Annotated in this window: 56 protein-coding genes (2 of these 56 only partly in view); 28 read left to right on the plus strand and 28 right to left on the minus strand. The window is 62.7% G+C overall.

Features of this window, described 5'->3' with window-relative positions; translation table 11 throughout:
- The 3 genes in view from fabB to GL286_RS01475 are tightly spaced (at most 6 nt apart) and all read left to right on the plus strand, a layout consistent with a single transcriptional unit that may run on beyond the window.
- On the plus strand, positions 1–441 hold the 3' end of the coding sequence (fabB, locus tag GL286_RS01465) for a beta-ketoacyl-ACP synthase I (protein WP_155093771.1). Its footprint begins 789 nt before the window's first position; only the last 441 of its 1,230 coding nucleotides appear in the window; its start codon lies beyond the left edge, outside the window; the stop codon is at positions 439–441.
- Between the two features lie 6 nt (positions 442–447).
- The gene (locus tag GL286_RS01470) at positions 448–1,236 is read left to right on the plus strand and encodes an enoyl-ACP reductase FabI (protein ID WP_155093772.1); all 789 of its coding nucleotides are present in this window, start codon (positions 448–450) and stop codon (positions 1,234–1,236) included.
- Positions 1,236–2,063 (plus strand): alpha/beta fold hydrolase, encoded by an 828-nt coding sequence (locus GL286_RS01475; RefSeq protein WP_155093773.1) that lies wholly within the window; start codon positions 1,236–1,238, stop codon positions 2,061–2,063. Before GL286_RS01470 ends, GL286_RS01475 begins: the two co-directional genes overlap by 1 nt.
- Positions 2,064–2,076: 13 nt before the next feature.
- Here GL286_RS01475 and GL286_RS01480 read toward each other — a convergent pair whose 3' ends face one another.
- The 5 genes from GL286_RS01480 to GL286_RS01500 form a co-directional block, all read right to left on the minus strand.
- Positions 2,077–2,244, minus strand: coding sequence for a hypothetical protein (locus GL286_RS01480; protein ID WP_155093774.1), 168 nt, complete (start codon positions 2,242–2,244; stop codon positions 2,077–2,079).
- 93 nt (positions 2,245–2,337) lie between these two features.
- Entirely contained in the window at positions 2,338–3,339 is a 1,002-nt protein-coding gene (locus tag GL286_RS01485; protein ID WP_155093775.1) for a hypothetical protein, read from the minus strand.
- 113 nt (positions 3,340–3,452) lie between these two features.
- A complete protein-coding gene (locus tag GL286_RS01490; protein ID WP_155093776.1) occupies positions 3,453–4,550 on the minus strand; it encodes a DUF475 domain-containing protein in 1,098 nt (365 codons plus the stop codon).
- Between the two features lie 189 nt (positions 4,551–4,739).
- Positions 4,740–6,137 carry a sensor histidine kinase gene (locus GL286_RS01495; RefSeq protein WP_155093777.1) on the minus strand — a complete coding sequence of 466 codons (1,398 nt, stop codon included), beginning with the start codon at positions 6,135–6,137 and terminating at the stop codon, positions 4,740–4,742.
- Positions 6,134–6,805 carry a response regulator transcription factor gene (locus GL286_RS01500; protein ID WP_155093778.1) on the minus strand — a complete coding sequence of 224 codons (672 nt, stop codon included), beginning with the start codon at positions 6,803–6,805 and terminating at the stop codon, positions 6,134–6,136. The genes GL286_RS01495 and GL286_RS01500 overlap by 4 nt, the downstream gene beginning before the upstream one ends.
- Before the next feature lie 57 nt (positions 6,806–6,862).
- Here GL286_RS01500 and GL286_RS01505 point away from each other — a divergent pair, with 57 nt between their 5' ends.
- The 7 genes from GL286_RS01505 (at position 6,863) to aqpZ (ending at position 14,422) form a co-directional block, all read left to right on the plus strand.
- Positions 6,863–7,963 carry an ABC transporter substrate-binding protein gene (locus GL286_RS01505; protein ID WP_246184797.1) on the plus strand — a complete coding sequence of 367 codons (1,101 nt, stop codon included), beginning with the start codon at positions 6,863–6,865 and terminating at the stop codon, positions 7,961–7,963.
- Between the two features lie 193 nt (positions 7,964–8,156).
- The gene (locus tag GL286_RS01510; protein WP_155093779.1) at positions 8,157–9,098 is read left to right on the plus strand and encodes a Bug family tripartite tricarboxylate transporter substrate binding protein; all 942 of its coding nucleotides are present in this window, start codon (positions 8,157–8,159) and stop codon (positions 9,096–9,098) included.
- A 17-nt stretch (positions 9,099–9,115) separates the two neighbouring features.
- The gene (locus tag GL286_RS01515) at positions 9,116–9,589 is read left to right on the plus strand and encodes a tripartite tricarboxylate transporter TctB family protein (RefSeq protein ID WP_246184798.1); all 474 of its coding nucleotides are present in this window, start codon (positions 9,116–9,118) and stop codon (positions 9,587–9,589) included.
- A 3-nt stretch (positions 9,590–9,592) separates the two neighbouring features.
- Positions 9,593–11,110 (plus strand): tripartite tricarboxylate transporter permease, encoded by a 1,518-nt coding sequence (locus tag GL286_RS01520; RefSeq protein WP_155093781.1) that lies wholly within the window; start codon positions 9,593–9,595, stop codon positions 11,108–11,110.
- A 162-nt stretch (positions 11,111–11,272) separates the two neighbouring features.
- Positions 11,273–11,425, plus strand: coding sequence for a hypothetical protein (locus tag GL286_RS22140; protein ID WP_170295006.1), 153 nt, complete (start codon positions 11,273–11,275; stop codon positions 11,423–11,425).
- 211 nt (positions 11,426–11,636) lie between these two features.
- Positions 11,637–13,493: a PhoX family protein gene (locus GL286_RS01525; protein ID WP_155093782.1), complete on the plus strand. Its 1,857-nt coding sequence runs from the start codon at positions 11,637–11,639 to the stop codon at positions 13,491–13,493.
- Positions 13,494–13,735: 242 nt separating this feature from the next.
- Positions 13,736–14,422, plus strand: coding sequence for an aquaporin Z (gene aqpZ, locus GL286_RS01530; RefSeq protein WP_155093783.1), 687 nt, complete (start codon positions 13,736–13,738; stop codon positions 14,420–14,422).
- 19 nt (positions 14,423–14,441) lie between these two features.
- Here the strand turns inward: aqpZ and glmS are convergent, their stop codons facing one another.
- Together glmS and glmU are read right to left on the minus strand one after the other, a co-directional pair.
- Positions 14,442–16,259 (minus strand): glutamine--fructose-6-phosphate transaminase (isomerizing), encoded by a 1,818-nt coding sequence (gene glmS, locus GL286_RS01535; RefSeq protein ID WP_155093784.1) that lies wholly within the window; start codon positions 16,257–16,259, stop codon positions 14,442–14,444.
- A 2-nt stretch (positions 16,260–16,261) separates the two neighbouring features.
- Positions 16,262–17,602: a bifunctional UDP-N-acetylglucosamine diphosphorylase/glucosamine-1-phosphate N-acetyltransferase GlmU gene (gene glmU, locus GL286_RS01540; RefSeq protein WP_155093785.1), complete on the minus strand. Its 1,341-nt coding sequence runs from the start codon at positions 17,600–17,602 to the stop codon at positions 16,262–16,264.
- 103 nt (positions 17,603–17,705) lie between these two features.
- Here glmU and GL286_RS01545 point away from each other — a divergent pair, with 103 nt between their 5' ends.
- The gene (locus tag GL286_RS01545) at positions 17,706–18,383 is read left to right on the plus strand and encodes an HAD-IA family hydrolase (RefSeq protein ID WP_155093786.1); all 678 of its coding nucleotides are present in this window, start codon (positions 17,706–17,708) and stop codon (positions 18,381–18,383) included.
- A 42-nt stretch (positions 18,384–18,425) separates the two neighbouring features.
- Here the strand turns inward: GL286_RS01545 and bfr are convergent, their stop codons facing one another.
- Positions 18,426–18,911 carry a bacterioferritin gene (gene bfr / locus GL286_RS01550; RefSeq protein WP_155093787.1) on the minus strand — a complete coding sequence of 162 codons (486 nt, stop codon included), beginning with the start codon at positions 18,909–18,911 and terminating at the stop codon, positions 18,426–18,428.
- Positions 18,859–19,149 carry a (2Fe-2S)-binding protein gene (locus tag GL286_RS01555; RefSeq protein WP_155093788.1) on the minus strand — a complete coding sequence of 97 codons (291 nt, stop codon included), beginning with the start codon at positions 19,147–19,149 and terminating at the stop codon, positions 18,859–18,861. The genes bfr and GL286_RS01555 overlap by 53 nt, the downstream gene beginning before the upstream one ends.
- Before the next feature lie 123 nt (positions 19,150–19,272).
- Here GL286_RS01555 and queA point away from each other — a divergent pair, with 123 nt between their 5' ends.
- From queA to lpdA, 4 genes are all read left to right on the plus strand, one after another.
- Positions 19,273–20,322 carry a tRNA preQ1(34) S-adenosylmethionine ribosyltransferase-isomerase QueA gene (gene queA, locus GL286_RS01560; RefSeq protein ID WP_155093789.1) on the plus strand — a complete coding sequence of 350 codons (1,050 nt, stop codon included), beginning with the start codon at positions 19,273–19,275 and terminating at the stop codon, positions 20,320–20,322.
- An 11-nt stretch (positions 20,323–20,333) separates the two neighbouring features.
- Entirely contained in the window at positions 20,334–21,581 is a 1,248-nt protein-coding gene (locus GL286_RS01565) for an MFS transporter (RefSeq protein WP_155093790.1), read from the plus strand.
- 66 nt (positions 21,582–21,647) lie between these two features.
- A complete protein-coding gene (locus tag GL286_RS01570; protein ID WP_155093791.1) occupies positions 21,648–22,235 on the plus strand; it encodes a DUF924 family protein in 588 nt (195 codons plus the stop codon).
- Between the two features lie 42 nt (positions 22,236–22,277).
- On the plus strand, positions 22,278–23,669 hold the full coding sequence (lpdA, locus tag GL286_RS01575) for a dihydrolipoyl dehydrogenase (RefSeq protein WP_155093792.1): 1,392 nt from the start codon (positions 22,278–22,280) through the stop codon (positions 23,667–23,669).
- A gap of 37 nt (positions 23,670–23,706) precedes the next feature.
- Here the strand turns inward: lpdA and GL286_RS01580 are convergent, their stop codons facing one another.
- The 5 genes from GL286_RS01580 to GL286_RS01600 form a co-directional block, all read right to left on the minus strand.
- A complete protein-coding gene (locus tag GL286_RS01580; RefSeq protein WP_155093793.1) occupies positions 23,707–24,876 on the minus strand; it encodes a M20 aminoacylase family protein in 1,170 nt (389 codons plus the stop codon).
- A gap of 64 nt (positions 24,877–24,940) precedes the next feature.
- Positions 24,941–26,284, minus strand: a complete 1,344-nt coding sequence (locus GL286_RS01585; RefSeq protein WP_246184837.1) for an NAD(P)/FAD-dependent oxidoreductase — start codon at positions 26,282–26,284, stop codon at positions 24,941–24,943.
- Positions 26,285–26,333: 49 nt separating this feature from the next.
- Complete coding sequence (locus tag GL286_RS01590; protein WP_155093794.1) at positions 26,334–26,978, minus strand: thiamine diphosphokinase; 645 nt, start codon at positions 26,976–26,978, stop codon at positions 26,334–26,336.
- On the minus strand, positions 26,975–27,187 hold the full coding sequence (locus GL286_RS01595; RefSeq protein ID WP_155093795.1) for a DUF2842 domain-containing protein: 213 nt from the start codon (positions 27,185–27,187) through the stop codon (positions 26,975–26,977). Before GL286_RS01595 ends, GL286_RS01590 begins: the two co-directional genes overlap by 4 nt.
- A 1-nt stretch (position 27,188) precedes the next feature.
- Positions 27,189–28,481, minus strand: coding sequence for an adenylosuccinate synthase (locus tag GL286_RS01600; RefSeq protein ID WP_155093796.1), 1,293 nt, complete (start codon positions 28,479–28,481; stop codon positions 27,189–27,191).
- A 198-nt stretch (positions 28,482–28,679) separates the two neighbouring features.
- On the opposite strand from GL286_RS01600, the gene GL286_RS01605 reads away from it, so the two are divergent.
- The 11 genes from GL286_RS01605 (at position 28,680) to ureG (ending at position 35,711) form a co-directional block, all read left to right on the plus strand.
- On the plus strand, positions 28,680–29,489 hold the full coding sequence (locus tag GL286_RS01605) for an urease accessory protein UreD (protein ID WP_155093797.1): 810 nt from the start codon (positions 28,680–28,682) through the stop codon (positions 29,487–29,489).
- A 16-nt stretch (positions 29,490–29,505) separates the two neighbouring features.
- Positions 29,506–29,808 carry an urease subunit gamma gene (locus GL286_RS01610; protein ID WP_155093798.1) on the plus strand — a complete coding sequence of 101 codons (303 nt, stop codon included), beginning with the start codon at positions 29,506–29,508 and terminating at the stop codon, positions 29,806–29,808.
- A 9-nt stretch (positions 29,809–29,817) separates the two neighbouring features.
- Positions 29,818–30,366 (plus strand): HupE/UreJ family protein, encoded by a 549-nt coding sequence (locus GL286_RS01615; RefSeq protein ID WP_155093799.1) that lies wholly within the window; start codon positions 29,818–29,820, stop codon positions 30,364–30,366.
- Entirely contained in the window at positions 30,363–30,671 is a 309-nt protein-coding gene (locus GL286_RS01620) for an urease subunit beta (RefSeq protein ID WP_155093800.1), read from the plus strand. Before GL286_RS01615 ends, GL286_RS01620 begins: the two co-directional genes overlap by 4 nt.
- Positions 30,672–30,693: 22 nt before the next feature.
- Complete coding sequence (locus GL286_RS01625; RefSeq protein WP_155093801.1) at positions 30,694–31,509, plus strand: cyclase family protein; 816 nt, start codon at positions 30,694–30,696, stop codon at positions 31,507–31,509.
- Entirely contained in the window at positions 31,509–31,913 is a 405-nt protein-coding gene (locus GL286_RS01630; RefSeq protein WP_155093802.1) for a carboxymuconolactone decarboxylase family protein, read from the plus strand. Before GL286_RS01625 ends, GL286_RS01630 begins: the two co-directional genes overlap by 1 nt.
- A gap of 10 nt (positions 31,914–31,923) precedes the next feature.
- On the plus strand, positions 31,924–33,624 hold the full coding sequence (ureC, locus tag GL286_RS01635) for an urease subunit alpha (protein WP_155093803.1): 1,701 nt from the start codon (positions 31,924–31,926) through the stop codon (positions 33,622–33,624).
- Positions 33,625–33,735: 111 nt separating this feature from the next.
- The gene (locus GL286_RS01640) at positions 33,736–33,954 is read left to right on the plus strand and encodes a YjiS-like domain-containing protein (RefSeq protein WP_155093804.1); all 219 of its coding nucleotides are present in this window, start codon (positions 33,736–33,738) and stop codon (positions 33,952–33,954) included.
- A gap of 25 nt (positions 33,955–33,979) precedes the next feature.
- A complete protein-coding gene (locus tag GL286_RS01645) occupies positions 33,980–34,450 on the plus strand; it encodes an urease accessory protein UreE (protein WP_155093805.1) in 471 nt (156 codons plus the stop codon).
- On the plus strand, positions 34,450–35,082 hold the full coding sequence (locus GL286_RS01650) for an urease accessory protein UreF (RefSeq protein WP_155093806.1): 633 nt from the start codon (positions 34,450–34,452) through the stop codon (positions 35,080–35,082). Before GL286_RS01645 ends, GL286_RS01650 begins: the two co-directional genes overlap by 1 nt.
- Positions 35,079–35,711, plus strand: a complete 633-nt coding sequence (ureG, locus tag GL286_RS01655) for an urease accessory protein UreG (RefSeq protein WP_155093807.1) — start codon at positions 35,079–35,081, stop codon at positions 35,709–35,711. Before GL286_RS01650 ends, ureG begins: the two co-directional genes overlap by 4 nt.
- 67 nt (positions 35,712–35,778) lie before the next feature.
- Here the strand turns inward: ureG and GL286_RS01660 are convergent, their stop codons facing one another.
- The 4 genes from GL286_RS01660 to recA form a co-directional block, all read right to left on the minus strand.
- Positions 35,779–36,573, minus strand: coding sequence for a class II glutamine amidotransferase (locus tag GL286_RS01660; protein WP_155093808.1), 795 nt, complete (start codon positions 36,571–36,573; stop codon positions 35,779–35,781).
- A 65-nt stretch (positions 36,574–36,638) separates the two neighbouring features.
- Positions 36,639–36,929 (minus strand): DUF1330 domain-containing protein, encoded by a 291-nt coding sequence (locus GL286_RS01665; RefSeq protein ID WP_155093809.1) that lies wholly within the window; start codon positions 36,927–36,929, stop codon positions 36,639–36,641.
- A complete protein-coding gene (alaS, locus tag GL286_RS01670) occupies positions 36,926–39,583 on the minus strand; it encodes an alanine--tRNA ligase (RefSeq protein WP_155093810.1) in 2,658 nt (885 codons plus the stop codon). Before alaS ends, GL286_RS01665 begins: the two co-directional genes overlap by 4 nt.
- Before the next feature lie 147 nt (positions 39,584–39,730).
- A complete protein-coding gene (gene recA, locus GL286_RS01675) occupies positions 39,731–40,801 on the minus strand; it encodes a recombinase RecA (protein ID WP_155093811.1) in 1,071 nt (356 codons plus the stop codon).
- Between the two features lie 242 nt (positions 40,802–41,043).
- Here recA and GL286_RS01680 point away from each other — a divergent pair, with 242 nt between their 5' ends.
- A complete protein-coding gene (locus GL286_RS01680) occupies positions 41,044–41,628 on the plus strand; it encodes a sulfotransferase family 2 domain-containing protein (RefSeq protein WP_155093812.1) in 585 nt (194 codons plus the stop codon).
- Here GL286_RS01680 and GL286_RS01685 read toward each other — a convergent pair.
- The 4 genes from GL286_RS01685 to guaB all read right to left on the minus strand — a co-directional run bounded on the left by GL286_RS01685 (position 41,620) and on the right by guaB (position 47,262).
- Positions 41,620–43,659, minus strand: coding sequence for an ATP-binding protein (locus tag GL286_RS01685; protein WP_155093813.1), 2,040 nt, complete (start codon positions 43,657–43,659; stop codon positions 41,620–41,622). The two genes, GL286_RS01680 and GL286_RS01685, sit on opposite strands and share 9 nt — an antisense overlap.
- A gap of 53 nt (positions 43,660–43,712) precedes the next feature.
- Positions 43,713–44,861: an RsmB/NOP family class I SAM-dependent RNA methyltransferase gene (locus GL286_RS01690; protein WP_155093814.1), complete on the minus strand. Its 1,149-nt coding sequence runs from the start codon at positions 44,859–44,861 to the stop codon at positions 43,713–43,715.
- A 53-nt stretch (positions 44,862–44,914) separates the two neighbouring features.
- Entirely contained in the window at positions 44,915–45,685 is a 771-nt protein-coding gene (locus GL286_RS01695; RefSeq protein ID WP_211596159.1) for a lysozyme family protein, read from the minus strand.
- Between the two features lie 128 nt (positions 45,686–45,813).
- On the minus strand, positions 45,814–47,262 hold the full coding sequence (gene guaB, locus GL286_RS01700; protein WP_155093815.1) for an IMP dehydrogenase: 1,449 nt from the start codon (positions 47,260–47,262) through the stop codon (positions 45,814–45,816).
- Positions 47,263–47,519: 257 nt separating this feature from the next.
- Here guaB and GL286_RS01705 point away from each other — a divergent pair, with 257 nt between their 5' ends.
- On the plus strand, positions 47,520–48,650 hold the full coding sequence (locus GL286_RS01705; protein ID WP_155093816.1) for an OmpP1/FadL family transporter: 1,131 nt from the start codon (positions 47,520–47,522) through the stop codon (positions 48,648–48,650).
- 48 nt (positions 48,651–48,698) lie between these two features.
- Here the strand turns inward: GL286_RS01705 and murD are convergent, their stop codons facing one another.
- From murD to ftsL, 6 genes are all read right to left on the minus strand, one after another.
- The gene (gene murD / locus GL286_RS01710; protein ID WP_155093817.1) at positions 48,699–50,099 is read right to left on the minus strand and encodes a UDP-N-acetylmuramoyl-L-alanine--D-glutamate ligase; all 1,401 of its coding nucleotides are present in this window, start codon (positions 50,097–50,099) and stop codon (positions 48,699–48,701) included.
- 84 nt (positions 50,100–50,183) lie between these two features.
- A complete protein-coding gene (mraY, locus tag GL286_RS01715) occupies positions 50,184–51,266 on the minus strand; it encodes a phospho-N-acetylmuramoyl-pentapeptide-transferase (RefSeq protein ID WP_155093818.1) in 1,083 nt (360 codons plus the stop codon).
- Positions 51,266–52,651 carry a UDP-N-acetylmuramoyl-tripeptide--D-alanyl-D-alanine ligase gene (locus GL286_RS01720; protein WP_155093819.1) on the minus strand — a complete coding sequence of 462 codons (1,386 nt, stop codon included), beginning with the start codon at positions 52,649–52,651 and terminating at the stop codon, positions 51,266–51,268. The genes mraY and GL286_RS01720 overlap by 1 nt, the downstream gene beginning before the upstream one ends.
- Positions 52,648–54,117: a UDP-N-acetylmuramoyl-L-alanyl-D-glutamate--2,6-diaminopimelate ligase gene (locus GL286_RS01725; protein WP_155093820.1), complete on the minus strand. Its 1,470-nt coding sequence runs from the start codon at positions 54,115–54,117 to the stop codon at positions 52,648–52,650. The genes GL286_RS01720 and GL286_RS01725 overlap by 4 nt, the downstream gene beginning before the upstream one ends.
- Before the next feature lie 29 nt (positions 54,118–54,146).
- Positions 54,147–55,952 (minus strand): peptidoglycan D,D-transpeptidase FtsI family protein, encoded by a 1,806-nt coding sequence (locus tag GL286_RS01730; protein WP_155093821.1) that lies wholly within the window; start codon positions 55,950–55,952, stop codon positions 54,147–54,149.
- Positions 55,949–56,220, minus strand: partial view of a cell division protein FtsL gene (gene ftsL / locus GL286_RS01735; RefSeq protein ID WP_155093822.1) — the 3' portion only. The gene runs 136 nt beyond the window's last position; only the last 272 of its 408 coding nucleotides appear in the window; the start codon falls outside the window, past its right edge; the stop codon is at positions 55,949–55,951. The genes GL286_RS01730 and ftsL overlap by 4 nt, the downstream gene beginning before the upstream one ends.

Raw genomic sequence — 56,220 nt, forward strand, 5'->3', positions numbered from 1 at the left:
GACGGGCATGACATGGTCGCCCCCTCGGGCGAAGGCGGCGAGCGCGCGATGCGGCTGGCGCTGGAGACCCTGCAGGCAGGCCGCAAGGTTGGCTATATCAACGCGCATGGCACCTCGACCCCGGTCGGTGACGTGGGCGAGGTTCAGGCCGTCCGCCGCGTCTTTGGCGAAGGCTCGACGCCGCTGATCTCGTCGACCAAGTCGATGACCGGCCACAGCCAAGGCGCGACCGGTGCGCAGGAGGCGGTCTATTGCCTGCTGATGCTGGACAATGACTTCATCGCACCGTCGATCAATGTCGAGACGCTGGACCCCGCAATTCACGACAACGAAATTGCAACCAAGCTGATCGAGAACGCCGGACTTGACACAGTGATGACGAACTCGTTCGGTTTCGGTGGCACGAACGGCTCGATGCTGCTGTCCAAATATCTTGGGTAATCGACCATGACGGATTTGATGAAGGGTAAACGCGGCCTTGTGATGGGGGTCGCGAATGATCGTTCGATCGCCTGGGGCATCGCCAAGGCGCTGGCCGATCAAGGCGCGGAACTGGCCTTTTCCTATCAGGGCGAGGCTTTCGGCAAGCGGGTCGAACCGCTGGCCGCCAGCGTCGGCTCGGATTTTCTCGTGGACGTGGACGTAACAGATGACGCATCGCTCGACGCAGCTTTCGGCCAGATCGAAGCGCGCTGGGGTAAGCTGGATTTCATCGTCCATGCCATCGCGTTTTCCGACAAGAACGAACTGACCGGTCGTTTCGTCGACACCTCGCGCGAGAATTTCAAGAATTCGCTGACGATTTCCTGCTACTCGCTGGTCGATGTGGCACGCCGCGCGCGTCCGCTGATGACCGAGGGCGGCACGATCCTGACGCTGACCTATGGCGGTTCGAACCGGGTGACGCCCTTCTATAACGTGATGGGCGTGGCCAAGGCGGCGCTGGAATCGGCGGTGCGTTACCTCGCCAACGACCTCGGCCCCGAGGGCATCCGCGTCAACGCGATCAGCCCCGGCCCGATGAAGACCCTTGCCGGTGCAGCCATCGGCGGCGCGCGCAGGACCTATCGCCATACCGAAGCAAACGCCCCCCTGCGCTCCAACGCGACGCTGGAATCCATCGGCGGCACGGCGGTCTGGCTGTGCTCGGATTGGGGTGCCTGCACCACGGGCGAGATTATTCTGGTCGATGGCGGCTACCACGTTCTGGGGATGCCACAGTCGGAAAACCTCTGATGCAGATCAGCCACTTCACCGCCAGTGACGGAGCCCGCCTCGCCTATCGCGATCAAGGTCAGGGACTTCCGGTTCTGGCGCTGTCAGGGCTGACCCGCACGGGGCTGGACTTTGACTATCTGGCCCCGCACCTGCCCGATATCCGGCTGATCCGCCCGGATTATCGGGGCCGGGGCCAGTCCGAATGGACCGGCGTCGATAGCTACACCGTCCCGCAAGAGGCGCGGGATGCGCTGGAACTGCTCGACCATCTGGGGATCGAACGCGCAGCCATTCTGGGCACCTCGCGTGGCGGCATCATCGGCATGTATCTGGCTGCAACCGCGCCGCAGCGAATGCTGGGCGTGTGCCTGAACGATGTCGGCCCTATCCTGCACCGCGCTGGCCTTGAAAAGATCAAGGACTATGTCGGGCGCAATCCGGTCGCGAAGTCCCACGAGGAACTGGCGCTCAAGTTGCCGCGCCTGATGACCGAATTTCAGGGCGTTCCCGAATCCCGCTGGCTTGAGGAATCCCGCCGTCATTACATTGCGACTCCTGACGGGCTGCGGATCAACTACGACCCCGCCCTGCGCGAATCCTTCCTTGATGCGTTCAAAGGTCCCGAGGTCGATCTTTGGCCGCTATTCGACGCCGCCAAAGGCATGCCTCTGGCCCTGATCCGTGGGCAGAATTCGGACCTGCTTTCGCCCGAAATCACCACCGAGATGCGCGCCCGCCGCCCTGACATGATCTTTGCCGAGGTGCCGGGCCGCGGCCATATCCCCTATCTGGACGAACCCGAGGCCATTGCCGCGATCCACGATTGGCTGGCACTGATCCGCTAGGCGCGGCGATCGGTCAATTCGCCGTAGCGGCTCCGACCGTGGCACCGGCCACCGCGCCCACGGGTCCACCGACGACCGCGCCGCCGATTCCTCCGGTCGCAGCGCGTTCGGTCGGATTATCCCCGCAGGCCGAGATCGCCAGAACCATTCCACCCAAAAGGGCCGCTGCCAGAATATTCATCGCATTGTCCTTTCCATGAAGCATGCGGCGCAAGGCCGCCTCATAGAAAATGACGCTGGAGACGCGGTTTCGGTTCCGGTCCGAACCCCGACCTCACACCCCTGTCAAGGGCTGCGAGGTCACGACCTGCCACACCACTTCCTGCATCCGACGCGCCAATTCGGGCGATGGCGCCTGCGCGGGCTCGCCATTCCCCAACTTCAATTCATGCGGCAGGCCGACCGGAGTCTTGCCGTAGATCACCGCATAATGGGTCAAAGCGATCAGGTAATTTCCCAGATCGTTCATATGGATGTCGTCGCGGAACAAATCCTCGCGCCGACGCAGCTCGGCAATGCCGCTGCCCGTCTCGGCCTCGGTGACCAGCGCGAACAGGACCTGACCGGCGGGGATCAGCCAGACCGGACGTCCGGCCGCCCTTGCCGCTGGCCATAGAAGCTGTGTCCATAACCCATCAAGATCGTCCGGCAAACGATTCAGCCAGTCGTGATCCGGTGCCTTCAGGTCATGCCATGTCTCGTACAGAAAAATGTCGATATCCGGATTACCTTGGACAGCTTCGGCGGCCCATTTCCCCACATAGGTCTTGCTGTCCTTGTACAGGATGGCATCGCGGACGCTGACCATCTCGGTCATGACAAACGCGCCGTATTCGCCGCTTTTCAGCGCCTCATGTGCATCGCGGTATTTCGGCGTGGCGTTTTCCTGAGCGAAGCCATTGATCGCCTCGCGCCCCTGAAAATGCTCGCGCAGCGCCGTGCCCCACCCCAGTTGCAACGCATAATCATGCCCCGCAAGCTGAACCAGCATGGCGGGCATGTCGCGCTCGACCAGACTGTGACCCAGATGATAGACTTGTTCGGGTCCTTGCGGCAGGACGCGGCCCTTGGCGTAAAGCGGGCGGACATCCTCGCCGTTATCGTGATCGGGCATGACGATTTCCTGCGGCGTCAGGCGCCAGACTCCGCCAAGCACAATCGCGACCGCCAAGACGATCAAACCGATCCGTGGCATCCATCCTCCGCGCCAGCGCAGCGCAAAATACAGCAAAGCTGCGACAGCAAGGGCGATGGCAAGGATGGCAAGATGGCGCAAGTCATTCTCCCGATCAGTGGTTGCCGGAAAACGCTAACGCAACTTCATCTAAATCAGGCAACAAAAAAGCCGCCCCTATTCAGGGACGGCCCGATGTTTCTATGGCAGGGAGATCAGCTTTCGGCTGCCACCCGCTTGCGATTCCAGCGGATCGACGACCACAGCGAGATACCGATCAGCGTGGCGCCGCCCAGACCGGTGATGACCTCGGGGATATGCATCAGCGGCTGGATGAACATGATGATCGACAGCGCGATGATCGCGTAGAAGGCACCGTGTTCAAGGAAGCGGTATTCGGCCAGAGTGCCGCGCTCGACCAGCATGATGGTCATCGAGCGGACATACATCGCGCCGATGCCAAGGCCGATGGCGATGACGAACAGGTTGTGGGTCAACGCGAAAGCACCGATCACGCCGTCGAAGCTGAACGAGGCATCCAGAACTTCCAGATACAGGAAAGCACCCAGACCGCCCTTGGCACCGGCTTGCAGCGTCTGCTGCTGCGTGCTGTCCAGCAGCCCGCCCAGAACCTCGACCAACAGGAAGGTCAGCAGACCCCAGATCGCCGAGCGGAAGAAGACCTCGGATTCGACATCGCCAAGGAAGCGCGAGAAGATCAGGACGGTGACCAGAACGATCGCCACCTCGATGCCACGGATGGTGGCGTAGCGCTGCATCTTGTCTTCCAGCCAGCGGACCCAGTGAACGTCTTTCTCGTGGTCGAAGAAGAAGCTCAGGCCAACCATCATCAGGAAGGTACCGCCAAAGGCCGCGATGGGCAGGTGCGCGTCATGCATGATGCGCGAATATTCATCGGGTTGGCTTGCCGCCAGAACCATCGCCTCCCACGGGCCGATATTGGCCGCGATCACGACGATGAGCAGCGGGAAGACGATCCGCATGCCGAAAACGGCGATCACGATCCCCCAGGTCAGGAAGCGGTGCTGCCATTCGGGGGTCATGTCCTTGAGCTTGTTCGCGTTGACGATCGCGTTGTCGAAGCTCAGCGAGATTTCCAGCACCGCAAGTACGGCGCAGATGAAGAAGACCGACAGCGTTCCGCCGACCGTCCCCGTCGAGATCCAGCCCAGATACGCGCCAAGCGCGAGACCGACGGCCGTAACGATGAACGACCAACGGAAATAGCTGAGGGTGGATGCTTGGGCTCCATTCGCGGTTCCCCCCGCGAGAGGGTTGTGTCCTTGTTGCATGTGAGAACATAGGTCCAGGCGGCTGGTCAAAGATCGATGCCGACATCACGAACGTGCCGCCACGTTTCGCCAGAGGGGCCCGGACACCAAACTGTATTCACGCTTTCGCGAATGGCCGGAAGATGGAGGTTCGTTGCCGAAAACGCAAGTCTGATGTTACGTTTTTGCGCTATCAGCCGTGCCGAACCGTCACTCATCCGCCGCAGAAAAGCTGATCCGCGCACAAAGCCCCTGCCCTTCTGCGCCATCATCCAGACTAAGCCTGCCGCCGAACAATGCCGCGATTTCATCGACGACGGGCAGGCCCAACCCCATTCCCGGTCCTTGCGTGGGGCCGCGCGCGAAGCGGCTTATTGCGCTCGCGCGGGCATCGGGCGGGATGCCCGGACCGTCATCCTCGACTTCAAGAATGGCGTTCTGACCGTCGCGGCCCACCCGCACCGTCACCACGGCCCCTGCCCCGCCATGCAGGATCGCGTTCGAGATCAGGTTCCGAAGCGCCTCGCCAAGCAGCAAGGGCTCGGCGCGAATCATCAGCGGGGCATCGCTGCCCTCGTAGCCCAGATCGATCCCCGCCTCGGCGGCAGCGGGGATCTGGTCGGCGGTCAGATTGCGCGCAAACCCCGCCAGATCCATCGGTCCCGCATCGCTGCCAGCCGCCGCATCCACCTTGGCCAGCAACAGGAGCTGCGCCAGAATGCGCTCGGCATGGGCGACGGCGGCATCGCCCTTGCTGGCTGCGGCCTGCGCCTCGGTCAGGGTCGAGGCCCGCGCCGCCAGCGCAAGCTGCGTCCGGACGACAGCCAAGGGCGTCCGAAGCTGATGTCCCGCATTGCCGGTAAAGTTCCGCATCCCGTCCAGAGCCGATTTCAGCCGTAGCATGAACGAATTGATCGTCCCGACCAATCCGCGCACCTCGGACGGAACCCGCGTCTCGACCGGACTAAGATCGTCGGGACTACGTTCGGCAATCGCCTCTCCCAGCCGGTACAGCGGCCGCAGCGAAACAGTCACCGCTATCCCCACAATCGCCGCCGCGCCAAGGATCATCAGCGTCAGCCGCAACGCCGAGCGCATCAGGATCGTCCGCGTCAAAACGACCCGCGCCCGCGTCGTTTCGGCCACCGTGACGACAAAGGGCACTTCGTCGATTCCTGTCGAGGCCGCGCGGGCAAGGCTGGCCACCCGCACCGGCTCGCCACGGAATTCTCCATCGGAAAATGCCGGATCGCCACCCTGCACCGCGTCCGACATCGGCAGATCGGCATAGCCGGTCACCACATGCCCCGGCGGCCCATCGACGCGGTAGAAAACACGGTCCTCGGCGGCGGAGCTCAGCATTTCCAGCGCGCCATAGGGAATGTCGATGGCGATGCGGCCGTCCGCGTCCAACGAGGCGCGTTCGGCGATGACCAGCGCCGATCCGGCCAGAACGCGGTCGGCCAAGGCATTCGCCATCCGCTCGGCCTCGCGCCATGTATCGAACAGCGCGAGCGTACCCAATGCGGCGGTAGCGACCAGAAGCCAAAGCAGCAACCGCCGCCGGATCGAGAAAGGTCGCCGTGGTGATCCGGCGGCCCGCGTCAAGACGCCGCCCGGTCAAGGAAATAGCCGATCCCCCGCGCCGTCTTGACCGTCAGCCCGACTGGTGCCAGCCGCTTACGCAGGCGACTGACATATTGCTCGATCGCATTGGCGGAAAGATCGTCTTCGAGAGAGGTCAGCGACTGCACGATGGATTCCCGTGGCACGACCTTTCCCGCTCGGGTGATCAGCAATTCCAGCAAACCGCGTTCGCGCGCGGGCAGGTCCAAAGGCTGATCTCCCATCGAGAAGCTGCGGCTGTTCTGGTCAAAGGTCAGCCCCCCGAAGCTGACTGTCGCCGTCCGCAAACCCGCCTGACGCCGTAGAAGCGAACGGATGCGAGCCTCGAATTCGCCGATATCGAAGGGCTTTATCAGGTAGTCATCCGCCCCCAGATCCAGCCCCCGCACGCGATCTTCCGGCGCGCCCCGCGCGGTCAGGATCATCACCGCCGCAGGATTCCGGCGCGCCCGCATGGCGCGCAGCACCTCAAGCCCGTCCATCTGCGGCAGGTTCAGGTCCAGAATGACCAGATCAAAGCTTTCGGCCGCCGCCAGCGCCTCGGCAGAGGCCCCGTCATGGACCACATCCACAGCGTAACCGGACTGCCGCAGCAGGGCCGAAAGCCCCTCGGCCAGCGATTGGTTGTCCTCGACCAGTAGTATCCGCATATCTCCCCCGTAAGGGTGAACCTAACGCCCCGCGCGGCGCTTGTGAACGGGGGCCGCTTGAGGCAATCTCGCGCGATCATGCGCCTGCCCGCCCTATTGCCAGCATTCGCCACCGTTCTGATGCTGCTGACCGGCATGGCTGCGGCCCAGACCACGTTGTTTCCCGCAATGTCGGGCAAGGCGGAAAGCCAGATTTCGGTCTATTCGTCGCTCGACAACGATCTGGCTGCGCCGCTGTTGCAGGCATTCCAGACCAGACACCCCGACATCGCAGTGCGCTACGAGAACCTGCTGACCGGAGACCTGCATGACCGCATCGTCACCGAGACCCGCGCAGGGCATGGCACGGCCGATTTCGCCTTTTCCTCGGCAATGGATCTGCAGATCAAGCTGGCGAATGACGGCTTCGCCCGCGCGGTCGTGACGCCCGATACCGGCCATTGGCCCGATTGGGCGAACTGGCGCGACACGGCCTATGCGCTGACATTCGAACCCGCAGTCTTTGCCTATCACAAGCCCAGCTTTGCCGGACAGGAACCGCCCGCCACCCGCTCGGACCTTGTGCGCTGGATGGCCGAACATCCCGATCAGGCGCGCGGGCGGATCGGCACTTATGATATTTCCCGCTCGGGGGTCGGCTATCTGTTCATGGCGCGCGACCAAGAGCTTTACCCCGGCATCTGGTCGGTGGTTTCGGCAATGGGCCGGATGGGCGTTCAGCAATACCCGACGACAGGGGAATTGCTGCAACGGATCTCGGATGGCAGGCTGGCGGTCGGCTATAACCTGCTAGGCTCCTATGCGGCAGAATGGGCGCGCAAGCACCCCGATGTCGGCCTGATCCTGCCCAAGGACTTCACCGTCGTCGTCTCACGCGTGGGGTTGGTTCCCGCAGCGGCGCAACGCCCCGATCTTGGCGGGAAACTGCTGGCCTTCCTGATGTCACCCGAAGGCCAGACCCTGCTGTCGCAAACCCTGCGCCTCTCTGCCGTCAGCCTTGAGGTCGGGGGGCAAGCCTCGCCCGCCGGAGGGATGCAGGATCTGGCGGGACTGCGGCTGAAACCTGTTCCGGTCAGCCCCGGCCTGCTGGCCTATCTGGATCAGGCCACGCGGGCCAAGCTTCTGGCACGGTGGAATCAGGCGATTTCGGGGCATTAGGCAGCCGCGCCAAAGATTTTTCCGGACGCGTCAGGTCCATGACAGGTTCTTGTGATGAAACGGTCTCCGGATCGGCCCGCGTGCCGTTTCAAGGAGGCAACCCCGCGCTTTGGGAGAGGCAGGGGCTTTGAACACAACAGAATTGACGCGACCGGGTGGCCAAGGCCGCCACGGCGCCCTGCGGAGGAATGTCATGAAGCACTTCGTTCTCGCCAGCATGTTTGCAGGCGCAATCGCCATGCCCGCCATGGCCGATTACACCATCATTGCGCCCGCGAACCCCGGTGGCGGCTGGGACCAGACCGCCCGCACGATGCAAACCGTGCTGCAAGAGGAAGGGATTTCGCCCTCGACCCAGGTGCAGAACGTTCCCGGCGCGGGCGGCACCATCGGCCTTGCCCAATTCGCCAGCCAGAACAAAGGCAATGCCGACGCGCTGATCGTCGGCGGATACGTCATGGTCGGCGCGATCCTGACCAACAACTCGCCCGTCTCGCTGAAGGACGTGACCCCGATCGCGCGCCTGACCGGCGAATATGAAGCCATCGTGGTTCCCGCCGCCTCGCCGCTCAAGGATATTGCGGGCCTGATCGAGGCGCTGAAGGCCGATCCCGGTGCGGTCAGCTGGGCTGGCGGCTCGGCCGGCGGTACCGACCATATCGCCGTCGGCCTGATCGCCAAGGCGGCGGGCGTCGATCCCACCAAGATCAACTACATCGCCTATTCCGGCGGTGGCGAGGCGCTGGCCGCGATCCTCGGCAATCAGGTGACGGCGGGCATTTCCTCGCTGGGCGAGTTCGATGCCCAGATCAAGGCGGGCACGCTGCGCCTGCTGGCAGTTTCCGCGCCCGAGCGCATCGAAGGTGCCGACGCGCCCACGCTGAAAGAAGCGGGTCTCGACGTGGAACTGCAAAACTGGCGCATGGTCGCCGCTGCTCCGGGTCTGTCGGACGAGCAAAAGGCCAAGGTGACCGCCGACGTCGAAAAGATGGTCAAATCGGAAAACTGGCAGAAGCAGCTGGCCGACAAGGGCTGGTCGGACACCTATCTGTCGGGTGCGGATTTCGATGCCCAGCTTGAAAAGGATGTCACCTCGACTGAGGCCATCCTCAAGGACATCGGTCTGGTGAAATGAGCAGCCCAGAGCCGCAAATGCCGCGCCGCCGTGATACGGCGGCGCTTGTGATCGCTGCGGGACTGGCACTTGTCGCGGGCGTGATGCTGTGGGACAGCGCACGCCTTGCCGATCTGGGCGGCTACTCCGGCGTTGGTCCCGCCAGCGTGCCCCGCGTCGTCGCCTATTGCCTGCTGGGTCTGGCAGTCTGGACCGTCGTCGCGGCGCTCAAGGGCGATTTTCCGGCGCGTCCACAGCAGAATGTCCCTCCGGTCCTATGGATCATCGCCGGACTGGCGGCGCAGCTTGTGCTGCTGCATGTCGCGGGCTTCTCGATTGCGACCGGCATCCTGTTTGCCTTTACCGCACGGGCCTTTGGCAAGACCAATCTGGCCAAGACCCTACCTATCGGGATCGTCTTTGCCTTCGTGGTCTGGATGGTCTTCTCGCAACTCCTGATGCTGCATCTGCCTCCGGGTCCGCTCGAGCATCTGATTTTCCGGCAGGGGTAAGCCATGGGTGCATTCGATTTCCTGCTGCAGGGCCTGGCCACCGCAGCCGAGCCGATGATGCTGCTTTACGCGCTGATCGGCGTGACCTTGGGTACGGCCGTCGGCGTTCTGCCCGGCATCGGTCCGGCGCTGACGGTGGCGCTGCTGCTGCCCGTCACCTACCGTCTGGACGCGGCTGGCTCGCTGATCATGTTCGCGGGCATCTATTACGGCGGGATGTATGGCGGCTCGACCACCTCGATCCTGCTGAACACGCCGGGCGAAAGCGCCTCGATCATCACCGCGCTCGAGGGCAACAAGATGGCCCGCAAGGGTCGCGGCGGTCCCGCGCTGGCCACGGCTGCCATCGGGTCGTTCATCGCGGGTCTGATCGCCACGCTGTTGCTGGCCTTTCTTGCGCCCAGCATCGTCAAGGTGGCGCTGGTCTTTGGTCCGCGTGAATATTTCGCGCTGATGGTTTTGGCCTTTGTCACCGTATCCGCCGCTTTCGGGGATTCCGCGCTGCGCGGGCTGACGTCTCTATTCCTTGGCCTTGCGCTGGCTTGCGTCGGCATCGACCAACTGACGGGTCAGGCGCGGCTGTCATTCGGCGTGCCGGAACTGCTGGACGGGATCGAGGTCACCACCATGGCCGTCGCCATGTTCGCCGTGGGCGAGGCCCTGTTCATCGCCGGACAGCGCAACCATCAGGAGGACGAGGTCACCGCCGTCAAGGGCTCGGTCTGGATGAGCCGCAGGGACTGGGCACGGTCGTGGAAACCATGGCTGCGTGGCACTTTCATCGGCTTTCCTATCGGTGCCATGCCCGCTGGCGGGGCCGAGATCGGCACTTTCCTGAGCTACGCGACCGAGAAGAAGCTGACCAAGCACCCCGAGGAATTTGGCAATGGTGCCATCGAGGGCGTCGCCGGACCCGAGGCCGCGAACAACGCCTCGGCTGCGGGAACGCTGGTGCCGCTCTTGACGCTGGGCCTGCCGACCTCGGCCACGGCAGCGATCATGCTGGCGGGCTTCCAGCAGTTCGGGCTGCAACCGGGGCCGCTGCTGTTCGCCACCAACCCGACGCTGGTCTGGGGGCTGATCGCCTCGCTGCTGATCGCGAACGCCATGCTGCTGGTCCTGAACCTGCCGATGATCGGGCTATGGGTCAAATTGCTAACCGTGCCGAAGCCGTGGCTTTACGCGGGCATCCTGCTGTTCGCGACCTTGGGTACCATCGGCGCAAACCCGTCAAGCTTCGAACTGGGGATGCTGCTGGGCTTTGGCGTGCTGGGCTATGTCATGCGATTGTTCGGCTATCCCATCGCGCCGATCGTCGTCGGGCTGATCCTTGGTCCCATGGCCGAACAGCAATTGCGCCGCGCGCTGGCGATCAGCCAAGGCGACTGGACGACGTTGGTCCATTCACCCATCGCCGCCGTCCTTCTGGGCATCGCCGCGCTCGCGCTGATCGTGCCGCTGATCCTGCGCGCCCGTGGTAAGGGTCAGGTCTTGTCGCAACTGGCTGGCGACGAGGACTGATCCACCGAAAGACACATCTCTGATGCCCGGCCCGCCATTGCGGGCCGGGTCTTGCCATGTTCCTGCGTCATGGCGGCTTTGACCCCGTGCCGCGTTGCAGAAAACGGGGCAAGGGACCATTTGTCTGTTATCCGCAACACAGAGAACAGACAGGTAGTAAAGATGACCGTCCTCCGCTCCATCCGCTCGGCTTTCAGCACCTTCCGTGCCGCGATCCATGCCGCTTCCGCGGTGGAAATGCACCGTGTGCCGGCGGATAAAGACCTGAAGATGCTGGGCATCAACAAGGTCGCTTTCCAGACCATCCACCTGTAAGGCGCAGGTCCGCTGCCGGTCCGGCAGCACCCGCCATCCGCGACATTCCATGCCGCCCGCGATCCTTCCGGACCGGGCGGCATTTTCATGTCAGGCTGTCAGGAAACTGTCGCAAGCATGTGCGCCCAGTGTCACATCGCGCTGCCATAGGGGCGCGACGGAACGCCATTCAGGCGTTCCCCGACACAATCTAGCCAGCACGAGGCCTGCTATGACGAAGAAACCGACGCTTGATCTGTCTTGGGACGAGTTCGACGAGCTGCGCGACCCGCGCCCCTCGCGCCAGGAATTCGATGAAGTGGTCGATCGCGCCATCTCGCGCCGTGGTTTCCTTGGCGTGCTGGCGATTGGATCGGGTGCAGCCGTCTTTGGCTCGGCCATGCTGGGCGGAGCGACCTCTGCCCGCGCGCAAGCTGCTGCCTTTGCCTTCGAACCCGTTCCGGCTGGCACCGGCTTCGCAATCCAGGTTCCCAAGGGTTACGCGTGGAAACCGCTGGTCCGTTGGGGTGATGCGCTGGTCTCGGAGGCCAAGGACAGCTTCTCGGCGGAAACCGGCGTGTCTCTGGCCATGTCCGACAAGGTGTTTGGCGAGAATACCGACGGGATGGAGTTGTTCGAGATCGACGGCAAGCAGGTCATCGCCGTGAACTCGGAATATGTGAACCCCGAAATCAACCTGCCCGCCGATGCCGAAGGCATGCCCCGCACTGCCGATGAAGTAACGCTGCTGAAAAACATGCAGGGCGTCACCGTCATCGAGGTCGCCGACAATGGCGAAGGATACGCCGTCGTTGTGGACAGCCCGTTCAACCGCCGCATCACCAATGACACGCAAATGACCATGGACGGTCCGGCTGCCGGAACCGATCTGACCAAGACCTCGGCCGATCCCGAGGGGAAATCCCCGCTGGGTACGCTGAACAACTGCGGTTCGGGACGGACGCTTTGGGGCACCTATCTGACCTGCGAGGAAAACTTCAACGGCTATTTCGGCATGCTGACCGAGCGCGACCAGACCGAGGCCGAAAAGCGCTACGGGCTAAAAGGCGAAAGCCAGTACAACTACGAAAAGCACGATCCCCGCTTCGACCTGATCGCAAACCCGAACGAGCCCCACCGCTTCGGCTGGGTTGTCGAAATCGACCCCGCCGATCCGAAATCCGTGCCGGTCAAGCATACCGCACTTGGTCGCTTCAAGCACGAGAATGCCGAAATGGTGCAGGCGCGCGACGGTCGCATCGTCGTCTATCTGGGCGATGACGAGCGCGGCGAATTCATCTATCGCTACGTCTCGAACGGCACTTGGACAGAAGGACAGCCGACCGATGGTCTGTTGTCGGACGGCACGCTTTATGTCGCGAAGTTCAACGACGACATGAGCGGCGAGTGGCTGGCCTTGACCCCGGAAACCACCGGAATGACCCTGCCCGAACTGCTCGTCTATTCGCGCATCGCGGGCACCAAGGTTGGCGCAACCACGATGGATCGCCCCGAATGGATCGCGGCGCATCCGGGCAAATGCGAAGCCTATTGCGCGCTGACCAACAATTCGAAACGTGGCGGCTCGATGCCGGTCAACGCTGCCAACCCGCGTGAGGCCAACGAATACGGCCAGATCGTGCGCTGGCGGCCGGATGGCGAGGATCACGGCGCGGACAAGTTCGCATGGGATCTGTATGTGATGGCGGGCAATCCGGACGTCCACAAGGACGCCTTTGCCGGATCGGCCAACGTGACCTCGGGCAACATGTTCAACTCGCCCGACGGGATGGCCTTTGACAGCCACGGGATGCTGTGGATCCAGACCGATGGTGACGACAGCAACGAGGGCGATTTCGCAGGCATGGGGAACAACCAGATGCTGGTCGGCAATCCCGAAACCGGTGCGATCGCCCGCTTCCTGACCGCGCCGAACGGCGGCGAGGTCACCGGCCTGTGCTGGTCGGCGGATCGCAAGGTCGCCTTTGTCGGCATCCAGCATCCCGGTGGCAGCTGGCCCGACGGCAACGGCAAACCGCGCTCGGCGGTGATCGCGGTCTGGCGCGAGGACGGCGCGACCGTCGGCTGACGTCAGGCCGTTCTGCAACTCGGCCCGCGCGCATGAAGCTTGGGCCGGAACTTTCAAGGATGCGGCGGGGATGACCCCGCCGTTTTCCATTTCCGAAGCTGCGGTCGTGGCGATCACACCTAAACGTGTTTGACCGGACGCGACGGCATTTTTGCTTCGCGGCCAAAGGACTTGGTGCAATCATTGCACCGGCCTAGCACCCGTGTTTGGTGCCGGCGCATTTCGTCATCTGGAGTCGTAACATGCAGAAGCAATTGGGCGCGGAAGCTCTCGGCACTTTCTGGTTGGTGTTCGGTGGCTGTGGAAGCGCTGTCCTTGCAGCCGGTTTCCCGGAGCTTGGAATCGGATTTGTCGGAGTTTCGCTGGCATTCGGACTAACGGTCCTGACCATGGCCTATGCCGTAGGCGGGATCTCGGGCGGGCATTTCAATCCCGCTGTCACGGTCGGTCTGACGGTCGCGGGGCGCTTCCCCGGTGGTCGGGTCGTCCCTTACATCGTCGCGCAGCTTGTCGGCGCAATTCTGGCCGCCGCTGTGCTTTACGTCATTGCATCGGGCAAGGCGGGCGTCGATCTGGGCTCGTTTGCCTCGAACGGCTATGGCGCGGCCTCGCCGGGCGGATACTCGATGGTTTCGGCCCTGCTGATCGAGATCGTGCTGACCGCCTTCTTCCTGATCGTCATTCTGGGCACGACTCATGGCCGCGCACCGGTCGGTTTCGCACCGCTCGCGATCGGTCTGGCGCTGACGCTGATCCACCTGATCTCGATTCCGGTGACGAATACCTCGGTCAATCCGGCCCGCTCGACCAGTCAGGCCCTGTTCGCAGGCAGCACTGCGATTTCGCAACTGTGGCTGTTCTGGCTGGCCCCGATCGTAGGTGCCGTGATTGGCGCACTGATCTGGAAAGCCGTGGGCGAGACTGACTAGGTCCCGCCCGAAAGGTCGATCACTCGACAGTGACCGACTTCGCAAGGTTGCGGGGTTGGTCCACATCGGTGCCTTTGGCAACCGCCGTGTGATAGGCCAGATATTGCATCGGGACGGCGTAAAGCATCGCCTGAAAGATGCCTCCGCCCGAGGGCAAGGTCAGGCTGGCGCGGATACCGTGGCCAGCCTTTTCCACACCCGCCGCATCCGAGATCAGCAGCACCTGCCCGTGTCGCGCCATGACCTCTTGCATGTTCGAGACGGTTTTCTCGAACAGGGCATCGCGGGGGGCAAGTACCACCACCGGCACATTGCGGTCGATCAGGGCAATCGGTCCATGCTTCAACTCGCCCGAGGCATAGCCTTCTGCGTGGATATAGCTCAGTTCCTTCAGCTTCAGCGCGCCTTCCAGCGCGACCGGATAAAGCGGGCCGCGGCCAAGATACAGCACGTCCTGCGCCTCGGACAGCCAACCCGCCAGACGGCGGCATTCGTCGCTGACCGTCAGGACCTGATTAAGCAGCCCCGGCATCGCCCGCAGATCGGCCAGATGGGTTCGCAACTGGTCCTTGGTCAAGCGGCCACGGTCCTGCGCCGCTTTCAGCGCCAGCACAGCCAGAACGGCAAGCTGGCAGATGAAAGCCTTGGACGAGGCGACGCCCACTTCGATCCCCGCCAGCGTCGGCAAGGCGATATCGGCATCCCGCGCGATGGCCGAAGTGCCGACATTCACCACGCCCACGGTCTTTGCCACCTTGTCGCGGGCGTAATGCAGCGCGGCCAGCGTGTCGGCAGTCTCGCCGGACTGGCTGATGAACATGGACCAGCTATTGGGCGACAGCGGGGGCTCGCGATAACGGAACTCGGATGCGACATCCAGATCACAGGGCAGACCGGCAAGGCTTTCGAACCAGTAGCGTGCGACGCAACCCGCGTAATAAGCCGTGCCGCACCCGACCAGCGTCAGGCGGTCGACCTGGCTGAAGTCAATGGCATCGGGCAGAACGATACGGTCGCCCTTGATGTAATGGCTCAGCGCATCGCCCAGAACGGCAGGCTGCTCGGCGATTTCCTTGGCCATGAAGTGGCGGTAGCCGCCCTTATCGATCTGGGTCGCACCAACGTCGATCTGCTGAACCTCGCGATTGGCAAGTTCGCCCGCCGCGTTGAATACCTGAGCACCTGCGCGCGTGATGACCGCGTGATCGCCGTCCTCCAGATAGGTGATGCGATCAGTGAAAGGCGCCAGAGCCACCGCATCCGAGCCGATGAACATCTGCCCGCTGCCGTGACCGATGGCCAAGGGGCTGCCCTTGCGGGCGGCGACCATCAGGTCGCGCTCGCCTTCGAAAAGGAAGGCCAAGGCGAACGCGCCGTGCAGACGTGACAGGGTCGCGCGGGCGGCATCGACCGCAGGAAGGCCCTGCGACATATGCCATGCGGTCAGCAGCGCGACGGTTTCGGTGTCGGTATCGGATTCCGGCTGTAGGCCCAGCGCCACGACCTCGTCGCGAAGCTCGCGGAAGTTCTCGATGATCCCGTTGTGCACCACGGCCACGGGCCCGCGACGGTGAGGATGCGCGTTAACCTCGGTCGCGGCGCCATGGGTCGCCCAGCGCGTATGGCCGATGCCAGCGTGCCCTTGCAAAGGCTCATGCACCAACCGATCCGACAGGTTCACCAACTTGCCAACCGCGCGGCGGCGATCCAACTGGCCCGAGGCATCGACGGTCGCCACGCCCGCGCTGTCATAGCCGCGATATTCCAGACGCTTGAGCGCCTCGACCAGTTGCGGCGAAACTTCGTGATCGCCCAGAATGCCGATAATGCCGCACATGGTTATTGACCTTTCTTCTGGCGCAACGCCTGCATCAGCCGTGTCGCAAGGCCCGGCTTGGTGACCTGCCGCGCGCGCCCGATTGCCAAGGCATCATCCGGCACATCTTCGGTAATGACCGAGCCCGAGCCGGTCATAGCCCGTGCGCCGACACGCACCGGCGCGACCAGCATCGTGTCGGAACCGATAAAGGCATTGGCCCCGATCTCGGTCCGGTGCTTGCCGACGCCGTCGTAATTACAGGTAACGGTGCCTGCGCCGATATTCGTGGCTTCGCCGATATGGGCATCACCCAGATAGGTCAGGTGGCCGACCTTGACGCCCTCGTCCAAGACCGAGTTCTTGATCTCAACGAAGTTGCCGACATGGACGTCGCCGCCAAGCTCAGCACCGGGACGCAAGCGGGCAAAGGGACCGACGGTCGCGCCGGAACTGACATGGCAGCCCTCGAGGTGACAGAAGGGCAGGATCTCGGCCCCGCTTTCCACGGTGACATCGGGGCCGAAGACCACGTTCTGCCCGATGATCGCATCGCGGCCGATATAGGTATCCAGCGCGAACCAGACGGTCGAGGGATCGGTCAGGGTCACGCCGTCTTCCAGCGCACGGGCGCGGGCGCGGGACTGGAACGCGGCTTCGGCAGCGGCCAGTTCCTCGCGGGTGTTGATGCCGAGCGTTTCAGCCTCGTGGCAGGTCACGACCTGAACGCTACGACCTTCGGCGCGTGCCAGAGCGGGAATATCGGTCAAGTAATATTCGCCCGCCGCATTGGCATTGCCGACCTTGGGCAGCAGCGCGCGCAGCAAGGCGGCATCGGCGGCCAACACGCCGGAATTGACCAGACGGATGGCACGGGTGGCCTCATCGGCATCCTTGAACTCGACGATCCGCTCAAGCCCCTCGGGGCCAGTGACCAGACGTCCGTAGCGGCCCGGATCAGCGGCCTCGAAGCCCAGCACGACGACATCAGCCGAGTGCGCGGCGAGTTCCAGCAAGGTATCCTCGCCGATGAACGGAGTGTCGCCGTAAAGCACGATGACGCGGCCCTCGAAACCATCAAGCAGCGGCAGGGCCTGCTGCACGGCATGACCCGTGCCAAGCTGTTCCTCTTGCAAGGCAATCGCTGCTTCGGGGTCCAGCTTGCCGACGGCCTTCTTGACGGCATCGGCGCCATGGCCCGCGACGACCACGATGCGCTCGGGCTCGACCGCACGACCGGCGGCAAGGGCATGGCCAACCAAAGGCACCCCGCCCAGACGGTGCAGCACCTTGGGCAGGTCCGACTGCATCCGGCTGCCCTGACCTGCTGCCAGAACGATGAGAGCGACGGGATTGTCTGACATGACGGCCTCTTGCCTGTTTCTTATCTGATCTTGGCGTTCTACCTATGGGGCGGCATCGGGGAAAGACCCCGACGCATCACACATCTTGACGGAAGGTTACAGCATGGCAGGAACGGTGGTCTTCGATCTGGACGGGACGCTGGCCGATACGTCAGGCGACCTGATCGCAGCGGCCAATGCCTGTTTCGAGGGCAGAGGCCTTGGCGCTTTGCTGGACCCCGTAGCCGACGCACTGATCGCCTTTCACGGGGGCCGCGCCATGTTGCGGGCCGGCTACGCGCGGATGGGCTCGGATATGCTGCTGCCGCCCGGTGCCGAGGATCAGGATTTCGCCCTGCTTCTGGGCCATTACGGTGAACGCATCGCTGTCCACACCAGACTTTACCCCGGCACCGAGGCCGCGCTGGACCAACTGGCCGACGCGGGCCACCGCCTTGCCGTCTGCACCAACAAGCCCGAGGGGCTGGCCGAAACCCTGCTGCGCGAGCTTGGCATCCGCGACCGTTTCGCCTCGCTGATCGGTGCCGATACCCTGCCCGTCCGCAAGCCCGATCCCCGCCCCTACACCGCCGCCGTCGAGGCTGCGGGTGGCAATGTCGCGCATTCCTTCCTTGTGGGCGACACCGAAACCGACAGAAAAACCGCGGCAGCCGCAGGGGTCAAGGTCGCGCTGGTGGCCTTTGGCCCCGAGGGCGAAAGCCTGTCCCGCCTTGCCCCCGAGGCGATGCTGGCGCATTTCGACGACCTGCCTGCCTTGGCGCAGGACTGGCTGCGGGCATGAAAAAGGGGGCCGAAAGGCCCCCGTTTCCACATTTCGCGCGGATCACTCGGCTTCGCTGGCCGGTTTCGCGTTCAGATGGCCGTAATTCTGCGCGCCGATGGATTCATACAGATCAAGCTGCGTTTCGAGGAAGTCGATATGACCTTCCTCATCTTCGATCAGCGCCTCGAACAGATCCTTGCTGACGTAATCCTTGACGGATTCGCAATAGTCGCGCGCCTCGACATAAAGCGTGCGCGCGTCGTATTCCGCCGCAAGATCGGCCTCGAGCGTTTCCTTGAGGTTTTGACCAATGCGCAGCGAATCAAGCTTTTGCAGATTCGGGTGGCCTTCCAGGAAGATGATGCGCTGGATCAGCCGGTCGGCGTGATGCATTTCCTCGATGGATTCGGCGCGGGATTTGTCGGCAATCTTGCCGAAGCCCCAATCCTCTTGCAGGCGATAATGCAGCCAATACTGGCTGACGGCGGTCAGTTCAGACCGAAGCGCTGCGTTGAGATACTCGATGACCTTCGCGTCGCCCTTCATAGCTGGCTCCTTTGCGGCTGGCTCTCAGGCCCCGTAGAACGGGGGGTACGGCCAGATTATCGCATTGCCGCATCGTGTCCAGAAACAAGGGCATACAGCCGCCGCAATCGGCGCGTTTACCGAGGGCGTGGTAGATCTTTCCTGGGGTAATAATGGTCTCGGGATCGGACGCACGCATCCAGTCCACCGCCGCGCGGATGTCATGGTCGGAGATCTGGGTGCAGTGGCAGATGATCATGGGACTCACCTAGAGGAATTGGGCAAAACTTACTGATTCTGTCATCCATGTAAAGTCCGACGTTTTCACTTTGTGATTATCCGCCGCCTTGACGCTCGGCAGCAGCGGCGCGAGAAGCGCCAAATGAAGCTAGACGATTTCGACTTTCACCTGCCCGAAGGGCTGATCGCCACCCGTCCCGCGCGCCCGCGCAGCTCGGCCCGTTTGCTGCTGGCCCAAGGTCCGGCGACGCGCGATCTGCATGTCCGCGACCTGACTGACCTTCTGGGGCCGGGCGACCTATTGGTCTTGAACGACACCAAGGTCATTCCCGCCCGCCTGACCGGCACGCGCGCGCGCCAGACCCCGCAGGGCGAGGTCGTGGCCAAGGTGGAAATCACGCTGCTGGAACCCGATGCCCATGGCGGCTGGAAGGCGCTGGCGAAACCCCTGCGCAAACTGAAGCAGGGCGAGGTCATCCGTTTCGGCGAGGCGCTTTCCGCCGAGGTGTCCGAAATCGCCGAGACCGGTCTGACCCTGCGCTTTGACGCCGAAGGCGATGCCTTTGACGCCGCGCTCAGCCAAGTCGGCGCGATGCCCCTGCCCCCCTATATTGCGGCCTTGCGCGCCCCCGACGAAGCCGACCGCGAGGATTATCAGACCGTCTGGGCCCGTAATACCGGCGCCGTCGCGGCCCCGACCGCCAGCCTGCATTTCGATGCGGAACTGCTGGAGGCGCTCCGCGCCAAGGGCGTTCGCTTCACCCATGTCACGCTGCATGTCGGCGCAGGGACGTTCCTTCCGGTCAAGGTCGAGGATGTCACCACCCATAAGATGCATGGGGAATGGGGCGAGGTAACTGCTGAAGCTGCCGAGGCGATCAACGCCACCCGCAAAGCCGGTGGCCGCGTCATCCCCGTCGGTACGACCGCCCTGCGCCTGATCGAATCCGCCGCCAAAGATGATGGCACCATCGCGCCCTATCAGGGTGTCACGGAAATATTCATCTATCCGGGCTATCGGTTCAAAGTGACCGATGCGCTGATGACCAATTTCCACCTGCCGAAATCGACGTTGCTGATGCTGGTCAGCGCGTTGATGGGGCAGGACCGTATCCGCGAGATCTATCGCCACGCCGTCGACTCGAACTACCGTTTCTTCAGTTACGGCGATGCCTCGCTGCTGATCCCGTAAAGGATTCAAAGATGCTGATCGTGCTGAGAACGACATGGCCACTGCTTTTGGGCATTCTGCTGCTCATGGTCGGCAATGGCATGCAAGGCACGCTTCTGGGCATCCGCGGCTCGATCGAGGGCATCTCGACCACGCATATGTCGATCGTCATGGCATCCTATTTCGGCGGCTTCCTGTTGGGGTCGCGCATGGTGCCGGACATGATCCAACGGGTCGGCCATGTCAGGGTCTTTGCGGCGCTGGCCTCGATGATCTCATCGGTGCTGATCCTGTACGCGGTCTATCCGCACTGGATCTTCTGGGCCGTCATGCGGCTGGGGATCGGGTTCTGTTTCTCGGGTGTGTATATCACGGCCGAAAGCTGGCTGAATGCCAGCGCGAGCAACGAAACCCGCGGTCAGGCGCTGTCCGCCTATATGATCGTTCAGATGCTGGGGATCATCGCCGCGCAAATGCTGCTCAACCTCAGCGATCCGGCGGGATATGTGCTGTTTGTCATTCCGTCGGTTCTGGTCAGCCTATCATTCCTGCCGATCCTGCTGTCGCGCCAACCTGCGCCGCAATTCGCGACGCTGCAACGCATGTCCTTCGCGACACTGTTCCGGGTCTCGCCCTTGGGCTGCATCGGCATGTTCCTGATGGGAGGCGTTTTCTCGGCGATTTTCGGGATGGCCTCGGTCTGGGGCTCGCTGCGCGGACTGACGGTGAGCGAGATATCGGCCTTCGTCGCCGCGATTTATATTGGCGGACTGGTGCTGCAATATCCGGTCGGATGGTTCTCGGATCATAGTGACCGGCGGATGATCGTCATGGTGCTGTCACTGATCGGGCTGATCGTCAGCTTTGCCACATTATACCTGCAACCGGGGATCTGGGGCCTTCTGGTCACCGCAGCGATCATCGGAGGCGTCGCGAATCCGGTCTATTCCCTGCTTCTGGCCTATACGAACGATTTTCTGGACTCGAGCGACATGGCTGCCGCCTCGGCGGGGCTATTGTTCATCAACGGCATCGGCGCAATGACCGGCCCGCTGATCACCGGCTGGCTGATGTCGGCTTTGGGTCCGGAAGGGTTCTGGGTCTATATCGGTGTCCTTCTGATCATCCTGACGGTCTATGCAGGCTGGCGCACCACCCGCCGTCCCGCTCCGGCACAGGACCAGAGCTTCGCCGTCATCGCGCCATCGGCCACCCCCTTGGCAGTCGAGGCCGCGCTGGGAAATGCAGGCTCGGACGATCCGCAGAAACCTGCCGCCTGATCTGACGGGCTTGCGAGCGACAGCACGCTCTGCAACCATCCCTCCAACACGGGAAGGACACATATCATGGCCGCGCAAATCGCAACCCCTGACGAAATCAACAGCTTCTGGATTGACGAGACAGGCGAAAAAGGCTGGTACGCCCGCTCGGATTCGCTGGACCAGAATATCCGCGAACTATTCATGGAAAGCTGGCAGCAGGCCGGGCAAATCACCCCCGACTGGATCCAATCGCCCGAAGGTGCATTGGCCGCGCTGATCCTGACCGACCAGTTTCCGCGCAATATGTTCCGCGACGATCCCCGCGCCTTCGCAACCGACGCGCTGGCCCTGAAGCTGGCCGATCAGGCCATCGCGGCGGGTTTTGACCTGCAGATCGCCCCGCCCGCTCGACAGTTTTTCTACCTGCCCTTCGAGCATAGCGAGAAGCTTTCCGATCAGGACCGCGCCGTCGCGCTGTTCGCCGAATTCATGCCCGGCGAAAACCTGCTTCACGCCCAGCTGCACCGCGACACCATCGCCCGTTTCGGTCGCTTTCCTTGGCGCAATGCGGCACTGGGGCGCGATCCGACGCCTGAAGAACTGCAAGTGATGCAGGCAGGCGGATATGGCGCGCTCGTCTCGGGCAAGCTGTCGCTTGCTGATCTAGCGTAAATGGTTTAACGCTCAACTATCTTTTTCCAGAGGGGGAATTCCATGGCGCAATCCTTCGACATGGTGGTGATCGGCTCGGGTCCGGGCGGTTACGTCTGCGCCATCCGCGGAGCCCAGCTTGGCCTGAAAGTCGCAGTGATCGAACGCGAGCATCTGGGCGGCATCTGCCTGAACTGGGGCTGCATCCCGACCAAGGCGCTGCTGCGCTCGGCCGAGGTCTTCCACCTGATGCACCGCGCCAAGGAATTCGGCCTGTCCGCAGGCAATATCGGCTATGATCTGCCCGCCGTCGTCCAGCGCTCGCGCGGCGTCGCTAAGCAGCTTGCCAGCGGCGTGGGCCACCTGCTGAAAAAGAACAAAGTCACGGTCATTATGGGCGAGGCGACCCTGACCGCCCCCGGCAAGATCAGCGTCAAGACCGACAAGGGCGCCGAGGAAGTCACCGGCAAATCCATCATCGTCGCCACCGGCGCCCGCGCCCGTGAGCTTCCGGGACTTGAGCCCGATGGCGATCTGGTCTGGAATTACAAGCACGCGCTGAACCCGCCGCGTATGCCCGGCAAGCTGCTGGTCATCGGATCGGGCGCAATCGGCATCGAATTCGCGAGCTTCTTCAACACGCTCGGCGCCGACACCACGGTCGTCGAGGTCATGGACCGCGTGCTGCCGGTCGAGGACGCTGAAATCTCGGCCTTGGCGAAGAAGCAATTCGTCAAGCAGGGCATGAAGATCATGGAGAAGGCGACGGTCAAGAAACTTGACCGCGCCAAGGGCAAAGTCACCGCCCATATCGAGATCGGCGGCAAGACCGAGACCCATGACTTCGACACCGTCATCTCGGCCGTCGGCATCGTCGGCAACGTGGAAAACCTTGGCCTTGAGAAGCTGGGCGTCAAGATCGACCGCACCCATGTCGTGACCGATGAATATTGCCGCACCGGCGTCGAGGGCCTGTTTGCCATCGGCGACGTCGCGGGCGCGCCTTGGCTTGCCCACAAGGCCAGCCATGAAGGTGTCATGGTCGCCGAGTTGATCGCGGGCCAGCATCCGCACCCGATCAAGCCGAACTCGATCCCCGGCTGCACCTATTGCAACCCGCAGGTCGCCTCGGTTGGCCTGACCGAGGAAAAGGCCAAGGCCGCAGGCTACGACATCAAGGTCGGTCGCTTCCCCTTCGTCGGCAACGGCAAGGCGATCGCCTTGGGCGAGCCGGAAGGCCTTGTGAAGACCATCTTCGACGCCAAGACCGGCGAGCTTCTGGGCGCGCATATGGTCGGCGCGGAAGTCACCGAGCTGATCCAGGGCTATGTCATCGGTCGCACGCTGGAAACGACCGAGGCCGAGCTGATGGAGACGGTCTTCCCGCACCCGACCCTGTCCGAGATGATGCACGAATCCGTGCTGTCGGCTTACGGGCGCACCATCCACTTCTGACGCGAAAGGGGGCCGACTGGCCCCCTTCTTCGTTGCGTCAGGCCGATACGGGCATCCTCGCTTCGATCATCCCTGCATACCAGCTTGATCCAGCCGGAATGACGCTATCGTCGAAATCATATGCCGCGTGATGCAGCATCGCGGTGTCGCCGTTTCCGACAAAGATATACGCGCCGGGCCGCTCGTTCAGCATGTAGCTGAAATCCTCGCCTGCCATCAGCGGCAGCATGTCCAGATCGACATCCCCCGCAATGGCACGCGCCACATCTGCGGCATATCCGGCCTCATCGGGATGGTTCATGGTCACGGGATATCCCCGCTGATAATCGACCTCGGCTTTGGCGCCAAAGGCTGCGGCGACATTCTCGGCGACGCGGGTCACGCCTTCTTCCAGTTGATCGCGCACGGCGGGATCAAGGCTTCGCGCCGTGCCCTTCAGCTTCACGACCTGAGGAATGACGTTATGCGCTGTCGAATCCGTCTCGACCACGCAGACCGAGACCACGCCACTTTTTAGCGGATCGACATTGCGCGACACCACCGATTGCAGCGCGACAATGATCTGGGCGGAAACAAGCGTCGTATCAATCGTTTCATGCGGCTTGGCGGCATGGCCGCCACGACCCGTCACGATGATGTCGAACTGGTCGGCAGCCGCCATCATTGCGCCATCGCGAATTGCGAAACTTCCGGCAGGCAGACCCGGCATATTGTGCATGCCGTAGAATTCCTGAATGCCGAAACGATCGACCAGCCCGTCCTCGATCATGGCCAGACCGCCTCCGCCGCCTTCTTCGGCAGGCTGGAACACCACGATTGCGGTTCCATCGAAATTTCGCGTCTCGGCCAGATATTTCGCGGCCCCAAGCAACATCGCGGTATGGCCGTCATGGCCGCAGGCATGCATCACGCCCGGCGTTTTTGATGCATATTCCGCGCCGGTGATCTCGCGGATCGGCAGCGCGTCCATATCGGCGCGCAATCCGATCACACGCCCCTTGCTGTCGGTTCGGCCCTTGATGACCCCGACCACGCCGGTGCGCCCGATCCCCTCGACAACCTCGTCCACGCCGAAGCCGCGCAAAAGATCGGCCACTTTGCCTGCGGTGCGGTGGACTTCGTACAGCAGTTCGGGGTTCTCGTGGAAATCCCGTCTCCAGGCGGTGATCTCGGGCAGCAGTTCGGCGAAGCGGTTTTTGACAGGCATATGACGTCTCCTTCGCGAAAAAGCTTGGCTGTTTTGCCATGCCGCCGCAAGGGCCGCCGCCGCCTCAGATCGAGGGGCCAAGCTCGATTTTCGATCCGTCCGAAAAACGGGCAATACGGAACCGGCTAAGGTCATGTCCCGGATCGCGACCCAGCATCAGGTCGGCCATGACGCGACCGATCCCCGGCCCGATGCCGAAGCCATGCCCCGACAGACCCGTCGCGATGAAGAACCCCTTGACCGGAGTTTCATCAAGGATCGGAACCTGATCCGGCGTCACGTCGATCATTCCCGCCCATGCCCGCGCGATTGCGGGCTTGCCCAGTTTCGGGAAAGCCGCCGCGAAATCGCCGCGCAGGCGTTCGATCCGGCCAAGGTTCGGCGCGGGGTCCAACACTCGCATCCGCTCGAACGGGGACTCGTCGTCCAGCTTCCATTGCCGCGGCGTCTGCCATGCATCCGGAAACCCTTTCGGAGCCATCGGGGCAAGCCGCGTATGGCGCAAATCGCGGCGCACCTGCGGCAGAAAGCTTCTCAGATTGCGAAATGCCGCCGGACCGATCCAAAAATCATGCCCGATGCCCGGAGCCAGCGTATAGCCACCATCCGCACGACGACGGAACGCAAAGCCCGAATCCGCAGCGTTTCCTGCGTGGAACTCGGGCATGGCTTTGGTTGCGGCGACGGTGGCACGGACTGATAGCTGCGGGAACCAGAACCCCGCATTCCCCGCGAAAAGCGACGACCACGCACCGCCAGCCAGAAGAACCAAGGGGGCGGTGACGTTTCCCGCCTCGGTCACCACACCCGATACGCGCCCGCCCGAGGTCTCGATCCCGCGCACGGCGCAATTCTCGCAGATGGTGACGCCCGCTTCCGCCGCAAGTCCGGCAATCGCGGGAACGGCGGTCCAAGGTTCGGCCCGCGCATCGTCCGGCGTAGTCAGCGCGCCGACCCAACCGGCCGCGTTCGGCATCACCGCGTCCAGTTCGGCCCGTCCCAGCAGTCGGGTCTTCAGACCATGCGCACGGGAATGGGGCAGCCATGCCTCGTAATTGCTCAGGTCGTTTTCGTCGCTGGCCAGATAGGTCGTGCCGGTCTGATGCAGTCCGACCGCATCGCCCAGCCTTTGGTTCAGTCCTTGCCAGATCCGCAAGGCCTCGACCATGATCGGCAATTCGTCCGGATCGCGCCCTTGCTGACGCACCCAGCCCCAGTTGCGAGAGCTTTGCTCGCCCGCGATGCGGCCTTTTTCGCATAGAACGACGCGCTGTCCGGCTTCGGCCAGATAAAGCGCGGTCATCACGCCGGCGATACCGCCGCCGATAACGACCACATCCGCCTGAGCGGGCGGAGTTGCGGGAAATCGCACGGGCGCTGAAAGCGAGATCGGACCACCGGTTTTCATGGCCAAAGGCTTAGCCGGACCCATCCATGCGGGCAAGAAGCGCGATGCGCTAAAAACTTGCGATCAGGTCGCCCAGACAGGATCGCGGCAGGATCAGCAGGATCTGGCCGTCCAGTTCCAATTCGACCCGCCCCAAGACCTCGTTCGACGTGCCGATACGACCGTCAGGCGCGAAGTCCAACCCGTCAATCGGCCATTTCAGCCCGCGCGAGCGGCCCCGCGCCGGTCCCATCGGGAATAGCGACAGCCGCGTTCCTGCCGCCAGATCCAGCGCTATGCTGGGCGGCGCGGGGACGATCACATCGTCGCCGGCGATCAGAATGCAGGGCGGACCGACCCGCCGCACCAGCACGTTCAAAGCAGCCAGAAAATGATCGTAGCGCGTGCCACCAAACCCGACCGCCAGCACGAAAGGCGCGTCGATGCGCGACAGGCACTTCTCGAAATCGGTGCTGTCCTGTTCGGGGATGTGGTGCAGACGGTCCCGAGGGATCGTCGCGAGGGCATGGTCCGAAAGGGAATCGAAATCACCGAAAACCGCCTCGGGCAGCAAACCGGACGCAAGCGCGTGGTCGGCCCCTCCGTCAGCGGCGGCGATGACGGGCGCGAAGCCGCGCGCCACGTCAAGGTCGTCTTGCGACACGGTGCCGCCGCCGATCAAAGTCACCGGCAGACGGCTTTCAAACGCGGTCATTCGCCTTTGCCGATGCCAGAGAACACTCGCCGGAACGGCAGGATCCACAGGATCCCGAGAATGACATAGACGGCAAGTTCGATCACGATCGGTTGCCGCCCCAAGGCGCGGTCCATCCAGTTCACCAGCGTCACGGCCACCACGATATAAAGTGGCAGGCCGATCAACAGGATCACAAGGGACCAGCGTTTACGCGCCTTGAGGTTCATCTCAGTCCGCGAAGGGATCGGTGACAAGGATCGTGTCGTCACGCTCTGGCGAGGTCGAGAGCAGCGCCACCGGACACTGGATCAGTTCCTCGATGCGGCGGACGTATTTGATCGCGTTCGCGGGAAGGTCTGCCCACGAACGTGCGCCCTGGGTCGATTCTTCCCAACCGTCCAGCTCTTCGTAGATCGGTTTGACCCGATCCTGCAACGCAGCAGCGGTCGGCAGGTGATCGTATTGCTTGCCGTCGATCTCGTAGCCGACGCAGATCTTGATGGTCTTGAAACCGTCCATCACGTCCAGCTTGGTCAGCGCAATACCGTTCACGCCCGAGATCGCACAGGTCTGGCGCACCAGAACCGCATCGAACCAGCCGCAGCGGCGCTTACGACCGGTGACGGTGCCGAATTCATGGCCACGCTCGCCCAGACGCTGACCGTCGGCATCTTCCAGCTCGGTCGGGAACGGACCCGAGCCGACGCGGGTGGTATAGGCCTTGACGATGCCCAGCACGAAGCCGATGGCCGAAGGACCCATACCGGTTCCGGTCGCAGCCATGCCCGACATGGTCGTGGACGAAGTCACATAGGGATAGGTGCCGAAGTCGATGTCCAGCAACGAGCCCTGCGCGCCTTCGAACAGGATGCGCTTGCCCGCCTTGCGGTAGTCGTTCATCACCTTCCAGACCGGCTGCGCGAATTGCAGCAGCTTCGGAGCGATCTCCAGCAGCTTGGCTTTCAACTCGGCCCGATCGATCGGGGTCGCGCCAAGGCCCTGACGCAGCGGATCGTGATGCGCGAGCAGACGGTCCAGACGCGAATCCAGCGTTTCCTCATCGGCCAGATCGGCAACGCGGATGGTGCGACGGCCGACCTTGTCCTCGTAGGCGGGACCGATACCGCGACCGGTCGTGCCGATCTTGGAGGCTCCGGCCGCTTCCTCGCGCAGCTTGTCCAGATCCTGGTGCAGCGGCAGGATCAGAGGCGTATTTTCCGCGATCATCAGGTTATCGGGGCCGATCTCGACGCCCTGACCTTCGAGTTTCTCGATCTCGGAGAAAAGCGACCAGGGGTCCAGCACGACGCCGTTGCCGATGACGGCCATCTTGCCCTTGCGCACGATGCCCGAAGGCAGCAGCGACAGTTTATAGACAACACCGCCGATGACCAGCGTGTGGCCTGCGTTGTGGCCCCCCTGAAAGCGCGCGATTACATCTGCGCGTTCGGACAGCCAGTCAACGATCTTGCCCTTGCCTTCGTCGCCCCATTGCGCGCCGACGACCACCACATTGGCCATGTTGGTTTCCCTTTTGCGATCATGAATGCCGCAAGTGGTATAAACATTGAAGCACGAGGGGGAAAGCGCAATTGGTCCTGCCCTGAAATTCAGCAGTCAGCCGATTTTTCAGCCTGTTTAACGAGATTCGATGGACAGGCCGCGCAGTTCATTGCGAAACCGACTCATATTTGCCCATGGTTCGGGCAAGAGGCCATTATGCTGCACCAGAACCTGACAACCGACCTGCCCCGCGCCCGCGGCACACTTCGTGCCGGATTCGTGCATTCTGACGGCGTGACCCGGATCGGGCGGCTGTTTCAGGCAGGCAGCGCCAAAGCGATGCTGCCCCCCGCCCCTAGTTGCGAGATGGTGCTTCTGAACACATCAGGTGGCCTAACCGGCGGGGATCGCATGGAAATCTTGGTCGATCAGCCGTCAGGATCGCATCTGACGGTGACGACCCAGACGGCTGAACGCGCCTATCGCTCGACCACCGGCCGTGCGCGGGTGACGTCGCGATTCGTCGTGGCGGCGGGAGCGCATCTGGACCTTTTGCCGCAAGAGACCATCCTGTTCGACCGCTCGGCCCTGCTCAGGGATCAGGAAATCGAGCTTTCCGGCGACGCGACCTGCCTATGGGTCGAAACGCTGATCCTTGGCCGCGCTGCGATGGGGGAAACCGTCCGGACGCTGGACCTGACCGACCGCCGTCGCATCACCCGCGACGGCAGGCCGGTTTTTATCGAGAACCTGCGCCTTGACGACACCGTTCTTGCCCAAGGCAACAGTGCGGCAACATTGGCGGGCAATCGCGCCTTTGCGACTCTGGTTCTGGTGGCTACCGATGCCGCCGACCGGCTGGGGCGCGCACGCGATGCGATTGGCGATTGCGGCGCGGCAAGTGCGTTCGACGGCAAGCTGGTTGCACGACTGACGGCCGAAGATGGCTGGCCATTGCGCCAAGCCCTGATGCGGCTGATCCGAAGCATCCGCCCCGGCCCGCTGCCGCGTGTCTGGCAGATCTGAACTTCATGAGGACAAGATGAACCTGAGCCCCCGCGAAAAGGAAAAGCTGCTGGTCTCGGTCGCCGCGATGGTCGCGCGCGGTCGCCTGCAGCGCGGCGTCAAGCTGAACCACCCCGAAGCCATCGCTTTGATCACCGATTTCGTGGTCGAGGGCGCGCGCGACGGCCGCAGCGTCGCCGACCTGATGGAGGCGGGGGCGCATGTCATCACCCGTGATGACTGCATGTCCGGCATCCCCGAGATGATCCATTCGGTGCAGGTCGAAGCCACTTTTCCCGACGGCACCAAGCTTGTCACCGTCCATGATCCGATCCGCTGAGAGGACAAGATGAAACGACTCCTTCCCTTCCTTCTGATGCCAACGGCGGCCTTCGCCCATGTCGGCGAACACGGCCACGGCTCGGCCTTTGCCCAAGGTTGGACGCACCCGCTTGGCGGCATGGACCATGTGCTGGCAATGGTGGCTGTGGGCCTTTGGGCCGCGACGGCGGCGGATAAGCGCGGGGTCTGGGCCCTGCCCTTGGCCTTTGTCGGCGCGATGGTTCTGGGCGGCGTTCTGGGCGCGATGGGCATCCCGTTGCCCGCAGTCGAGCCGATGATCCTTGCATCGTCGATCATCCTTGGCCTTGCCGTGGCGCTGGCCCTGCGCCCCTCGCTTGGCTTTGCCCTACCCATCGTCGCGGCTTTCGGGCTGTTCCACGGCCATGCCCATGGCGCTGAAGGCCCGGCTGCGGGTCTGGCAGCCTATGCAGTGGGCTTCGTGCTGGCGACCTCGGCCCTGCATCTCGCGGGGATCGCCCTTGGCAAATTGGGCGCAAGCCGCGTCCTTGGCGCGGCCACGGCAGCGGCGGGCGTCGCCTTGGCGGTGATGCCATGATCCCGGGCGAGGTTTTCCCCGCCGAGGGCGAAATCACCCTGAACAAGGGCGTCGAGGCGATCACCCTGATGGTCGCCAATACCGGCGACCGTCCCGTTCAGGTCGGCAGCCATTACCATTTCGCCGAGACCAATCCGGGCCTGAGCTTCGACCGCGAGGCAGCGCGCGGCATGCGTCTGGACATCGCGGCAGGCACGGCCGTGCGCTTCGAGCCGGGCCAGCAACGCGAGGTGCGGCTGATTCCGATCTCGGGCGCGCGCGAAATCTGGGGTTTCAATCAGAAGGTCATGGGTCGGCTCGACTGACCGCAATCGGAGGGGACTGGGAATGTGCAATGCCTGCGTAATCGAGAACGTCAAGCAATCCATGCTAAGCCGCCGCAGCCTGTTCATGGGCGCGGCAGCGTCCGGTGCGGCGGCCATCGCCGCAAGTGCGATCAGCGCACGTCCGGCACTGGCCCAGTCCTCGGGCAAGGTCGTCGATCTGACCTATACCTTCGACGAGAAATTCCCGACCTTCGACGGCGTTCCGGGCATCGCCTATGAAGAGGCGGTGAATTTTGACAAGAACGGCTACCAGTTGTGGAAGCTGACGATTTTCGAGCATTCCGGCACCCATATCGACGCCCCGCTACATTTCTCGAAGGATGGCGCATCGGTTGACCAGATCCCGGCGGACAGCCTGATCTGCCCGCTTTGCGTCATCGACATCACAGCCAAAGCCAAGGACGACGCCAATGCCGCGCTTGAGGCCGCCGATGTCGAGGCTTGGGTCAGTGCTAATGGCGAAATCCCAAAAGGCGCCTGCATAGCTATGAATTCCGGCTGGGGTGCCAAGGTCACCACACCCGAATTCCGTAACACGCCCGATGGCAAATTCGCCTTCCCTGGCTTTGCCAAATCCGCGACCGACCTGCTGGCCGAGATGGGCGTGGCGGCGATTGCCTCGGACTCGCTCTCACTCGACCCCGGCAATTCGCCCGATTTCGCGGTACATAACTCGTGGCTGCCCGGAGGTCGCTATGGGATCGAGAACCTCGCCAATGTCGACCAGCTTCCAGCCAAAGGCGCGACGATCTTTGTCGGTGCGCCCAAGCACGCGCGCGGCACTGGCGGTCCGGCGCGCATTCTGGCGATGGTCTGATGGGCACCGTTCCCCTGCTTTCAGATAGCGAGGCTCCACCCGAGAGCCTCGCCGTCTTCGACGAGATCCGCGAGGCGCGCGGCACCGATTACGTCAACAACTTCTGGCGCGCGCTGGCCCATGACCCGGCGCTGTTACGCGCCACATGGGAGCGTGCCGCCCATGTCATGGCACCCGGCGCGCTGCATCCGCTGGTCAAAGAGCTGATCTATATCGCCGTCTCGACCGCGAATGGCTGCGCCTATTGCGTCCATTCCCACACCTCTGCCGCCCGCGCCAAGGGCATGACGCCCGACCAACATGCCGAGCTTCTGGCCGTAATCGCCATGGCCAGCCAGACCAATGCCTTGGCCACCGCCCTTGCCGTGCCGGTGGACGACCGTTTCGACGAGGCTCAACTTTGAGGAATATCTCATGGCCCTGACCATTTCCCGCGCCGAATATGCCCAGATGTATGGTCCCACCACCGGCGACCGTGTCCGCTTGGGCGACACCGAAATCATCATCGAGGTCGAACGCGACCTGACCACCTATGGCGAAGAGGTGAAATTCGGCGGCGGGAAGGTCATCCGCGACGGCATGGGCCAAAGCCAGATCAGCCGCGCGGGCGGGTCCATGGACACGGTCATCACCAATGCCTTGATCCTTGATCATTCCGGCATCTACAAGGCCGATATCGGGCTGCGCGACGGCCGCATCGCCGGGATCGGCAAGGCCGGAAACCCCGACACCCAGCCCGGCGTCACGCTGGTCATCGGCCCCGGCACCGAGATCATCGCGGGCGAGGGCCGCATCGTCACCGCAGGCGGCATGGATGCGCATATCCATTTCATCTGCCCCCAGCAGGTCGAGGACGCGATTTCCTCGGGCATGACCACGATGCTGGGCGGCGGAACCGGTCCGGCGCATGGCACTCTGGCGACCACCTGCACCCCCGGCCCGTGGCATATCGGGCGGATGCTGATGGCGATGGATTCGGTGCCGGTGAACATGCTGATCTCGGCCAAGGGCAATGCCTCGCGCCCCGAGGCGCTTGAGGAAATGGTCCGCGCCGGGGCCTCGACCCTGAAGCTGCACGAGGATTGGGGCACGACGCCAGCCGCAATCGACTGCTGCCTGACCGTGGCCGATGCGATGGATGTGCAGGTCACCATCCATACCGACACGCTGAACGAATCCGGCTTTGTCGAGAACACTCTGGCCGCGATCAAGGGCCGCACCATCCACGCCTTCCATACCGAAGGTGCGGGCGGCGGTCATGCCCCCGACATCATCCGGTTGGTCGGCGCGCCGAATGTCATTCCCAGTTCCACGAACCCGACCCGGCCCTTCACCGCGAATACGCTGGAAGAGCATCTGGACATGCTGATGGTCTGCCATCACCTCGACAAGCGCGTCCCCGAGGACGTGGCCTTCGCCGAATCCCGCATCCGCCGCGAGACCATCGCCGCCGAGGATATCCTGCATGACATGGGCGCCTTCTCGGTGATCTCCTCGGACAGTCAGGCGATGGGTCGCGTGGGCGAGGTCATCACCCGGACATGGCAGACCGCGCATAAGATGAAGGTCCAGCGTGGGCGGCTGGCTGATGAGACCGGCCAGAACGACAATATCCGCGCCCGGCGCTACGTCGCGAAATACACGATCAACCCCGCCATCGCCCATGGCATCGCGCATGAAATCGGCAGCGTCACACCCGGCAAGCGCGCCGATCTGGTGATCTGGGACCCCGCGATGTTTGGCGCGAAACCTGAAATGGTGCTGGTCGGCGGCATGATCTCATGGGCGCAGATGGGCGATCCGAACGGCTCGATCCCAGTGCAGCCGATGTATATGCGGCCGATGTGGGGCGCGATGGGCCGCGCGATGCAGGCCAGCGCCGTGACCTTTGTCAGTCAGGCGGGCCTTGATGCAGGTTGCGCCGATGGCATGCTGAAGAACGCCGTCGCCGTGCGCGGCACCCGCGGCATCGGCAAGGCCGATATGAAGCTGAACGCCGCAACGCCCAAGATCGAGGTCGATCCCGAAACCTACGAAGTCCGCGCCGATGGCGAGCTTTTGACCTGCCAGCCCGCAACCGAACTGCCGCTCGCGCAGCGCTACTTCCTGTTCTGACCCGCGTGCTGCAACGCAGCATTGCAAAAACTGACATAGTTGAGACAGCAAACATGACCTATAGTCAAACCCATGGGGGGAAACCATTCGCCAACACCGACGAGGTTTCCAATGGCTATCCAAACTACAGAATTCGCTCCGACGCTGCGCGACCGCGTGGACGCAATCTTTGCCCGCATTGGTCAGGGCATGAATTCCTATGTCGAGGCCCGCTCGCGTCATCGCGAAATCGAAGCGCTCGAAGCGATGTCGGACAAAGATCTGGCCGATATGGGCATCACCCGCGACCGCATCGTGCATTACGTCTTCCGCGACCTGGTCTGGCTGTAAGCAATCCGATCTCGGGGGTGCGTCGATGAATGCGCCCCTGACCGTCCTGCGCGCGACGGAAATCCTGCGTGCAACTGCGGCCGATGATTCTGTCGTGCTAGATTACGAGGGCCGCTTTTTGCGGCGCAAACGCCTGACGTCCCGCGCAGGCTTGTCCTTTCTGGTCGATCTGGCCGAAACGGTCAGCCTCGATCCCGGCGATGCCTTCCGCCTGACAGATGGCCGCTTGATCGGTGTCGTCGCCGCGCTTGAGCCCTGCCTGCGCGTCGAAGGCCCCCTACCACGCCTTGCATGGCATATCGGCAACCGCCACACCCCCTGCCAGATATTCGACGATCACTTGCTGATCCGCGCCGATCACGTGCTGGAAGGTATGCTCAAGGGGCTTGGCGCCCGCGTGACCGCGACGATGGCCCCGTTCGCCCCCGAAGGTGGCGCATACGGGCATGGCCGCACCATGGGCCATGATCACGGCCCCGGATTTCATTCCCACTGATGTCCGCGCTTGATCGCCTTTCGCTGATCCAATGGTTGTCTCCGGCCTTCCCGACCGGAGGCTTCGCCTATTCGCACGGGCTGGAACAGGCCATGGCAGACGGCACCCGCGATGCGGAATCGGTCGCGGCCTGGGTCTCGGACGTTCTGCAATATGGCGGCGGCTGGATGGACGCCGTGCTGCTGTCGCTGACCCTGCGCGGTGGCGATCCGGAAGCGCTTGCCGATATGGCCCGCGCACAGTCCGGCTCGGCCGAGCGTCTGTCCGAGACGATGGATCAGGGCCGCGCTTTCGCCCAGACAGTCGCCGCGCTGACCGGCAAAGATCACAAGACCCGCCCCCTGCCGGTCGCCGTCGGCGTAGCCGCCCGCGATCTTGACCTGCCGCCCGAGGATGTAATCGCGCATTACCTGCATGCCTTTGCCGGAAACCTGATCTCGGCTGCGACCCGATTTTTGCCACTGGGTCAGGCGCAGGGGCAAAAGGCATTGGCGGGTCTGCATCCGTTGATCGCGCGGACCGCTGCCAAAGCGGCTGTAGCCGATCTCGATGCGCTTGAAACCTGCTGTTTTGGCGCCGATCTTGCGGCGATGCGGCATGAAACTTTAGACGTAAGGATTTTCCGCACATGAGCCATAACGGCCCCCTGCGCGTCGGCATCGGCGGCCCCGTCGGCGCGGGCAAAACCACGCTGACCGAGCAACTCGCCCGCGCCCTGGCCCCGCACCTGTCGATGGCGGTCATCACCAATGACATCTACACCCGCGAGGATGCCGAGGCCCTGATGCGCGCCCAAGTCCTGCCGGTCGAGCGTATCCGCGGCGTCGAAACCGGCGGCTGTCCGCATACAGCGATCCGCGAGGATGCCAGCATCAACCTTGCCGCCGTGGCAGAATTGCGCGAAGCGATCCCGGATCTGGAACTCATCCTGATCGAATCGGGCGGCGACAATCTTGCGGCCACGTTCAGCCCAGAACTGGCCGATCTGACGATCTATGTCATCGACACCGCCGCCGGTCAGGACATTCCGCGCAAGCGCGGACCGGGATTGACCCGCTCGGATCTGCTGGTCGTGAACAAGACCGACCTCGCGCCCTATGTCGGTGTCGATACCGATCTGCTGCAAAGCGATGCGCGTGTCGCGCGGGGCGAGCGGCCCTTCGTCATGGCGCAGTTGCGGCACGGCAAAGGCATCGACCAGATCGTCGATTTCCTGATCCGCGAAGGCGGCTTGGTTCTATCGCAACCGGCTGAGACCTGACCTGCGGGCTGGTCAGGGTCGAAATCCCAATGATCGGAAATCTTCTGCAAACAACGAAGCGGCTGTCCTACGCCGCTTCGCGCTCTGCCATCGGCAGGAAGGGCGTGATTGCAACATCTGGCCCATCGAACACGCAGAAGCTTTGAACCGGCACTTCCAACCATCCTGTCTCGTCGCTTTCCAAAGGTTCCGAGACGACAGCCCGCCCCGCGCGGGTGTCCGACCAACGATGGAACAGGGTTGGCGCTTGATCGTCACTGGCATAGCGCAGCGCGTACAGCTTTAGACCGTCAGAAAATGCGGCCGTCAGACGGACATGCGGTGTCTCACCCCTTTGACGTGCAAGCGCTTCGAACCTGGCTGTGGCGCGTCGCATCGCCCCTAAAGGATCACCGTCCAACCCTTCGCCCAAGGCGGTCAGAAACAACGCCTCGCTGTCAGTGGCACCTTTGCGATGGGGATAATATTCGTCGGGGATCATCACCTCGGCGTGGCGGCGATAGCTGTCATATCCACCGAACTGGCCGTTATGCATGAAACTCCATTTGCCGACGACAAATGGATGGCAATTGTTGCGGCTGGTCGCCGTGCCGGTCGAGGCGCGGACATGGGCCAGAAACAGATGAGATTTCAGCGTAGCGGTCAGGCTTTTCAGATTGCTGTCCGACCAAGCAGGCATGATGTCGCGATAAAGCCCCGGTTCATCGCGTTCGCCATACCACGCCACTCCGAAGCCATCGGCATTGACCGCCGTATGGCATCGCCTGGCGCCCTGACTTTGCCGGACCAGCGAATGACCGGGCCGGCAGATCACATCCTCAAGGTAGATCGGACTGCCGATATAGGCTGCCCAGCGACACATGCCTGTCCCCTTCCGTGCATTTTCTTAAGCTTGGCACGAAAAGCTTGAGGAATCATCAATAAGTCTTAGACGGGGTTCTCTTCAACGATCACAAGGTCGCGCTCTGCCGCATTTTTGGCATGTACCAGCGCAGCCTGATACTCATCCGAGCGATAGCAGGCCACCGCATCCTCGACGCTGGGGAAGCGGGCGACGACATTGCGGGCGCGCTCGTTGCCCTCAAGCTGGACGTAACGCGTGCCACGGGCAAGGAAGACACCGCCATGCGCGGCGATGGCCGGTCCGGCCAGCTTGGCATATTCGCCATAGCTTTCCGGGTCGGTCACGTTGACATGGGCAATCCAAAGCGCGGTCATGCTTTCTCTCCGATCAGGGTCTCGATAGCGGCAATGGCGCTGTCGGCGGCCTCAAGGCTGGGCGCGCCACCTTGGGCACGGTCGGGACGGCCACCGCCGCCCTTGCCGCCAAGCGCTGCGGTCGCGGCCTGCACCAGTTCGACAGCCGTGACGCGGGAGGTCAGGTCAAGGGTGACGCCAGCAGCGACGGTCGCCTTGCCATCGGCCTCGGCCAGAACCACCACGGCACCCGAGCCAAGCTGCGCCTTCATCTCATCGACCAGCGGGCCAAGCTCTTTGCCCGAGACACCCTCGACGCGACGCGCGATCAGCTTGATGCCGTTGATCTCCTTGGGCGCTCCATCCGAGCCGCCGCCCATCGCCAGTTGGCGCTTGAGTTGGGCGACCTCATTGGCCAGCGCCTTGCGCTCATCCGCCAGCGCGCGGACCTTGTTCACGACATCGCCGGCCTGCGCCTTGACGATGCCCGCGACCTCGGCAAGCTCGCCATCGACGCGACGCAGCGAGTCCATCGCGGCCTGACCGGTCAGCGCCTCGATCCGGCGGATGCCAGCAGCGGAAGCGGTTTCCGAGGTCAGCGCGAACATGCCGATATCACCGGTGCGGGTGACATGAGTGCCGCCGCAAAGCTCCAACGAATAGGTTTTGCCGCTGACGCCCTTGCCCGAGCCGGTCAATTCGCCCATCGAGACGACGCGAACTTCGTCACCATATTTCTCGCCAAACAGGGCCTGAGCACCAAGGCCGCGAGCATCGTCCGGGGTCATGATGCGAGTCTCGACCGGGGTGTTCTGGCGGATGAAATCGTTCACTTCGCGCTCGACCTGCGCGATTTCCTCGGCAGTCAGCGCCTTGGTGTGGCTGAAGTCGAAGCGTAGGCGATCCGGCGCGTTCAAGCTGCCGCGCTGCGCGACATGCTCACCAAGCGCGCGGCGAAGCGCCTCGTGCAGCAGGTGCGTGGCCGAGTGGTTCGCGCGGATCGCGCCGCGACGGTCGTGATCGACGGCCAGTTGCGCGCCCTGACCACGGCTGATCGTGCCAAGCGTGACCTCGGCCACGTGGAAGAACAGACCGCCCGATTTCTTGGTGTCGGTGATGCGCGCCGCGCCGGTTTCCGTCTTGATCAGTCCGGTATCGCCAACCTGACCACCGGATTCGCCATAGAAGGGCGTCTGGTTGACGACGATCTGGACCTGCTGGCCCTCGGTTGCGGCTTCAACCGCCACGCCATCCTGCACCAGCGCGAGGATCTGGCCCTCGCTTTCCTCGGTGTCATAGCCAAGGAATTCGGTCGCGCCATGCTGCTCGGCCAGATCGAACCAGATCGCCGCGTCCTTGGTCTCACCCGAGCCGGCCCAAGCGGCGCGCGCCTTGGCCTTCTGCTCGGCCATGGCGCTGTCGAAGCCGTCGGTGTCTACCGCACGACCCTTCTCGCGAAGGGCGTCCTGCGTCAGATCCAGCGGGAAGCCATAGGTGTCGTAAAGTTTGAAGGCCGCCTCGCCGGGCAGGTTCGCCCCTTCGGGCAGGCGCGACAGCTCGTCGTCGAGCAGGCGCAGACCGCGATCCAGCGTCTGCTTGAAGCGGGTTTCCTCCAGCTTCAGGGTTTCCTCGATCAGCGCCTGTGCGCGGCCCAGTTCCGGGTAAGCGGTGCCCATCTGGCTGACCAGCGCCGGGACCAGCTTGTGCATGACCGGGTCCTTGGCACCAAGGATATGCGCATGACGCATGGCGCGGCGCATGATGCGGCGCAGGACGTAACCGCGGCCTTCGTTCGAGGGCATGACGCCATCCGCGATCAGGAAGCTGGTCGAGCGCAGGTGGTCGGCGATGACGCGGTGATGCACCTTGCCCGGACCGTCGGGATCGTTCGAGGTCGCGTGCGCGCTGGCCTCGATCAGGCTACGCATCAGGTCGGTGTCGTAGTTGTCGTGCTTGCCCTGCAGCAGCGCGCCGATCCGCTCTAGCCCCATGCCGGTGTCGATCGACTGCATGTCGAGGGCACGCATCGAGCCGTCCTCGAACTGCTCGTTCTGCATGAAGACGAGGTTCCAGATCTCGATGAAGCGGTCGCCATCCTCATCCGGCGAGCCGGGCGGACCGCCCCAGATCTTGTCGCCGTGGTCAAAGAAGATCTCGGTGCAGGGGCCGCAGGGGCCAGTCGGACCCATCTGCCAGAAGTTGTCGCTGGTCGGGATGCGGATGATGCGGTCATCCGACAGGCCCGCGACCTTTTTCCAGATATTCGCGGCCTCATCATCGGTGTGATAGACGGTGACCAGCAGCTTGTCTTTCGGGATGCCGAAATCCTTGGTCAGCAATTCCCATGCATAGGGGATCGCCTGCGTCTTGAAATAATCGCCGAAGCTGAAATTGCCCAGCATCTCGAAGAAGGTGTGGTGGCGCGCCGTATAGCCGACATTGTCGAGGTCGTTATGCTTGCCGCCCGCACGCACGCATTTCTGCGCCGAGGTCGCACGGTTGTAATCGCGCGTCTCGACCCCGGTGAACAGGTTCTTGAACTGCACCATGCCCGAGTTGGTGAACATGAGCGTCGGGTCGTTACGCGGCACCAGCGGGCTGGATTCGACAACACGGTGACCGTTGCGTTCGAAGAAGTTCAAAAACGTCGAGCGAATATCGTTCAAGCTTGGCATGGCGCAATCTTCCCGGATGAGCAGAACCCGCAAATAACCGAGGGGCGCGCGGGCGTAAAGCCGGAACGCTCAGCATCGGAACACCGGTTCCACAATGGAAAACGCGCCCCGACCGTGCGGGACGCGCGAGAAAACGGTCAAAGCCGCTCAATCCTCGGTCAGAGCGTCGTCACCTTCTTCCGAGGCACCGAATTCCAGACCATGGCTGGCACGGATCTTGTCCTCGATCGCGAACGCCATGTCGGCATTGTCGCGCAGATATTGTTTCGCATTTTCGCGCCCCTGACCGATGCGCTCATCGCCGTAGGAATACCAAGAGCCCGACTTTTCGATGACACCGGCTTTCACCCCAAGATCAATGAGTTCACCGACCTTCGAAATACCCTCGCCATAGATGATGTCGAACTCCACCTGACGGAAGGGCGGTGCCACCTTGTTCTTGACCACCTTGACGCGGGTAGCGTTACCGACGACTTCGTCCCGATCCTTGACCGCGCCGGTGCGGCGGATATCGAGGCGCACGGATGCATAGAATTTCAGGGCGTTACCGCCAGTCGTCGTCTCGGGGCTTCCGAACATGACGCCGATTTTCATCCGGATCTGGTTGATGAAAATCACCATACAGTTGCTGCGCCCGATGCTGGCGGTCAGCTTGCGCATGGCCTGGCTCATCAGACGGGCCTGACTGCCCATCTGCATGTCGCCCATGTCGCCCTCGATTTCGGATTTCGGAGTGAGCGCCGCGACCGAGTCGACCACGACCAGACTGACTGCACCCGACCGCACCAAGGTGTCGACGATCTCGAGCGCCTGCTCGCCAGTGTCGGGCTGGCTGATCAGCAATTCGTCAAGGTCAACGCCCAGTCGCTTGGCATATTGAGGGTCCAGTGCGTGTTCGGCATCAACGAAAGCGCAAACGCCGCCTTTTTTCTGTTCCTCGGCGACGACATGCAGTGTCAGCGTCGTCTTGCCCGAGCTTTCCGGCCCGAAAATCTCGATGATGCGCCCTTTGGGCAGCCCCCCGATGCCCAAGGCGATATCCAACCCCAGCGAGCCGGTCGAGGTCGCTTCGATCTCGGTCACCGGACTGTCGCCGCCGAGCTTCATGATCGAGCCCTTGCCGAACTGCCGTTGGATCTGCGCCAGCGCGCTGTCCAGAGCCTTTTGTTTGTCTGCCGATCGCTTATCGTTCATGTCGAAAAGTGTCGCCCCTGCCATGCGGTCCTCATGTTTATTTCATGCCCCGCCCTTCGGAGCAATCGCCGCCAGCCCGCGCAATGTTCACGGGATGTTCCGATTTGAGCAGATTTTCCTAAAATTGCAAGAACAGCCTGAATATTCGTGGATCAACAGCAAGACCCGCTGCCCGATCATCACAGTGAAAGGTTAAGAAACAGTTTACAGCGCTCATCGCGACAGTTATCCCCTGCCCGACGCGATATCACCAAAAGGCGGCCATAATGTTGATTTTTTGGGAAAAACGGCTTGTGTTCCTGGCGACTCCGAAAGCCGGGTCCACCGCAGTCGAGGCCGCACTGGAATCACTGGCGAATGTTGCCGTGCAACGCCCCTCGCCGCTTAAACACACGGATTTGCAGTCCTATCGACTCTATATCGAGCCATGGCTGCGCCACGTGACCGGTCAGACATTTACCACGGTAGCCTTGATGCGAGAGCCTGTCGGCTGGCTGCAAAGTTGGTACCGCTTTCTGCTTCGCGATGACATCGACGATCCCGATCATGCGATAAATGGTGTCAGTTTTGCCGAATTCGCACGCACTTATGCCGATCCTGCCAGTGGATTTCACCGCAAGATCCGGAGTCAGGCCGCATTCCTGACGCATGGAGAGGATCATGCCGACCGTATCTTCCGCTATGAAGACATGGAGGCGTTCACCGATTTTCTTGAAGACAGCCTTGATTGCGCAATCAGCCTTCCGCGCTTGAACGTACCTCCGGCAGTCGATGTGTCGATGAACCAGGAGCAAGAAAGCACGCTGCAACGGTTCATGCGTCGCGACATCGAGCTTTACGCCTCACTTTGAGACGGGCGTTTCGACCCGCAATTGCTGAGCCACCAACGCCGTCAACTCGGTCAGAGAAAAAGGCTTTGGCAGGAAGACCGAGTTCGGAATCGGAACGTGACCTTCGCTGAACACGTCCTCGGCATAGCCCGACATGAAAATGACGCGCGTCTGCGGCCTGTCCCGCAAAGCAGTCCGAACCCATGCCGGTCCATCCATACCCGGCATGACAACATCCGTCACGAATACGTCGATGTGCAAACGGTGATCGGCAAGCAAGGATAGCGCCTCCTCGGCCGAGGCTGCTTCGATCACCCTGATTCCCTGCAACTTCAGGGCGCGGCTTGCGAATGCTCGCACCGGCGCCTCATCTTCGACCAGAAGGACGGTTGCTTCGGTCTCGAACCGGGTTGCGACCTGTGGTGGTGGCGTACCGATTAACGCGGTCGCTTCTTCGACCGGATCATGGGCGGGAAAGATCAGCGAAAACGTGCTGCCCTCACCAAACGTGCTATCGCAAAAGATGTAGCCGCCCGTCTGCTTGACAATGCCATAGGCGGTGGACAGGCCAAGCCCGGTCCCCTCGCCCAGTTTTTTCGTGGTAAAGAACGGCTCGAATATCTTGCTCAACTCTTCTGCGGGTATTCCGCAGCCCTGATCGCGGACCTGAACCCGAACATACTCGCCTGCAGGCAGATTGGCTTGGCCTACCCTTGTGGCCTCGGACAAACAGAGGTTGTCAGTCGCAATCGTGATTCCACCGCCATTCGCCATCGCATCGCGCGCGTTCACGACCAGGTTCATGATCACCTGCTCAAGCTGACGTCTATCAGCCCGGATCATGCGAAGCGATGGATCGTGATCAAAGGTCAGGTAGACGCGTTCTCCGACCAAGCGGTTCAACAAATGGGTCAGATCGGAGAGCGAATCTCGCAAATCGACAATCTGAGGCTTCAGCGTCTGCTTGCGCGAAAACGCCAGAAGCTGGCGCACAAGCGCTGCGGCCCGATTGGCGTTCTGGCTGATCTGGTCGAGATCGGCGAAGTCCGGGTCTGCCTGATCATGCCGCAACATCAGCAAGTCGCAATGTCCGGTAATTGCCGTCAGGAGGTTATTGAAATCATGCGCAATTCCACCTGCCAGCTGGCCGATTGCTTGCATTTTCTGGCTTTGGACGAACTGCGCCTCAAGCGTCTTCATCGCGCTGGCATCCGACAGGACAGCAGTCACCTGATCATCCGTTCCGCGGGTAAGGCTGACCTGAATGAAGCGATCAGGATTACCGCTTCTGAGGTGAAGAACCTCGGATCCATGTGCCATCCGCCCGCTGCTGACATCCGAGACCCAGTCCGCGATCTCTCTGCCAAGCCCATCAAGATGGGTCGCCAAAAGTTGGCCGGGATGCGCCCCCTCCAGCAGATCGCGACCGAAGGCGTTGATCCTGAGTATTTGGGATCTGGCATCCAGCGTCAGAAGCGGGACCGGCAACCACTCGAAATCGCATTTGACGGGATCAGAGGTTTCGGCAGCCGGAGCCGGATCCGGCGCGGTTTCGATTTGCCAAAGCTGCATTCCGCCGTTGTGTAGACCAATAACGGAAAACCGGCCCATCTCGCCCAGTTCACACGCGCTACAGCCGGTTTTGGCCAAAGTCAGCCTGATATCGTGCCAAGCCTGCTTCGGATCGGCAACACAGTACCCAAGCTTCTCAAGAATACTCGTTCCGAACTGATCGCCGTAGCGCGTGGACCACATCTGATTCTGGAACAGAATGGCCCCATCCGGACCAACGACGAAGGCCGGAACCGTACTGTCGGCCAGTTCCTTGCGCGCATTCAGAAGCTGCCGGCGCGCCACATGCCTGCGGCCACCTATCGCGACGACAGTTTCTGCGACGACGATTCCAACGGCGAGGAAGCAGCCCAGAAATGCCGACGAGATAAGCGGAGCCGAAGCCGGTTGTGGCACCGCAAAGATCAGACCCGTCAATGGCAGCATCAAAGCCGGAAGCGCGAATTTTATTCGAAGCAAACCTGCCAGCCTAGACGTCATCATATTCCCTTCGCCTGCGGGAACACGTTTACGCGCCGCCAATTAACGAGGGATTAACGTCGCCTCAGAATTGCCACAAAAAAACCGTCGGAGGCATCCAAGGGTGTGAAGACCCGCTGCGAATGTAGCTCGAATTCCGAGCGTCCGGCAAAGGCTGCGACCTGTTGGCCGTTCTCCTCGTCTATTAGCGAACATGTCATATAGGCGAGATAACCGTTGGGCGCGACATAGCGGCCGGCATCGTCAAGAATACCCGCCTGAATCTCGACCAGATCCCGCAACCGGTCACGATCAAGACGCCACTTGGCGTCCGGTGTCCGCCTCCAAGTGCCGCTGCCCGAGCACGGAACATCCGTCACGACCAGATCGAATGTGCCGCGGATTTGTCCCGATTTGGCGATACGGACCTTGGCGCCAGCGCGATCTGCGCGCGATGGCAGATCATTCATCCTGGCCGGGTTGGCGTCATGTGCGGTCACATCAACATTTCCCCGCGCAGCAATGGCAAGCGACTTGCCCCCACCCCCTGCGCAATAATCCAGAACCTTCTGCGCGGTCGGTAACATGGCACAGGCAAGCTGGGGCGATAAGTCCTGCAATTCGACCAGACCGTCGCGATAGGCCCGCGCATTCGAAACCTTGCGAGCCCCTTCGATGACGACAAGCGCCGTCGGAAGCCCTGTAAATGATTGCGCGACGATCCCATCCTGCGCGAGCGATGCGATTGCCTGTGCAGGCGTCGCCCGCAAGGCATTCGCCCGAAGCCAAACCGGCGCGCGTGCGCTCATCGCCCGAGCGACCGGCTTTGCGTTCGCACCAAGCGACCCTGCCCACAAAGGTTGCACCCAATCGGGAAGATCCAATGCCTCGGCCTCGGTCGGCTGACGCCCCTTCCCGAGTTCGCCACCCGCGAGTTTCGCGGGTGCATGCCCTTCGCCCGTAAAGATCTGAACGGGATCGAGCCCCTCTTGAAGGCACATTCCAAGGATCAGTCCGCGACCGGTCAGCGCACCGCCAAGCGCCGCACGGGACCGCCGGCGGCGCAGGCTGTCAAAAACCAGATCGCGGATTGCTGCGCGGTCCCCCGAGCCGGCAAAGCGACTGCTCCGCGACCAGCGCAGCAACGCGGCCTCGGCCGGGTCGCCCGACAGGATCTGATCAAGAATGGTAATGGCGGCCTGAACACGCGCGGCAGGGGTCATGGCAATCACGATCTTTGGAACAGAGGCCCAGAAAGGGCCTGCGCCCGATATTGTCAATCCCGAAGCTCTTCCTGGATATCGGCTGATGGTTGCGCAAAGAACGGACCGCCCGCCCGCGCGACGATCAGCGGCCCCCGCGAACGCGCAAAGGCCGGGCCAGACCCTTGTCCGATAGCAGCAAGTGAACCCGGCCTTCCGGTAACCGCCGTGCCCATGGGCGCACCCAGCAGCATCAGGCGTTGGCGCACCTGCTTCCGGCTATCTGCCGTAATCGAGGCGAATTGGTTATAGGTTTCGGGCGCACTGGTCATGCCGGAAAAGCCACGCTTCTGCAGCACAGCATAAAGCGTATCGAATCGCGCCAGATAGCGTTCGGCATGGGCCGTCGTACGCGAATGGAAAGCGCCCGCAGCACGACGCCAATCCGCCGTCTCGCTGTGGAGTTGGGCAACAAATCTCGCCGCGTAACGGGCATTCTCCAGCGGATCGAACATCTGCTCGATATTGCTGAAGTTCATCCCGTGCCATCGATAGTTCAGCTGGAAGCAACCGATATCAAGGTTGGTCCGGCCCTGCGAAATCCGGTCATGGGCGAAGGTGATTGCGGATTGCGGGTCGTCGAACCATGTCCCCTCACCCTCGGAATTGGCGCTCCATGCCCAAGGGCGAACGACACCGCCCATATGGCGACCTGTCTCGGTCAGGGTCAGCGCCCCCATGATCTCGACAGGGACGCCCGTCTCTTGCGCGGCTTGCACGGCAGCCCATTCGCAGACATCAGCCGCAGGCAAGGTAAACGCCCTGCCCGTAGCCAGTAAAGTCATGGCGAGAATGCAGAATATGCGAAGCAAATCACCGTCCGGCCGATTGGTTACACCGGCCAGACTATGCGCAACGATTTAAGATTTGGTTTCCCGTAATGAAAAGGGCGGCCGAAGCCGCCCCTTCAACCTTAGCCCAAACGGTAGTTCGGGCTTTCGCGGGTGATCTGCACGTCATGGACGTGGCTTTCCTTCAGGCCCGCACCGGTAATGCGAACAAATTCGCAACCACCACGCATTTCGGCGACGGTGGCATTGCCGGTATAGCCCATCGCAGCGCGCAGACCGCCAACCAGTTGGTGGATGACCGCCGCAGCCGAGCCCTTGTAGGGAACCTGACCCTCGATCCCTTCGGGGACCAGCTTGTCCGAGGCCGCGTCCTTCTGGAAGTAACGGTCGGCCGAGCCGCGCGCCATGGCGCCAAGGCTGCCCATGCCGCGATAGGATTTGAACGAACGGCCCTGATACAGGATCACCTCTCCGGGGCTTTCGTCGGTTCCGGCAATGGCCGAGCCGACCATGGCGCAGCTTGCACCCGCCGCGATCGCCTTGGCAAAATCGCCCGAGAACTTGATCCCGCCATCAGCGATGACCGGAATGTCGCCCGCGCCCGAGACCGCATCCATGATCGCAGTCAACTGCGGAACGCCGACACCCGCGACGATGCGGGTGGTGCAGATCGAGCCCGGACCGATGCCGACCTTGATAGCATCCGCGCCCGCGTCGATCAGCGCCTTGGCGGCGGCGGCGGTGGCGACGTTACCGGCGACGACCTGAACCTCGTTCGAATGGGCCTTGATACGGGCCACGGCCTTGGCGACGCCTTCGGAATGGCCATGCGCGGTGTCGATCACCACCATGTCCACGCCAGCATCTACCAGCGCCAAGCTACGCTCATAGCCTTCCTCGCCTACGGTCGAGGCGGCGGCGACGCGCAGGCGACCCAGACCGTCCTTGCAAGCCAGCGGGTTCAGGACCGACTGCTCGGTATCTTTCAGGGTCAGAAGACCCGTCAGACGGCCTTCGCCGCTGGTGATCAGCAGTTTTTCGATGCGGCGGGCCTTCATCAGGCTGATCGCCTCGGCCCGGTCGGCAGGCTCGCGCAGGATCGCCAGATTGTCCGAGGTCATCACGGCATGGACCGGCGTGCGGTCATCGCTGGCAAAGCGCATGTCGCGGTTAGTGATGATGCCGACAACGCGGCCAGCCTCGTCCACCACCGGAAAGCCGGTGACGTTGTAGCGTTCCTGCAGCGCCTTGGCATCGGCGATGGTCTGATCGGGGCGCAGCGTGATCGGGTTGTAGACGATGCCCGATTCGAAGCGTTTCACACGCCGGACCTCGGCGGCCTGCTGTTCGGCGGTCAGGTTGCGGTGGATCACGCCGATCCCGCCCGCCTGAGCCATGGCAATCGCCATGCGGCTTTCGGTGACCGTGTCCATCGCGCTGGAAAGCAGGGGAATGTTCATCCGGATCTGCTTGGTGACAAAAGTTGTCACATCCGCCGTCGAGGGCATCACCGAGGAAGCCGCAGGTACGAGAAGAACGTCGTCGAAGGTCAGAGCCTCACGAATCTGCATGGGAGCATCCTATCAGGGGTTCGTTTGGCAGTTTCCCATTTCACGGAGCCGCCCGATTGTCCAGTACGAGAACGTCGCACCCCGCAAGAATAGCGATTCCTCCTGACACGCCACTGTTGTAACGCCGCCGCAGTCACACGCGCAAAGCGCGAACGGGGATACGACGCCGCGTCAATCCATCGATATGATTGACGCAAGCAGATTGGCTGCGAAATGCTCGGGTCAGGTTCCTCGCGAACCGCGAATGGGAGGAAAACATGAAAAATACTATGACCGGGCTGGGCCTGCTGCTTCTCAGCACCGCCCCGGCACTGGCCGGTGGAATCGAGCGTGCGCCGCAATCCTTGGCGGTGCTTTTCGAGAATGGCAATTACGTCGAACTCAGCTTCGGTGGCGTCGATCCGACCGTGAAGGGTCACGACATCTTGGGCGGCAAAACCGGCGACGTGGCGCAGGGCTACGGATTCGTCGGCCTGTCTTACAAACACCAGTTCAACGAAAACCTGTCGGGCGCGTTCATCATCGAGCAGCCCTTCGGCTCGGACCTGCGCTATCCGCTGGCAAGCGATGGCGGTTCGGTGGTGCTGGGGGGCACGCGGGTCGAAGTGAACTCGACCACCTATACCGCGCTGCTGCGCTACAAGTTCGAGAACAACTTCTCGGTCCATGGCGGTCTGCGGGCATCGCATGCGGATGGGGGCGTGACGCTGGACGGCGCGGGCTATCAGTCGACCGCAGGCTATGATCTGAAAATCGACGGCGCATGGGGCATGGGCTGGGTCGCGGGTGTTGCCTACGAGATCCCGGAATATGCCGCGCGCGTATCGTTGACGTACAACTCGGAAATCGACCACGACTTCGACCAACAGGAAAGCGGCGGCCCGCTTCCGGTGACGATGAACGGCAAGTACGAGGTCACCACCCCGCGCAGCTGGACGCTGGAAGGCCAGACGGGGGTGGCCGAGGACACGCTGGTATTCGGCTCGATCCGCTGGGTGAAATGGTCCGAATTCGAGGTCAACAACTTCCTGTTCCCGATCGTGACCCCGCTGGGAGAAATCCCGCTGGTCGAACTTGAGGACACCACCACCTACACGATCGGCGTCGGCCGCAAGTTCACCGAAAACTGGTCGGGTTCGGTCGCCTATATCTACGAGCCGAGCGTGGGCGGAAAGATCTCGCCGCTGGCGCCCTATGATGGCCGCAAGGGCATTCAGGTCGCCGCGATCTACACGATGGACAACATCAAGGTCTCGACCGGAATCAACTATTCGAAACTGGGCGATGCCGATCTGGGCGTCGGCTATTCCGGCAACAAGACCGCCGTCGGAGAAACCACGGACAACGAATTGTGGGGCGTCGGCGTCCGCGTCGGCTATTCGTTCTGATCCTGACCCCGAAAAGAAAGGCCCCGGAGATTCCGGGGCCTTTTTCGTTTACGCCGTCAGAGCCTGCACCAAGGCGGTGAAATGCTCGCCGCGTTTCTCGAAATTCGGGTATTGGTCGAAGCTGGCGGCAGCGGGGGCCAGCAGGACCGTCTCGCCGGGCTGGGCCTCGGCGCGGGCGCGGACCACGGCCTGCTCCATTGTTTCGGCAATCTCGTAGGGAGTCTGGCCGATCTGAAGCGCGAAATCGCGGGCCGAGTGCCCGATCAGATAGGCCTTGACCACCTGCCCCAGATGCGGGGCAAGCGCCTCGATCCCGCCATCCTTGCCCATACCACCCGCGATCCAGCGGATGTTCTGGAAGGCCGTCAGCGCCTTTGCTGCGGCATCGACATTGGTCGCCTTGCTGTCATTGACCCAGCGCACGCCGTCGATCTCCGCGACGGTCTGGCTACGATGCGGCAGACCTTGGAAACTGTGGAAGGCGCGCTCGATCTCGCGCGGGGCGATTCCGACAGAACGCGCGGCGGCATAGGCCGCACAGGCGTTCTGGTGGTTATGCTCGCCCGGTAGGCCCTTGATCTCGCGCAGGTCGATCGAGGCGACCTGACGACCCTTGCGATATTCCGACAGGTAGCCTTTGCGGGCGAATACCGACCAACCAAAGCGTTCCAGCTTCTGTCCGGAGGAAATCCGGATCACGCGGTCATCGGCGGGGCTCATGGAAAGCTGGTCGGCCAGATAGCGGCCCTCGACCTCATCAACACCAATGACGGCACGGTCTGGTCCACCCTCGGCGAACAGCCGACGTTTGGCGGCGAAATAGCCGCCCGGTCCGCCGTGACGGTCCAGATGGTCGGGCGACAGATTGGTAAAGACCGCGACATCAGGCGTCAACGCGCGGGCAAGATCGGTCTGGTAGCTGCTCAGTTCCAGCACGACGACCTCACCATCCTCGGCAGGTTCGAGCGACAGGACGCCCGTGCCGATATTGCCGCCAAGCTGGGCGGGGCGTCCGGCCTCGTGCAGGATGTGATGGATCAGCGCCGTGGTCGTCGATTTGCCGTTCGAGCCGGTGATCGCAATGACGCGCGGCGCGGTGTCGAACCGGTCCCAGTCGCGCGTGGCGAAACTGCGAAAAAACAGGCCGATGTCATTGTCCACCGGCACGCCCAACTCATAGGCCATGGCAATGACCGGATGCGGCTTGGGATAAAGATGCGGAATGCCCGGACTGGTGATCAGCGCCGAGATCCCTTCCCAGTTCCGCTCGCGTGTCATGTCAAGGACGGTCATGCCGTCGGCGGCGGCCTTTTCGCGGGTATCGACCCCGTCATCCCAGACGACGACATTGGCCCCGCCCTCGGCGAGGGCGGCAGCAGTTGCGCGGCCCGAACGGCCGAGGCCGAGCACGGCGATAGTTTGATTCTCGACGCCCTGAACCGGGATCATGGCACTTCCTTCAACTTGGCAGGCCGGGACACGCCGCCCCGGCCCGCCAAGAATATTGACCCTGATAGGAAGTTGCGAGAGGCCTTAACGCAGCTTCAGCGTCGCAAGCCCGATCAGCGCAAGGATCAGCGCGATGATCCAGAAACGGATCACGATCTGCGCCTCGCCCCAGCCCTTCTTCTCGAAGTGGTGGTGGATCGGCGCCATCAGGAAGACGCGTTTTCCGGTGCGCTTGAAATACAGCACCTGAATGATCACCGACATCGCCTCGACCACGAACAGGCCGCCGACGATTGCCAGAACGATCTCGTGTTTGGTGACGACCGCAATCGCCCCCAAGGCGCCACCCAGCGCCAACGAGCCGGTGTCACCCATGAAGACTGCGGCTGGCGGGGCGTTGTACCAAAGGAAACCCAAGCCACCACCGATCAGCGCGGCGACGAAGACCGCTAGTTCGCCGGTGCCGGGGACAAAATGGACGCCCAGATAATTCGCGAAATTGGCGTTCCCGACCATATAGGCGATCACCGCGAAGGTCGCCGCCGCGATCATCACCGGCATGATCGCCAGCCCGTCCAGACCATCGGTCAGGTTGACCGCATTCGCCGCACCAAGGATCACGATGACGCTGAACGGCACATAAAGGATGCTGAGATTGATCAGAGCGTCCTTGAAGAAGGGCAGCGCCAACTGACCGCTCAGTGCCGCCGGATGCAACCAGGCCGCCGTACCGGCAGCAACTGCTGCAATGACCATCCCGATGGCCAGCCGGACCTTGCCCGAAAGCCCCGCGTGGTGCTGCTTGGTGACCTTGGCATAGTCGTCGGCAAAGCCGATGCCGGCAAAGCCCAGCGTGACCAGCAGGACGATCCAGACATAGCCGTTGTCGAGCCGCGCCCAAAGCAACGTGCCCACGATTAGCGCAGCAAGGATCAGCAGACCGCCCATCGTCGGCGTGCCCGCCTTGGAAAAATGGTTCTGCGGGCCGTCATCGCGGATCGGTTGGCCTTTTTTCTGCTTGCGGCGCAGCAGGTCGATCAAGGGTCGGCCAAACATGAAACCGAAAATCAGCGCGGTGAAGAAAGCTCCGCCCGCGCGGAAGGTGATGTACCTGAAAAGGTTGAAAAAATCCCCGCCATCAGAGAGGGTCGCAAGCCAATAAAGCATTACTGGTTCCTTTCGCCAGGCGGCGTGCTTTGCCGCGTCCGCCGCAAGGCGTCAACCACGGTCGAGACTTTCGAGGATTTCGAGCCCTTGACCAGCACGATATCGCCCATGGTCACCAGCTCCCCGACCTTTTCGGCCAGCTCGGCCGCGCTTTCGGCATGAAAGCCGCGGCGCTTTTCGGGCAGGGCATCGTGCAAGGCACGCATGCGCGGGCCGGCGGTGTGAACCAGATCGACCGAAGCCATCGCCGCATCATCGGCCATATCGCGGTGCATGGCGATTTCATCGGCGCCAAGCTCCAGCATATCGCCAAGAATGGCGACGCGGCGGCCTCCGGTCAGACGGGCAAGCGTCGCGAGCCCTGCCGACAGCGAGGTCGGATTCGAGTTGTAGGCATCGTCGATGAGGCGGATACCGCCCAGATCCTCGACAGCGCCACGGCCCAGCGGCGGGTTCCAGCCCCCCAACGCCTTGGCCGCAGCCGCCACATCGGCCCCAGCCGCCCCGAGCGCGCCCAGCACCCCGACGGCGTTCATCACGAAATGCGTGCCTGCACTGGCCAAGGTGAAATCGACCGTCTCGCCCAGAACGCGCGCACGCACCTGCGTCACGCCATCGGTCGTCTCGGCCTTCAAGGGCTTGGCCATGCCGTTCTGGCCAAAGCCGATGACAATCGCTCCGGCATCATCCGCGCAATCGCGCAGGATCTGGGTCACGGCCAGATCCTCGGGCAGCACAGCGGTTCCGGGTTGGGTCAGGCCACGGAAGATCGCGCCCTTTTCGCGGGCGATGCCCTCGATCGCACCGAAGGCCTCAAGATGGGCAGCCGCGACCGTGGTGATCATCGCAACATGCGGACGGGAAAGACGGGCCAAAGGCTCGATCTCGCCGGGGTGGTTCATGCCGATCTCGATAATGGCGAAATCGGTATCGGCGGGCATCCGCGCCAGCGTCAGGGGCACGCCCCAATGGTTGTTGTAGCTAGCCTCGGCGGCGTGAATCCTGCCCTGCCCCGTCAATGCGATACGGGCCATTTCCTTGGTCGAGGTCTTGCCGACCGAGCCGGTGATCGCAATGACCTTGCCCTGCATACGGGCACGACCGGCGCGACCAAGCGCCTCGAGCGCGGCCAGCACATCTGGCACGACCAGCAGTGGCGCATCGGGCGCGACGCCTTCTGGGATACGGGTGACTAAAGCCGCGCCCGCGCTCTTTTCCAGAGCCTGCACCACGAAATCATGCCCGTCCCGTGCCGCTTGAAGCGCCACGAACAGATCGCCCGCCTCGATCGTACGGGTGTCGATCGAAACACCATTGATCACGAAATCGCGGGTGGCGTGACCGCCCGTTGCAACGGCAGCCTCTTGCGAGGTCCAAAGTGTCATATCTTGCCATCCAGTGCCGCGACGGCCACCGAGGCCTGCTCTGCGTCGTCAAAGGGGTAAACATCATTGCCGATGATCTGGCCGGTCTCGTGCCCCTTGCCCGCGATCAACAGCGCATCGCCGGGTTGCAGGGCATCGACGCCGCGCAGGATGGCCTCGGCACGGTCGCCCACCTCGATGGCGTCGGGTCCAGCACCGGCCATGACCTCGGCGCGGATCGCAGCGGGGTCTTCGGAACGGGGATTGTCATCCGTGACAAAGACCACATCGGCGAATTCGCACGCCGCCTCGCCCATCAACGGGCGTTTCAGGCGGTCGCGATCACCGCCCGCGCCAAAGACCACGACGATGCGGCCCATGACATGCGGACGCAGCGATTGCAGCGCCGAGGCCAGCGCGCCGGGCTTGTGGCTGTAGTCGACAAAGATCGCTGCGCCATTGTCGCGCATGGCTGCCAGTTCCATCCGGCCGCGCACGGTCGAAAGTTGCGGCAAAGTATCGAAGACGCGGGAAGGATCGTCTCCGGCGGCGATCACCAGACCTGCCGCCGCCAGAACGTTCTCGGCCTGAAAACCACCGATCAGGCCAAGACGCACAAGATGCGCCTGACCTTGCCACGAAAAGCGCAGATCCTGTCCGGTGGCGTCATAGCGTTGGCCAAGAATGCGCAGATCCGCCGCGCCATCACGTCCAATCGTGGTCAGCCGCAAACCCTGTTCGCGCGCGATCTGCGCCATCTGACGGCCGCGCGGGTCATCGATATTGATGACGGCATCTGCACCTTCGTCAAGAATGTGATTGAACAACAATGCTTTGGCGGCAAAGTAATCGTCAAAGTCCTTGTGATAATCCAGATGGTCCTGACTGAAATTGGTAAAGGCCGCGGCCTTCAGCCTGACGCCATCCAGACGACGTTGGTCCAACCCGTGCGAGGACGCCTCCATAGCGGCATGGGTCACGCCAGCAGCGGCGGCCTCGGCCAGGACGCGGTGCAGGGTCAACGGCTCGGGCGTCGTATGGGCAAGCTTGGCCTGAAAGTCACCCTGAACCCCCATGGTGCCAAGGCTGATCGCCTTATGTCCCAGCTCCTGCCAGATCTGGCGGGTAAAGGTCGCGACCGAGGTTTTGCCGGATGTTCCCGTAACGCCGACCATGGTTTCGGGCTGGGCGGCGAACCACAAAGCCGCCGCACCGGCAAGCGCGGCGCGCGGATCTTCGGCGACGACCAGTGCCGCGTCTGATCCGGCCAATTCGGCTGCGGCAATCTCGGCGCCGTGGCGGTCGGTCAGGATCGCACCGGCCCCTTGGCGCAGCGCGTATTGGATGAATTCGCCCCCATGTCGGGCCGAACCCGGCAAAGCCGCAAACAGATAGCCCGACCTGATTTCCCGAGAATCAACGGAAATTCCGGTCACCTCGGGGTCGCGCCCCTTGTCCCCCCTTAGCCCCAGAAGGGACAGCCGCATCGCCCTGTCAGTCACAGAAACCTCGTTTCTCAGTTCGAGACGAGCTTTATCCCATCCGCCAGAGGGCGTTCAACCGTGGGAAGCGGGGTCTCGGTCAATGGGCGCAAGCCCAGAAGCGGTGCAAGGCGGCGGACCATCTCGCCCGCGACAGGGGCCGAGGTCGCGCCAGCGGTGCGGCTTTCCCCGCCCGGACCGGTCGAGGTCGGCTCGTCCAGCGTCACGACCAGCACATATTCCGGGTTGCTGGCCGGGAATACCGAGGCAAAGGTCGATACCACCTTGTTCTTGTAATATCCGCCCGAGGGGCGCGGCTTGTCGGCGGTGCCAGTCTTGCCGGCGACTTCATAGCCCACGACATCGGCGCTGCGGCCGCTGCCGCGGACCACGACCTGACGCATCAGCTGCACGCCGGTCTGGGCGGCTTGCGCCGAGATGACCTGCTCGCCTTCCTTGCGGGCCCGTCCATGCACCAGCGTCGGCGAGACGCGTTTGCCGCCATTGGCAAGGGTGGCATAGGCGCTGGCCAGATGGAGCGGGCTTGCCGCCAGTCCGTGCCCGAAAGAAACCGTCGCCGAGGTCACTGCAGGCCAGCGCTTGGGAACCAGCGGCTTGCCCGTCGGCCCCTCGCTCATTTCGACGGGGGTCGGCTCGAAGAAGCCAAGTTTCTCAAGGAAATCCTTCTGACGGTCCGCACCAAGCATCTGTGCCACGCGGACCGTACCGACGTTTGACGACTTCACGATGATATCGGTCACCGAGAGGGTGCCGTAATTGTGGCTGCGGAATTCGTTGATCAGGTATTTCCCGATTCTCATCGGTGCATTCGCGTTGATCATGGTGGTCGGGCTGACCAACTTGAGGTCGATGGCCTGCGTGATCGGGAAGATCTTGAAGGTCGAGCCAAGCTCGTACTGGCCCTGCACCGCGCGGTTGAACAGCGGGCTGTCCGACGGATCGCCTGTCAGCAACGGGCGCGGGCGATCATTCGGATCGAAATCCGGCAGGCTGGCCATGGCAAGCACTTCGCCGGTCTTGACCTCCATCAGAATGCCGGTCGCGCCCTTGGCCTTCATGATGTTCATGCCGTTTTTCAGCACTTCCTCCATCGCGGCCTGAACAGTCAGATCGACCGACAGAACCAGAGGCGCGCCTTCGTTCGCCGGATTACGCAGCCAATGGTCAAAGGCTTTCTCGACACCAGCGATACCGACGACTTCGGCGCTGGCGACGTCTTCCTTACCGAAGGTCGAGCCGCCCAGAATGTGGCTGGCGATGCGATCGTTCGGGTAAAGCCGCATCTCGCGCGGGCCGAACAGCAGGCCGGGCTCGCCGATATCATGCACCTGCTGCATCTGCTCGGGCGAAATCTTTTTCTTGATCCACAGGAAGCTGCGCTTGCCCGAGAAGTCCTCTTTCAGATCTGCGGCCTTCAGGTCCGGAAAGATCGCGGCCAGTTTCTCGGCGGCGGCATCGGGATCGACCATCTGGCGGGGATGGGCGTAAAGAGAATGCGTCAGCAAATTCGTTGCCAACACCCGACCATGACGGTCGGTAATGTCGGCACGTTGCGAGATGATCTGGGCTCCGGTGACCTGCGCGCGCGGTTCGCTGGGCTGGCTGGCGGCCATTACCCCCATGCGCATACCGACGGTGACGAATGCCAGCACAAAAGCCATCGCCATGATAAACAACCGGCCCTGCGCCCGATTGCGCGCCCCGTCCTGAATGACGGCGTGTCGTTGGGCGCGGTTCTCGGCCTCGATCACATCGGGGTTTTCACCGGTTTCCCGGGCGCGAAGAATGCGCGCCAAGGGACGCAGAGGGGTGCGGATCATGGCGTCCTCTCCTGTGGTCTGAGTGGCGGGTATCCCGCGGGCCGTTCAATGGGCAGGTGTTCGGGGTCCATCCCCGGCAGGATCGGGCCGTCGTTCAAAGCCGGCATGGCTGGCTTTGGCGCAGGAAAGCCGACCTGCACGACATCGACATATTGCGACGAATCGAACGGCACCAATCTGAGCTTGTCGAAATTCAGGTTCGCCAGTTCGCGTAGCCGGTCCGGACGGTTGAGATAGGCCCATTCGGCGCGCAATACGCCCAGATCCT

Source organism: Paracoccus aestuariivivens (assembly GCF_009711225.1).
Classification (GTDB): domain Bacteria; phylum Pseudomonadota; class Alphaproteobacteria; order Rhodobacterales; family Rhodobacteraceae; genus Paracoccus; species Paracoccus aestuariivivens.

Excerpts from the sequence above, each read along its gene's own strand:
- lpdA (WP_155093792.1), top strand. The coding sequence starts at position 22,278 with ATGGCGCAATCCTTCGACATGGTGGTGATCGGCTCGGGTCCGGGCGGT.
- mraY (WP_155093818.1), bottom strand. The coding sequence starts at position 51,266 with ATGCTTTATTGGCTTGCGACCCTCTCTGATGGCGGGGATTTTTTCAAC.
- GL286_RS01625 (WP_155093801.1), top strand. The coding sequence starts at position 30,694 with ATGTGCAATGCCTGCGTAATCGAGAACGTCAAGCAATCCATGCTAAGC.
- GL286_RS01515 (WP_246184798.1), top strand. The coding sequence starts at position 9,116 with ATGCCGCGCCGCCGTGATACGGCGGCGCTTGTGATCGCTGCGGGACTG.
- GL286_RS01570 (WP_155093791.1), top strand. The coding sequence starts at position 21,648 with ATGGCCGCGCAAATCGCAACCCCTGACGAAATCAACAGCTTCTGGATT.
- ureC (WP_155093803.1), top strand. The coding sequence starts at position 31,924 with ATGGCCCTGACCATTTCCCGCGCCGAATATGCCCAGATGTATGGTCCC.
- glmS (WP_155093784.1), bottom strand. The coding sequence starts at position 16,259 with ATGTGCGGCATTATCGGCATTCTGGGCGATCACGAAGTTTCGCCGCAA.
- recA (WP_155093811.1), bottom strand. The coding sequence starts at position 40,801 with ATGGCAGGGGCGACACTTTTCGACATGAACGATAAGCGATCGGCAGAC.
- GL286_RS01665 (WP_155093809.1), bottom strand. The coding sequence starts at position 36,929 with ATGACCGCGCTTTGGATTGCCCATGTCAACGTGACCGACCCGGAAAGC.
- GL286_RS01600 (WP_155093796.1), bottom strand. The coding sequence starts at position 28,481 with ATGGCCAATGTGGTGGTCGTCGGCGCGCAATGGGGCGACGAAGGCAAG.
- GL286_RS01730 (WP_155093821.1), bottom strand. The coding sequence starts at position 55,952 with ATGATCCGCACCCCTCTGCGTCCCTTGGCGCGCATTCTTCGCGCCCGG.
- GL286_RS01630 (WP_155093802.1), top strand. The coding sequence starts at position 31,509 with ATGGGCACCGTTCCCCTGCTTTCAGATAGCGAGGCTCCACCCGAGAGC.
- GL286_RS01605 (WP_155093797.1), top strand. The coding sequence starts at position 28,680 with ATGCTGCACCAGAACCTGACAACCGACCTGCCCCGCGCCCGCGGCACA.
- GL286_RS22140 (WP_170295006.1), top strand. The coding sequence starts at position 11,273 with ATGACCGTCCTCCGCTCCATCCGCTCGGCTTTCAGCACCTTCCGTGCC.
- GL286_RS01695 (WP_211596159.1), bottom strand. The coding sequence starts at position 45,685 with ATGACTTTACTGGCTACGGGCAGGGCGTTTACCTTGCCTGCGGCTGAT.
- bfr (WP_155093787.1), bottom strand. The coding sequence starts at position 18,911 with ATGAAGGGCGACGCGAAGGTCATCGAGTATCTCAACGCAGCGCTTCGG.
- GL286_RS01690 (WP_155093814.1), bottom strand. The coding sequence starts at position 44,861 with ATGACCCCTGCCGCGCGTGTTCAGGCCGCCATTACCATTCTTGATCAG.
- GL286_RS01500 (WP_155093778.1), bottom strand. The coding sequence starts at position 6,805 with ATGCGGATACTACTGGTCGAGGACAACCAATCGCTGGCCGAGGGGCTT.
- guaB (WP_155093815.1), bottom strand. The coding sequence starts at position 47,262 with ATGCAGATTCGTGAGGCTCTGACCTTCGACGACGTTCTTCTCGTACCT.
- GL286_RS01490 (WP_155093776.1), bottom strand. The coding sequence starts at position 4,550 with ATGCAACAAGGACACAACCCTCTCGCGGGGGGAACCGCGAATGGAGCC.
- GL286_RS01475 (WP_155093773.1), top strand. The coding sequence starts at position 1,236 with ATGCAGATCAGCCACTTCACCGCCAGTGACGGAGCCCGCCTCGCCTAT.
- GL286_RS01545 (WP_155093786.1), top strand. The coding sequence starts at position 17,706 with ATGGCAGGAACGGTGGTCTTCGATCTGGACGGGACGCTGGCCGATACG.
- GL286_RS01705 (WP_155093816.1), top strand. The coding sequence starts at position 47,520 with ATGAAAAATACTATGACCGGGCTGGGCCTGCTGCTTCTCAGCACCGCC.
- GL286_RS01580 (WP_155093793.1), bottom strand. The coding sequence starts at position 24,876 with ATGCCTGTCAAAAACCGCTTCGCCGAACTGCTGCCCGAGATCACCGCC.
- GL286_RS01660 (WP_155093808.1), bottom strand. The coding sequence starts at position 36,573 with ATGTGTCGCTGGGCAGCCTATATCGGCAGTCCGATCTACCTTGAGGAT.
- GL286_RS01555 (WP_155093788.1), bottom strand. The coding sequence starts at position 19,149 with ATGATCATCTGCCACTGCACCCAGATCTCCGACCATGACATCCGCGCG.
- GL286_RS01480 (WP_155093774.1), bottom strand. The coding sequence starts at position 2,244 with ATGAATATTCTGGCAGCGGCCCTTTTGGGTGGAATGGTTCTGGCGATC.
- GL286_RS01645 (WP_155093805.1), top strand. The coding sequence starts at position 33,980 with ATGAATGCGCCCCTGACCGTCCTGCGCGCGACGGAAATCCTGCGTGCA.
- GL286_RS01610 (WP_155093798.1), top strand. The coding sequence starts at position 29,506 with ATGAACCTGAGCCCCCGCGAAAAGGAAAAGCTGCTGGTCTCGGTCGCC.
- GL286_RS01470 (WP_155093772.1), top strand. The coding sequence starts at position 448 with ATGACGGATTTGATGAAGGGTAAACGCGGCCTTGTGATGGGGGTCGCG.
- GL286_RS01520 (WP_155093781.1), top strand. The coding sequence starts at position 9,593 with ATGGGTGCATTCGATTTCCTGCTGCAGGGCCTGGCCACCGCAGCCGAG.
- aqpZ (WP_155093783.1), top strand. The coding sequence starts at position 13,736 with ATGCAGAAGCAATTGGGCGCGGAAGCTCTCGGCACTTTCTGGTTGGTG.
- GL286_RS01640 (WP_155093804.1), top strand. The coding sequence starts at position 33,736 with ATGGCTATCCAAACTACAGAATTCGCTCCGACGCTGCGCGACCGCGTG.
- GL286_RS01590 (WP_155093794.1), bottom strand. The coding sequence starts at position 26,978 with ATGACCGCGTTTGAAAGCCGTCTGCCGGTGACTTTGATCGGCGGCGGC.
- GL286_RS01720 (WP_155093819.1), bottom strand. The coding sequence starts at position 52,651 with ATGACACTTTGGACCTCGCAAGAGGCTGCCGTTGCAACGGGCGGTCAC.
- murD (WP_155093817.1), bottom strand. The coding sequence starts at position 50,099 with ATGATCCCGGTTCAGGGCGTCGAGAATCAAACTATCGCCGTGCTCGGC.
- GL286_RS01680 (WP_155093812.1), top strand. The coding sequence starts at position 41,044 with ATGTTGATTTTTTGGGAAAAACGGCTTGTGTTCCTGGCGACTCCGAAA.
- GL286_RS01650 (WP_155093806.1), top strand. The coding sequence starts at position 34,450 with ATGTCCGCGCTTGATCGCCTTTCGCTGATCCAATGGTTGTCTCCGGCC.
- GL286_RS01565 (WP_155093790.1), top strand. The coding sequence starts at position 20,334 with ATGCTGATCGTGCTGAGAACGACATGGCCACTGCTTTTGGGCATTCTG.
- GL286_RS01585 (WP_246184837.1), bottom strand. The coding sequence starts at position 26,284 with ATGAAAACCGGTGGTCCGATCTCGCTTTCAGCGCCCGTGCGATTTCCC.
- GL286_RS01685 (WP_155093813.1), bottom strand. The coding sequence starts at position 43,659 with ATGACGTCTAGGCTGGCAGGTTTGCTTCGAATAAAATTCGCGCTTCCG.
- GL286_RS01525 (WP_155093782.1), top strand. The coding sequence starts at position 11,637 with ATGACGAAGAAACCGACGCTTGATCTGTCTTGGGACGAGTTCGACGAG.
- glmU (WP_155093785.1), bottom strand. The coding sequence starts at position 17,602 with ATGTCAGACAATCCCGTCGCTCTCATCGTTCTGGCAGCAGGTCAGGGC.
- GL286_RS01615 (WP_155093799.1), top strand. The coding sequence starts at position 29,818 with ATGAAACGACTCCTTCCCTTCCTTCTGATGCCAACGGCGGCCTTCGCC.
- ureG (WP_155093807.1), top strand. The coding sequence starts at position 35,079 with ATGAGCCATAACGGCCCCCTGCGCGTCGGCATCGGCGGCCCCGTCGGC.
- GL286_RS01725 (WP_155093820.1), bottom strand. The coding sequence starts at position 54,117 with ATGCGGCTGTCCCTTCTGGGGCTAAGGGGGGACAAGGGGCGCGACCCC.
- GL286_RS01620 (WP_155093800.1), top strand. The coding sequence starts at position 30,363 with ATGATCCCGGGCGAGGTTTTCCCCGCCGAGGGCGAAATCACCCTGAAC.
- GL286_RS01510 (WP_155093779.1), top strand. The coding sequence starts at position 8,157 with ATGAAGCACTTCGTTCTCGCCAGCATGTTTGCAGGCGCAATCGCCATG.
- queA (WP_155093789.1), top strand. The coding sequence starts at position 19,273 with ATGAAGCTAGACGATTTCGACTTTCACCTGCCCGAAGGGCTGATCGCC.
- GL286_RS01595 (WP_155093795.1), bottom strand. The coding sequence starts at position 27,187 with ATGAACCTCAAGGCGCGTAAACGCTGGTCCCTTGTGATCCTGTTGATC.
- alaS (WP_155093810.1), bottom strand. The coding sequence starts at position 39,583 with ATGCCAAGCTTGAACGATATTCGCTCGACGTTTTTGAACTTCTTCGAA.